Annotated in this window: 56 protein-coding genes, 1 tRNA gene and 1 pseudogene (2 of these 58 only partly in view); 28 read left to right on the top strand and 30 right to left on the bottom strand. The window is 65.0% G+C overall.

The genetic code is table 11. The annotated features are described in order from the left end of the window. The 6 genes from ACLI1C_RS01110 to ACLI1C_RS01085 form a co-directional block, all read right to left on the bottom strand. A protein-coding gene (locus ACLI1C_RS01110; protein WP_411395009.1) for an ASCH domain-containing protein crosses the window boundary here: on the bottom strand, positions 1-681 show its 5' portion. Its footprint begins 363 nt before the window's first position; only the first 681 of its 1,044 coding nucleotides appear in the window; its start codon is at positions 679-681; its stop codon lies off the left edge, out of view. 105 nt (positions 682-786) lie between these two features. Next, a complete protein-coding gene (gene pheS / locus ACLI1C_RS01105; protein ID WP_411395008.1) occupies positions 787-1,917 on the bottom strand; it encodes a phenylalanine--tRNA ligase subunit alpha in 1,131 nt (376 codons plus the stop codon). Positions 1,918-2,175: 258 nt separating this feature from the next. Further along, positions 2,176-2,577 carry a 50S ribosomal protein L20 gene (gene rplT / locus ACLI1C_RS01100; protein ID WP_332690983.1) on the bottom strand — a complete coding sequence of 134 codons (402 nt, stop codon included), beginning with the start codon at positions 2,575-2,577 and terminating at the stop codon, positions 2,176-2,178. A gap of 20 nt (positions 2,578-2,597) precedes the next feature. Continuing rightward, complete coding sequence (gene rpmI / locus ACLI1C_RS01095) at positions 2,598-2,798, bottom strand: 50S ribosomal protein L35 (protein ID WP_035099236.1); 201 nt, start codon at positions 2,796-2,798, stop codon at positions 2,598-2,600. A gap of 137 nt (positions 2,799-2,935) precedes the next feature. Next, entirely contained in the window at positions 2,936-3,493 is a 558-nt protein-coding gene (locus tag ACLI1C_RS01090) for a dihydrofolate reductase family protein (protein ID WP_411395007.1), read from the bottom strand. A 103-nt stretch (positions 3,494-3,596) separates the two neighbouring features. After that, positions 3,597-4,442, bottom strand: a complete 846-nt coding sequence (locus tag ACLI1C_RS01085) for a glycosyltransferase family 2 protein (RefSeq protein ID WP_411395006.1) — start codon at positions 4,440-4,442, stop codon at positions 3,597-3,599. Between the two features lie 118 nt (positions 4,443-4,560). Between ACLI1C_RS01085 and ACLI1C_RS01080 the strand changes: the two genes are divergently transcribed. Together ACLI1C_RS01080 and ACLI1C_RS01075 are read left to right on the top strand one after the other, a co-directional pair. Next, positions 4,561-4,980 carry an Hsp20 family protein gene (locus ACLI1C_RS01080; RefSeq protein WP_411395005.1) on the top strand — a complete coding sequence of 140 codons (420 nt, stop codon included), beginning with the start codon at positions 4,561-4,563 and terminating at the stop codon, positions 4,978-4,980. A gap of 15 nt (positions 4,981-4,995) precedes the next feature. Further along, the gene (locus tag ACLI1C_RS01075) at positions 4,996-5,283 is read left to right on the top strand and encodes a DUF1150 family protein (RefSeq protein WP_411395004.1); all 288 of its coding nucleotides are present in this window, start codon (positions 4,996-4,998) and stop codon (positions 5,281-5,283) included. 71 nt (positions 5,284-5,354) lie between these two features. Here ACLI1C_RS01075 and ACLI1C_RS01070 read toward each other — a convergent pair whose 3' ends face one another. The 9 genes and pseudogenes from ACLI1C_RS01070 to ACLI1C_RS01030 all read right to left on the bottom strand — a co-directional run bounded on the left by ACLI1C_RS01070 (position 5,355) and on the right by ACLI1C_RS01030 (position 11,888). Next, positions 5,355-5,822, bottom strand: coding sequence for a PTS sugar transporter subunit IIA (locus ACLI1C_RS01070; RefSeq protein ID WP_411395003.1), 468 nt, complete (start codon positions 5,820-5,822; stop codon positions 5,355-5,357). Between the two features lie 45 nt (positions 5,823-5,867). Continuing rightward, positions 5,868-6,440, bottom strand: coding sequence for an HPF/RaiA family ribosome-associated protein (locus ACLI1C_RS01065; protein ID WP_411395002.1), 573 nt, complete (start codon positions 6,438-6,440; stop codon positions 5,868-5,870). Positions 6,441-6,813: 373 nt separating this feature from the next. Beyond that, entirely contained in the window at positions 6,814-8,322 is a 1,509-nt protein-coding gene (gene rpoN, locus ACLI1C_RS01060; RefSeq protein WP_411395001.1) for an RNA polymerase factor sigma-54, read from the bottom strand. A gap of 377 nt (positions 8,323-8,699) precedes the next feature. Continuing rightward, positions 8,700-9,461 (bottom strand): annotated as a pseudogene (gene lptB, locus ACLI1C_RS01055) (LPS export ABC transporter ATP-binding protein); the annotation flags it as partial. Further along, positions 9,455-9,907, bottom strand: a complete 453-nt coding sequence (gene lptA / locus ACLI1C_RS01050) for a lipopolysaccharide transport periplasmic protein LptA (protein ID WP_411395000.1) — start codon at positions 9,905-9,907, stop codon at positions 9,455-9,457. The pseudogene lptB and the gene lptA, both read right to left, overlap by 7 nt. Continuing rightward, positions 9,904-10,575 carry a hypothetical protein gene (locus tag ACLI1C_RS01045; protein ID WP_411394999.1) on the bottom strand — a complete coding sequence of 224 codons (672 nt, stop codon included), beginning with the start codon at positions 10,573-10,575 and terminating at the stop codon, positions 9,904-9,906. The genes lptA and ACLI1C_RS01045 overlap by 4 nt, the downstream gene beginning before the upstream one ends. Before the next feature lie 15 nt (positions 10,576-10,590). Beyond that, the gene (locus ACLI1C_RS01040; RefSeq protein ID WP_411394998.1) at positions 10,591-11,205 is read right to left on the bottom strand and encodes a ribonuclease D; all 615 of its coding nucleotides are present in this window, start codon (positions 11,203-11,205) and stop codon (positions 10,591-10,593) included. A gap of 178 nt (positions 11,206-11,383) precedes the next feature. Then, positions 11,384-11,468 (bottom strand) — tRNA-Leu (locus ACLI1C_RS01035). Positions 11,469-11,525: 57 nt separating this feature from the next. Beyond that, complete coding sequence (locus ACLI1C_RS01030) at positions 11,526-11,888, bottom strand: GFA family protein (protein ID WP_411394997.1); 363 nt, start codon at positions 11,886-11,888, stop codon at positions 11,526-11,528. A gap of 145 nt (positions 11,889-12,033) precedes the next feature. Here ACLI1C_RS01030 and ACLI1C_RS01025 point away from each other — a divergent pair, with 145 nt between their 5' ends. Beyond that, positions 12,034-13,020, top strand: coding sequence for a complex I NDUFA9 subunit family protein (locus ACLI1C_RS01025; protein ID WP_411394996.1), 987 nt, complete (start codon positions 12,034-12,036; stop codon positions 13,018-13,020). Between the two features lie 287 nt (positions 13,021-13,307). Continuing rightward, complete coding sequence (locus ACLI1C_RS01020; RefSeq protein ID WP_411394995.1) at positions 13,308-14,039, top strand: PadR family transcriptional regulator; 732 nt, start codon at positions 13,308-13,310, stop codon at positions 14,037-14,039. A gap of 111 nt (positions 14,040-14,150) precedes the next feature. On the opposite strand, the gene ACLI1C_RS01015 is transcribed toward ACLI1C_RS01020, so the two are convergent. Beyond that, positions 14,151-14,552 (bottom strand): DUF1761 domain-containing protein, encoded by a 402-nt coding sequence (locus tag ACLI1C_RS01015; RefSeq protein WP_411394994.1) that lies wholly within the window; start codon positions 14,550-14,552, stop codon positions 14,151-14,153. Positions 14,553-14,681: 129 nt separating this feature from the next. Between ACLI1C_RS01015 and ACLI1C_RS01010 the strand changes: the two genes are divergently transcribed. The 3 genes from ACLI1C_RS01010 (at position 14,682) to ACLI1C_RS01000 (ending at position 19,517) form a co-directional block, all read left to right on the top strand. Continuing rightward, positions 14,682-17,600 (top strand): FAD-binding and (Fe-S)-binding domain-containing protein, encoded by a 2,919-nt coding sequence (locus ACLI1C_RS01010; protein WP_411394993.1) that lies wholly within the window; start codon positions 14,682-14,684, stop codon positions 17,598-17,600. 172 nt (positions 17,601-17,772) lie between these two features. After that, on the top strand, positions 17,773-18,966 hold the full coding sequence (locus ACLI1C_RS01005) for a class I SAM-dependent RNA methyltransferase (RefSeq protein WP_411394992.1): 1,194 nt from the start codon (positions 17,773-17,775) through the stop codon (positions 18,964-18,966). Positions 18,967-19,073: 107 nt separating this feature from the next. Then, entirely contained in the window at positions 19,074-19,517 is a 444-nt protein-coding gene (locus ACLI1C_RS01000) for a hypothetical protein (protein WP_411394991.1), read from the top strand. 9 nt (positions 19,518-19,526) lie between these two features. Here ACLI1C_RS01000 and ACLI1C_RS00995 read toward each other — a convergent pair whose 3' ends face one another. Both ACLI1C_RS00995 and ACLI1C_RS00990 read right to left on the bottom strand, forming a co-directional pair. After that, positions 19,527-20,078, bottom strand: coding sequence for an ActR/PrrA/RegA family redox response regulator transcription factor (locus tag ACLI1C_RS00995; protein WP_411394990.1), 552 nt, complete (start codon positions 20,076-20,078; stop codon positions 19,527-19,529). A 43-nt stretch (positions 20,079-20,121) separates the two neighbouring features. Further along, positions 20,122-21,441, bottom strand: a complete 1,320-nt coding sequence (locus ACLI1C_RS00990; RefSeq protein WP_411394989.1) for an ActS/PrrB/RegB family redox-sensitive histidine kinase — start codon at positions 21,439-21,441, stop codon at positions 20,122-20,124. 145 nt (positions 21,442-21,586) lie between these two features. On the opposite strand from ACLI1C_RS00990, the gene ACLI1C_RS00985 reads away from it, so the two are divergent. From ACLI1C_RS00985 to ACLI1C_RS00970, 4 genes are all read left to right on the top strand, one after another. Next, positions 21,587-22,072 (top strand): DUF2852 domain-containing protein, encoded by a 486-nt coding sequence (locus ACLI1C_RS00985; protein WP_411394988.1) that lies wholly within the window; start codon positions 21,587-21,589, stop codon positions 22,070-22,072. 232 nt (positions 22,073-22,304) lie between these two features. Continuing rightward, entirely contained in the window at positions 22,305-23,042 is a 738-nt protein-coding gene (locus ACLI1C_RS00980; RefSeq protein WP_411394987.1) for a M48 family metallopeptidase, read from the top strand. A 57-nt stretch (positions 23,043-23,099) separates the two neighbouring features. Further along, on the top strand, positions 23,100-23,438 hold the full coding sequence (locus ACLI1C_RS00975) for a hypothetical protein (RefSeq protein WP_411394986.1): 339 nt from the start codon (positions 23,100-23,102) through the stop codon (positions 23,436-23,438). Between the two features lie 61 nt (positions 23,439-23,499). After that, positions 23,500-24,186 (top strand): L,D-transpeptidase, encoded by a 687-nt coding sequence (locus ACLI1C_RS00970; RefSeq protein ID WP_411394985.1) that lies wholly within the window; start codon positions 23,500-23,502, stop codon positions 24,184-24,186. Between the two features lie 139 nt (positions 24,187-24,325). Here the strand turns inward: ACLI1C_RS00970 and ACLI1C_RS00965 are convergent, their stop codons facing one another. Continuing rightward, complete coding sequence (locus tag ACLI1C_RS00965) at positions 24,326-27,007, bottom strand: PBP1A family penicillin-binding protein (RefSeq protein ID WP_411394984.1); 2,682 nt, start codon at positions 27,005-27,007, stop codon at positions 24,326-24,328. Between the two features lie 300 nt (positions 27,008-27,307). Here ACLI1C_RS00965 and ACLI1C_RS00960 point away from each other — a divergent pair, with 300 nt between their 5' ends. From ACLI1C_RS00960 to ACLI1C_RS00950, 3 genes are all read left to right on the top strand, one after another. Beyond that, positions 27,308-27,835 carry a hypothetical protein gene (locus ACLI1C_RS00960; RefSeq protein WP_411394983.1) on the top strand — a complete coding sequence of 176 codons (528 nt, stop codon included), beginning with the start codon at positions 27,308-27,310 and terminating at the stop codon, positions 27,833-27,835. A gap of 81 nt (positions 27,836-27,916) precedes the next feature. Continuing rightward, positions 27,917-28,585 carry an ArsR/SmtB family transcription factor gene (locus ACLI1C_RS00955; RefSeq protein ID WP_411394982.1) on the top strand — a complete coding sequence of 223 codons (669 nt, stop codon included), beginning with the start codon at positions 27,917-27,919 and terminating at the stop codon, positions 28,583-28,585. After that, the gene (locus ACLI1C_RS00950) at positions 28,582-29,781 is read left to right on the top strand and encodes an MFS transporter (RefSeq protein WP_411394981.1); all 1,200 of its coding nucleotides are present in this window, start codon (positions 28,582-28,584) and stop codon (positions 29,779-29,781) included. The genes ACLI1C_RS00955 and ACLI1C_RS00950 overlap by 4 nt, the downstream gene beginning before the upstream one ends. 2 nt (positions 29,782-29,783) lie before the next feature. Here ACLI1C_RS00950 and ACLI1C_RS00945 read toward each other — a convergent pair whose 3' ends face one another. From ACLI1C_RS00945 to dnaN, 4 genes are all read right to left on the bottom strand, one after another. Further along, positions 29,784-30,806, bottom strand: a complete 1,023-nt coding sequence (locus ACLI1C_RS00945) for an LLM class flavin-dependent oxidoreductase (protein ID WP_411394980.1) — start codon at positions 30,804-30,806, stop codon at positions 29,784-29,786. A gap of 210 nt (positions 30,807-31,016) precedes the next feature. Continuing rightward, positions 31,017-33,470 (bottom strand): DNA topoisomerase (ATP-hydrolyzing) subunit B, encoded by a 2,454-nt coding sequence (gene gyrB / locus ACLI1C_RS00940; RefSeq protein ID WP_411394979.1) that lies wholly within the window; start codon positions 33,468-33,470, stop codon positions 31,017-31,019. A 103-nt stretch (positions 33,471-33,573) separates the two neighbouring features. Beyond that, the gene (gene recF, locus ACLI1C_RS00935; protein WP_411394978.1) at positions 33,574-34,686 is read right to left on the bottom strand and encodes a DNA replication/repair protein RecF; all 1,113 of its coding nucleotides are present in this window, start codon (positions 34,684-34,686) and stop codon (positions 33,574-33,576) included. A 174-nt stretch (positions 34,687-34,860) separates the two neighbouring features. Further along, the gene (gene dnaN, locus ACLI1C_RS00930) at positions 34,861-35,982 is read right to left on the bottom strand and encodes a DNA polymerase III subunit beta (protein WP_411394977.1); all 1,122 of its coding nucleotides are present in this window, start codon (positions 35,980-35,982) and stop codon (positions 34,861-34,863) included. Between the two features lie 281 nt (positions 35,983-36,263). Between dnaN and ACLI1C_RS00925 the strand changes: the two genes are divergently transcribed. Next, entirely contained in the window at positions 36,264-37,115 is an 852-nt protein-coding gene (locus ACLI1C_RS00925; protein ID WP_411394976.1) for an SDR family NAD(P)-dependent oxidoreductase, read from the top strand. A gap of 40 nt (positions 37,116-37,155) precedes the next feature. Here the strand turns inward: ACLI1C_RS00925 and dnaA are convergent, their stop codons facing one another. From dnaA to mutM, 3 genes are all read right to left on the bottom strand, one after another. Further along, positions 37,156-38,607: a chromosomal replication initiator protein DnaA gene (gene dnaA, locus ACLI1C_RS00920; RefSeq protein ID WP_411394975.1), complete on the bottom strand. Its 1,452-nt coding sequence runs from the start codon at positions 38,605-38,607 to the stop codon at positions 37,156-37,158. A gap of 917 nt (positions 38,608-39,524) precedes the next feature. Then, positions 39,525-39,791 carry a 30S ribosomal protein S20 gene (rpsT, locus tag ACLI1C_RS00915; RefSeq protein WP_411394974.1) on the bottom strand — a complete coding sequence of 89 codons (267 nt, stop codon included), beginning with the start codon at positions 39,789-39,791 and terminating at the stop codon, positions 39,525-39,527. 251 nt (positions 39,792-40,042) lie between these two features. Further along, a complete protein-coding gene (gene mutM, locus ACLI1C_RS00910) occupies positions 40,043-40,930 on the bottom strand; it encodes a bifunctional DNA-formamidopyrimidine glycosylase/DNA-(apurinic or apyrimidinic site) lyase (protein ID WP_411394973.1) in 888 nt (295 codons plus the stop codon). 116 nt (positions 40,931-41,046) lie between these two features. On the opposite strand from mutM, the gene ubiE reads away from it, so the two are divergent. The 6 genes from ubiE to ACLI1C_RS00880 all read left to right on the top strand — a co-directional run bounded on the left by ubiE (position 41,047) and on the right by ACLI1C_RS00880 (position 45,906). After that, positions 41,047-41,811 carry a bifunctional demethylmenaquinone methyltransferase/2-methoxy-6-polyprenyl-1,4-benzoquinol methylase UbiE gene (gene ubiE, locus ACLI1C_RS00905; protein ID WP_411394972.1) on the top strand — a complete coding sequence of 255 codons (765 nt, stop codon included), beginning with the start codon at positions 41,047-41,049 and terminating at the stop codon, positions 41,809-41,811. A 2-nt stretch (positions 41,812-41,813) separates the two neighbouring features. Next, positions 41,814-43,367 (top strand): 2-polyprenylphenol 6-hydroxylase, encoded by a 1,554-nt coding sequence (gene ubiB, locus ACLI1C_RS00900; protein WP_411394971.1) that lies wholly within the window; start codon positions 41,814-41,816, stop codon positions 43,365-43,367. A gap of 63 nt (positions 43,368-43,430) precedes the next feature. Continuing rightward, positions 43,431-44,039, top strand: coding sequence for a hypothetical protein (locus ACLI1C_RS00895; protein ID WP_411394970.1), 609 nt, complete (start codon positions 43,431-43,433; stop codon positions 44,037-44,039). Then, positions 44,039-44,497 (top strand): dUTP diphosphatase, encoded by a 459-nt coding sequence (dut, locus tag ACLI1C_RS00890; protein ID WP_411394969.1) that lies wholly within the window; start codon positions 44,039-44,041, stop codon positions 44,495-44,497. Before ACLI1C_RS00895 ends, dut begins: the two co-directional genes overlap by 1 nt. Further along, positions 44,451-45,194 (top strand): DUF2259 domain-containing protein, encoded by a 744-nt coding sequence (locus ACLI1C_RS00885; RefSeq protein WP_411394967.1) that lies wholly within the window; start codon positions 44,451-44,453, stop codon positions 45,192-45,194. Before dut ends, ACLI1C_RS00885 begins: the two co-directional genes overlap by 47 nt. Continuing rightward, a complete protein-coding gene (locus tag ACLI1C_RS00880; protein WP_411394966.1) occupies positions 45,184-45,906 on the top strand; it encodes a HesA/MoeB/ThiF family protein in 723 nt (240 codons plus the stop codon). The genes ACLI1C_RS00885 and ACLI1C_RS00880 overlap by 11 nt, the downstream gene beginning before the upstream one ends. Before the next feature lie 6 nt (positions 45,907-45,912). Here the strand turns inward: ACLI1C_RS00880 and fabB are convergent, their stop codons facing one another. Together fabB and fabA are read right to left on the bottom strand one after the other, a co-directional pair. Then, positions 45,913-47,139, bottom strand: coding sequence for a beta-ketoacyl-ACP synthase I (gene fabB / locus ACLI1C_RS00875; protein WP_411394965.1), 1,227 nt, complete (start codon positions 47,137-47,139; stop codon positions 45,913-45,915). 84 nt (positions 47,140-47,223) lie between these two features. Continuing rightward, positions 47,224-47,754, bottom strand: coding sequence for a 3-hydroxyacyl-[acyl-carrier-protein] dehydratase FabA (gene fabA / locus ACLI1C_RS00870; RefSeq protein ID WP_411394964.1), 531 nt, complete (start codon positions 47,752-47,754; stop codon positions 47,224-47,226). 184 nt (positions 47,755-47,938) lie between these two features. Between fabA and irrA the strand changes: the two genes are divergently transcribed. From irrA to ACLI1C_RS00845, 5 genes are all read left to right on the top strand, one after another. Further along, positions 47,939-48,385, top strand: coding sequence for an iron response transcriptional regulator IrrA (gene irrA, locus ACLI1C_RS00865; RefSeq protein ID WP_411394963.1), 447 nt, complete (start codon positions 47,939-47,941; stop codon positions 48,383-48,385). Positions 48,386-48,539: 154 nt separating this feature from the next. Then, the gene (locus tag ACLI1C_RS00860; protein WP_411394962.1) at positions 48,540-49,367 is read left to right on the top strand and encodes an arylamine N-acetyltransferase family protein; all 828 of its coding nucleotides are present in this window, start codon (positions 48,540-48,542) and stop codon (positions 49,365-49,367) included. A gap of 1 nt (position 49,368) precedes the next feature. Continuing rightward, entirely contained in the window at positions 49,369-49,965 is a 597-nt protein-coding gene (locus ACLI1C_RS00855) for a YdeI/OmpD-associated family protein (protein WP_411394961.1), read from the top strand. Beyond that, positions 49,965-50,504 (top strand): DUF1697 domain-containing protein, encoded by a 540-nt coding sequence (locus tag ACLI1C_RS00850; RefSeq protein WP_411394960.1) that lies wholly within the window; start codon positions 49,965-49,967, stop codon positions 50,502-50,504. Before ACLI1C_RS00855 ends, ACLI1C_RS00850 begins: the two co-directional genes overlap by 1 nt. Continuing rightward, a complete protein-coding gene (locus ACLI1C_RS00845) occupies positions 50,501-51,394 on the top strand; it encodes a ribokinase (RefSeq protein ID WP_411394959.1) in 894 nt (297 codons plus the stop codon). Before ACLI1C_RS00850 ends, ACLI1C_RS00845 begins: the two co-directional genes overlap by 4 nt. Here ACLI1C_RS00845 and ACLI1C_RS00840 read toward each other — a convergent pair. Then, positions 51,387-52,274: a LysR family transcriptional regulator gene (locus ACLI1C_RS00840; RefSeq protein ID WP_411394958.1), complete on the bottom strand. Its 888-nt coding sequence runs from the start codon at positions 52,272-52,274 to the stop codon at positions 51,387-51,389. The two genes, ACLI1C_RS00845 and ACLI1C_RS00840, sit on opposite strands and share 8 nt — an antisense overlap. A 105-nt stretch (positions 52,275-52,379) precedes the next feature. On the opposite strand from ACLI1C_RS00840, the gene ACLI1C_RS00835 reads away from it, so the two are divergent. Beyond that, positions 52,380-53,009 (top strand): NADPH-dependent F420 reductase, encoded by a 630-nt coding sequence (locus ACLI1C_RS00835; RefSeq protein ID WP_411394957.1) that lies wholly within the window; start codon positions 52,380-52,382, stop codon positions 53,007-53,009. Positions 53,010-53,083: 74 nt separating this feature from the next. On the opposite strand, the gene infC is transcribed toward ACLI1C_RS00835, so the two are convergent. Then, entirely contained in the window at positions 53,084-53,620 is a 537-nt protein-coding gene (gene infC, locus ACLI1C_RS00830) for a translation initiation factor IF-3 (RefSeq protein ID WP_411398175.1), read from the bottom strand. A gap of 182 nt (positions 53,621-53,802) precedes the next feature. Between infC and ACLI1C_RS00825 the strand changes: the two genes are divergently transcribed. Continuing rightward, positions 53,803-54,506 carry the 5' portion of an alpha/beta hydrolase gene (locus ACLI1C_RS00825; protein ID WP_411394956.1) on the top strand. The gene runs 109 nt beyond the window's last position, so only the first 704 of its 813 coding nucleotides appear in the window; it begins with the start codon at positions 53,803-53,805; its stop codon lies beyond the right edge, outside the window.

Genomic DNA, 54,506 nt, shown 5'->3' with positions numbered 1-54,506 from the left:
GGCAAAGCGCGGCATGACCACGGCCGGATCTTCCGCGCCATTGGTCGCGGCTTCCCAGGCTTCAGGCTGGGTCTGCCACCATTCCATGGTGGTTTCGTTGGTGGTGCGATCGGGGCGCGGCCTCAGCACGGCTTCGAATTCACCATGGGCCGTGCCATCGGCCTCGATGGCCACCGAGGCGAAGCTCAGCATGGAATTGTGCAAGGGCGTCGGGCCGTCGCTTTCGATATCGGTGACGATGAAAATGGGCGAGGCGACGCGGTTATAGACATCGCGGCCGGCCGGCAGCACGGTGACGAGGCGGAAGGTCTCGCAGACCAGCTCCATAGCGGGCGAGAAACCGCCATTGCGGGCAAAATAGGCCTCGTGGCCGGCGCGCCAGGCAGCGTAGTCGCCCTCCCCTTCCCGATCGGTGAAAGCGGGATCGACATCGTCGAAGCGCAGGGTTTCGACCGAGAGGGTTTCGATGACGCAGGCCGGCTCGCCCGCGCCATTGAGGACGACGTCGCGGCGGCCGACTTCGGGCATGGGCTCGCCGCCCGCACCATAATCGCGCAGGGCGCCGCAGGTCGCGGTCTTCTTGCCGGCGAGGACGAGGGCGAGCAGCTCATCGGCCAGCTCGGGCGAGTCGCCGAAGCTGAACTGGATGGCGTCGGCGTATTGGGGCGGGAGGGTGGTCAAGAGGTAGCCTCATCACCACGAAGCGCATCCCGATCACAGCGCGGCACCTCCCCCTTGATGGGGGAGGGTGTCGACTGAGAGATCAGTTCCGAAAAGCCAAGCATGCTAGCTGCTCAGCCCCCCGAACAGCGTCGGCAAGTCCAGCGGCCTGAACCCGTAGTGGTCGAGCCAGCGCTGGTCGGCGTCGAAGAAGGCGCGCAGGTCGGGCATGCCGTATTTGAGCATGGCGATGCGATCGATGCCCATGCCCCAGGCGAAGCCCTGGTAGATATCGGGGTCGAGGCCGGCATTGCGGATCACATTGGGGTGGACCATGCCGCAGCCGAGGATTTCAAGCCAGTCGCTGCCTTCGCCGATCTTGACCTCATTGCCCGAGCGATCGCATTGCACGTCGACTTCCATCGATGGCTCGGTGAAGGGGAAGAAGCTGGGGCGGAAGCGCAGCGTAACGTTGGGCACCTCGAAATAGGCCTTGAGGAATTCCTCGAGCACCCAGCGCAGCTGGCCGATATGGCTCGACTTGTCGATGACGAGGCCCTCGACCTGATGGAACATCGGGGTATGGGTCTGGTCACTGTCATTGCGATAGGTGCGGCCGGGCATGACCACGCGGATGGGCGGATCCATGGCCGGGGTGATGTAGCCGGCGGCCGGCTTTTCATTGGTCTTCTGCATGACGCGCATCTGCACCGGCGAGGTGTGGGTGCGCAGCACCTTCTTCACCCCGTCGGCGCCGGGCTTCATGAAGAAGGTGTCGTGCATTTCGCGCGCCGGGTGACCTTCGGGGAAGTTCAGCGCGGTGAAATTGAAATAGTCGGTCTCGATATCGGGACCTTCGGCGATGGAGAAGCCCATATCCGAGAAGATGGCGGTGATCTCGTCGATGGTCTGAGAGATCGGGTGGATGCGGCCGCGGGCGGTGGGGGCTGGCTGCAGCGGCAGGGTAATATCGACGGTTTCGGCCTTGAGGCGGGCGTCGAGCGCGGTGGATTTGAGCTGGCTGCTCTTGGTTTCGATCAGGCCGGCGATCTCGACCTTGAGGCCGTTGATGGCGGGGCCGGCGCTCTTGCGCTCTTCGGGGGCCATGGAGCCGAGCGAGGCGAGGAGCGCCGAGACGCTGCCCTTCTTGCCCAGGGCGGCGACGCGCACGGCGTCGAGCGCGGCCTCGTCACCAGCGGCGGCAATGGCAGCCGAGAGGTCGGCGCGAAGGGTGGCGATCTGGGTATCGAGGGACATGGCGGTCTCGTTGGGTCGTGTTGGCTGCGTTAGAGCATTTTTGGGTGACGGGAGTCAGGCCCAAAATGCAGCAAGTGTCGTCTCGTGCCTAAACCATGGCTGGGCCACTCGGGCATAGCCCTCGTGGCCTTCTCGCCTAAAATCGCTCCACCGGAGCGATTTTGCCTACGGCCGGCTCGAAGAGCAAAAAAAACGCCCCGCGCCAGCCTTCACAGGCGGCGCAAGGCGCTATTTTGACCTCAGCAGAGCTGGGGAGTGTTAGGCGGTGACGCGCGCGTGGGTCGTAGCATCGACCTTTTCGAGATACGCGAGCGCTGCCTTGGCCTTGGCGACCAGCACGCCGAACGCTTCGGGCTGGGTGATCGCGAGATCGCTCAGCACCTTGCGGTCAACGGCAACCTCAGCCTTGCTGAGGCCGTCGATAAATCGACCATAGGTCAGCCCGTAATCGCGCACGGCAGCGTTGATGCGCTGGATCCAGAGCGCGCGGAAATTGCGCTTCTTGACGCGACGATCGCGGTACGCGTACTGGCCGGCCTTTTCGACGGCCTGCTTGGCGATACGGATCGTGGACTTGCGGCGGCCATAATAGCCCTCCGCAGCCTTCAAGACCTTCTTGTGACGGGCGTGATTGGTAACGCCTCTTTTAACGCGTGACATGTGTCAGCTTCCTTTCAGCGTTAGCGGTTGTACGGCATGTACCACTTGACCAGACCCTCGTCGCCCTTGGACAGGATCTTGGTGCCGCGGTTCGTGCGGATGTACTTGGCGTTGTGGTTGATCAGGCGGTGGCGCTTGCCGGCGACGCCTGCCTTGACACGACCGGTCGCTGTGAAGCTGAAGCGCTTTTTGGCGCCAGACTTCGTCTTCATCTTGGGCATTTTGCGGGTCCTTAGAGTAAGTGGATGGATTTGGGCCCATCGCATTCAAGAACCGCCACGGCATGCCTTTTGGCCGGGCGGTCCGGAGAAGTGGGCTCTATAGGGGGAAAGAGCCTGAGTGGCAAGTCCTCGCAGGGCTAAATCAGTCGCGGCTGGTAGAGCAGGTTGACGCCCTGCCCCGACTGGCTGGAATGAATCAGTTCAAGCTGCACCGGAGGCTCGCCCGTATCGGCGAAGATCGGAACGCCGGCACCGATCAGCACGGGCGCCACCTGCAGCAGGATCTGGTCGACAAGGCCGACGCGCAGCAGGGACGAACCCAGAGTAGGGCCGAGAATGACGACCATCTTGCCATTGGCGGTGGCCCTGGCCATGGCGACGGCGGCAGGCAGGTCATTGCCATCGGCAAACCTGTATCGCGGATCATCGGGAAAGGGGCGGCGGGTGACCACATATTCGGGGATATCGTCCATGCCATAGGCCTTGGGCACCTCGTCCCAATCCTGTGAAATGTCATACCCGCGGCGGCCACCGAGGGTGCAGCCAAGACTGGCCATGACCTCTTCGACCAACGGATTGTCGGGTGGCGGCCCCACATCATCACCCATCATGAAAGCAAGGCTGTCGTTCACGTCGGCGGCAAAGCCGTCGAGGCTGATCGCGGTGTGCCAGATGACACCATCCTTCTTGAGCATCGTCGTCTCCTTTGCGAGGCTGCTTCAAGCTAGACGAGCGACGGTGCGCCTGCGCGACATATGGCATGCATTTTCCTGCCCGCCTGGCGCGACAGAAGGCGGCCTAGTGTGCAGCGACCGCGAGCATGGGCTGGAGGTGATCTTCAAACAGCAGACCCGGCTGCGCGGCGAGAGCAGCCGCGTAGCGCGCCTCGGCGGCGAGGGAAATGGTGAGGAAGGCGACGAGACCCTCCACGTCCCGGGCGGGGAGGCCATAGTGGCCGGTTTGGAGGCGGCGCAGGATTTCGGTCTTGGAGCGGATCATGCCGGCGGCGACATTGCTGCCATTGCTCATCGAGCTCGAGCGCTTGATGTAGTCATGCAGCGGAGTGCCCAGATGGAAGGAGGCAGGCGCCGTGCGGTAGAGCTGGAGCAGGAATTCGAGGTCGGTCATGTTGCTCATGGTGGGATCGTAGCGGCCATCGGCGCGGCGGCGATCCCAGACCAGCATGGAATCCATCGATAGGCTGACCCATTTATGCGCCCCCGGGGTCAACAGGCGGTCAGGCCCGTCCCCGACATGGCGGAGATGGGTGAAGCTGTCGGTCATCACGTCGAGGGCGGTGGTGACAATGGCGTGATCGGCCAGGGCCGCGACGGCGCGTTCGAGCTTGGATGGCTTGAGGCGATCATCGGCATCGAGAATGGCGGCATAGGGCGCGGTGATCTGCTCGAGCGCCACATTGCGGGTATTGGAGGCGCCGCGGCCGGTGCCGCCGCTGGAGAGAAACCGGATGCGGGGATCGCGGATGCCGGCCCCTGCGAGGAAAGCCGCGTAATCGGCACCATCATCGGCGATGAGCCAGAGTTCCCAATGGGGCCAGGTCTGGTCGAGGACGCTCTGCACCGTGGTGACGATAGTGTCCTGGGCCTTCCAGGCGGGCGTGATGACGGCGACGGTCTGATCCATGGGTCCTGCCGATGCACTTGAATGGGACAATGGCTTGTCCCATATCTGCTGCAAGCGTGTGATGCCAAGAGTTGATGGGTCCGCGCCGATACGTTGCTTGATATCAAGGACGGCGTGGATGTCGCGTATTTCGGTGTTTTCAGCACCCTTTCTCCTCGGCTTCGACAGTTTCGAGGAGCGTGTCGATCGGCTGACCAAGTCCGCCGATGGCTACCCGCCCTACAATATCGAGCGCACGACCGATGCCGAAGGCACGGAGCGCTTCCTGATTTCCATTGCCGTCGCCGGTTTTGGGGTCAGCGAGCTCGATGTGCTGGCCGAGGACAACCAGATCGTGGTCCGCGGCAAGCAGAAGGACGAGCCCGGACGGGACTTCCTGCATCGCGGCATTGCCGCACGGCAGTTCCAGCGCGCTTTTCTTCTGGCCGATGGCATGATCGTGAAGGACGCAACTTTAGGGCATGGTATGCTCGTTATTGTTGTAGAGCGTCCCCGGACGCCCAAGATCGCCCGACGTATCGAAATTCGCTCAGTTTGAGGAAAGGGCCGACACATGTATGAGAAACGCAATAACGAAGCTGCGGCCGAAGCGCTGATCCACCCGCTCAAGTCGTTGACCGAGGCGCAGTTCGCTGCGCTGGGCGGGGATGCCGTCGCCTATGTGCGGCCGGTGAGCGGCGCCATGCTGTCGACCATGATCCAGGACACCCCGTTCGAGGACGAGGCCGATTACCAGTTGGTCATGTCCGCCGACGGCACGCCGCTGCTGGTCACCGATACGGAAGATGCCGTGCTGGACTGGCTCGGCGACAAGAACCTGGGGCTGGCGACGCTGCACTAGCAGCGGCGGCCATGCCTGAAATGCAGCCCCCGGACTTTACGGTCCGGGGGCTTTGTCATGAGCAGATGAAATCAGGCCGCGTAGTAGGTTTCGAAGGGGGCGGTGAGCACCGCCCGCAGTTGGGCTGGATCGTCGAGCCGGCGCAGTTCATCGACAACCGCCTCGGTGCGCAGCAGACGGGCCACGCGCGAGAGAGCCTTGAGATGATCGGCGCCAGCGCCGGCGGGCGCCAGCAGCATGACCACGAGATCGACCGGCTGGTCGTCGACCGAATCATATTCGATCGGCTGGTCCAGTCGGGCAAACAGGGCAATGACCTGCTTGAGGCCGGCAATCTTGCCGTGGGGAATGGCGATGCCATTGCCCAACCCCGTCGATCCCAGTTCTTCACGGCTGGTGATCGAATTGAGGATGTCGTCGGCAGGGTGCCCACTGATCTCCGCCGCTCGCGCGGCAAGTTCTTCAAATAACTGGCGTTTTGTTTTTACGTCCGTGCAGCAAAGCACAGCGCGGTCAGCCAGGATATCGGCCAATTCCATAAATCTGCCTTGGATCAACTTCGCTTGATGTGGCGCCGGGGGCGCTCAATTGGCCCCGAGGGCTGGGTCAATCCAGCCAATATTGCCGTCGGAGCGGCGGTAAACCACATTCAGCCCGCCATGTCCAGCATGGCGGAACATCACAACCTGGCCACCGGTGAGATCAAGCTCCATCACGGCCTCCTCGACGCTGAGCTGACGCAGGTTCTTGGTGGTCTCGGCGATCACCGGGGGTGCATAGTCCTCATCGAGCTCGTCGAACTCGCTGCCGGCGCCCAGAACGGTATATTGCGCGGTGGTTTCGGCATCGCCATTGGCGCCACGCGGACGCTGCCGGAGCTTACGGTTGTAGCGGCGCAGGCGCTTCTCGATATTGACCGCCATGACCTCATAGGCGCTGGTGGCGTCGCCGCCCTGGGCGCTGGCCTGCAGGGTGGCACCGGTATCGAGGTGCACGACGCAATCGGCGCGGAAGCCGATGCCATCGGGGGTGAGGGTGAGATGACCGTCATAGCCGCCGTCAAAATACTTGCCGACCACTGCGGCGAAATGATCCTGCGCCTTGCCGCGCAGGGCATCGCCAACGTCCATGTTCTTTCCTGAAACGCGTAAAGTCATGGCTTCCTCTTCCTTCTGTCGCTTGGTTCGACGCGAGGTTCTCGAAAAGCCGGACTCCCGGATTTTCGGGATCACGCTGCCGCTTACCCAAGATGGGTATCCGGCGAACTCGATGCTAGACCCGCCCGCGCCAGGGAAGCAATGCGCAACTGCCCCGACCGGTTCGTTTATCGCTTGGACTTCGCCATAGAATGGCCTTAGCCTTCGCGGGCGGATGGGAAAGCGGGTGATTTGACCGGGTTGGAGCACCCCCACCTAACCTCCCCCTGGAAGGGGGAGGGACAGATCTGGTGATGTGCAGCATTGTGCCTCGACCACCGCGCGGTTCCTCCCTCTTCCAGGGGAGGCCAGGTGGACGTCCCACACTCCACGCTCAGACTTTTTCGAGATTCTTCTTTTGTCTGCGCCGGATGACCGAGGAGGGGATATTCATGCCCTCGCGGTATTTGGCCACGGTGCGCCGAGCCACGTCGATGCCCTGCTCCTGCTTGAGCAGGTCGGCAATGGTATCGTCTGACAGAATGTCGCTGAGCGCTTCGGCATCGATGAGCTGGCGGATGCGGTGGCGCACCGCTTCGGCCGAATGGTCGCTGCCGCCGTCGCTGGAGGCGATGGCGGTGGTGAAGAAGTATTTCATCTCGTAGAGGCCGCGCGGCGTCGCCATATATTTGTTGGAGGTGACGCGGCTGACGGTGGATTCGTGCATGTCGATGGTCTCGGCCACCATCTTGAGCGTCATGGGCTTGAGATGGGCGATGCCGTGGGTGAGGAAGCCATCCTGCTGGCGCACGATCTCGGCAGCGACCTTGAGGATGGTCTGCGCGCGCTGGTCGAGGCTCTTGGTGAGCCAGTTGGCGGTGGCGAGACAATCGGACAGGAAGCTCTTTTCGCCGGCGTCGCGCGCCTTCTTGGTCACGCTTGCGTAGTAGACACGGTTGACCAGCACGCGCGGCAGCACTTCGGTATTGAGCTCGATCTGCCAGGCGCCATCGGGGCCGCGGCGCACGAAGACGTCGGGCACCACGGATTCGACGGGGCCGGAATCAAAGGCGAGACCCGGCTTGGGATCGAGCTGGCGGATTTCGGCCAGCATGTCGGAGAGGTCTTCGCGGTCGCAGCCCACGGCGCGCATCAGGCCGGCCATGTTGTGCTCGGCCAGCATGCCGATATTGTCGAGCAAAGCCATCATCATGGGGTCGAGCCGGTCGCGCTCGCGCAGCTGGATGGCGAGGCATTCCGGCACCGAGCGGGCAAAGACCCCCACCGGATCGCAGCCCTGCAGTGCTTCGAGCACGGCTTCGACATCGGCCAGCTCGGCGCCCAGCTGTTCGGCGAGCGCGGTGAGATCGGTTGTGAGATAGCCGGCCTCGTTGAGCCCGTCGATCAGGTGGCGGGCGATCAGGCGATCGGCCACCGTGCGCAGGATCATGTTGGACTGGTTTTCCAGATGCTCGCTGAGAAGCGGGCGGCTGGCGATGAACTGGTCGATATCTGGCGCTTCGCCCGCCTCGCTCGAGCCATTGCGGTCGAGCCGGCTGGCGGGATTGAGCTGGTCCTGCGCGCCTTGGTCGGGAAAGACATTCTCGACGGCCGTATCGTAGCCGTCGGCTATGGAATTGGCATCCTGGATGCGGTCGCCGCGATCCACCGTATCCTCATAGGCGCTGATTTCCTGGCTGCGCTCGGGGATTTCGGCCGGTTCGGCATCGCCGGGCTCGGCGCCATCCTCGCGCTCGAGCAGCGGGTTGCGCATCAGTTCGGCATCGACGAAATCGTTGAGTTCAAGATGACTGAGCTGCAGCAGGCGAATCGACTGCATCAGTTGCGGCGTCAGCGTCAGGCTCTGGGCCTGGCGGAATTCGAGACGCGGCGAAAGTGCCATTGAGCTAGTGACCCTCGACCCTAATCCATGCCGTTTCCGGCTTCTTCCCGGGCGGACCATGACTCATTTTTGGGCAGCGGGCAAGCGGGAGGGCAAGTTCCGTGCCAAGTGGTTCTTCTGCTCCATGGGTGCGCGCGACTCCACCCCACCCTCGGTCCCTCCCCATCAAGGCGAGGGAGGCGTCGGCTCCGCTTTCGGTGTTCATCGTCTCCCTCCCCCTTGTGGGGAGGGATCAAGGGTGGGGGTGGTTTGGCCGGGATATCGGGGCTCCCAACACCCCGTCAAAGGAGGGAAAAGCCTTCGCCATTGGCCATAGGCCTCATGGCCTAGTCGCTTCAATCGATCCACTGGAGCGATTTGCCCCTTCGGGTCGGCGCCTAGAGCTCAAACCCTTCGCCGAGATAGACCCGGCGGGCGTCGGGGTCGGCGCTGATGGTTTCGGGCTTGCCCTGGATCATCACCTTGCCGCCATGGATGACATAGGCGCGATCGACCAGGCCCAGCGTCTCGCGCACGGCATGATCGGTGATCAGCACGCCGATGCCGCGGCGGGTGAGCTGGTGGACGAGGCCCTTGACCTCGCTGACGGCAATGGGATCGACGCCGGCAAAGGGCTCGTCGAGCAGCATGAAGACCGGATCGGCCGCCAGGGCCCGGGCGATTTCGACGCGGCGCCGCTCGCCACCCGAGAGCGCCAGGGCATTGGCCTTGGCCAGGTGCTGGATGGAAAATTCCTCGAGCAGGGCCTCGAGCCGGGCCTGGCGCTCGCCGCGGCCCTTCACGTGGTTTTCGAGCACCGCCATGATATTGCCGCGCACGGTGAGGCCGCGGAAAATCGAGGGCTCCTGGGGCAGATAGCCGATGCCGAGCTGGCCGCGCTGGAACAGCGGCAGGCGGGTAATGTCGCGGCCATCGAGGCTGATGAGGCCCGCATCGGGCTTGAGCAGACCCATGATCATGGTGAAGACGGTGGTCTTGCCGGCGCCATTGGGGCCGAGCAGGCCGACGGCCTCGCCCCGCCGCACGGCGATGGAGACATCGCGGACGACGGCCCGCTTGCCGAAGCTCTTGGCGAGGCCATGAGCCACCAGCCAGCCGGTCTGGTCGATGCGGGGCTTGTCGGTGGCGGGCGTCATTGCGAGGTGAAAACCCCGGTGACGCGGCCGCCGCCACTGCTGGTGAAGGTGGAGACATTGGTCTCGAGGTTCACCACCAGTTCGGCGGCATCGATGGTGCCACCCGAATTGATCACCTGGACATTGCCGGTGAGCCGCAACAGCTGGTCGCCGGGGGTGAAGACGGCGCGATCGCCGGTGGCATTCTGCTCGGGTGTTTCGAGCCGCACCGAACCGGTGGCCTCGAAGGTCTCGATATCGGTGGTGCCGCCCTCGCCATAGGTGGCGACGACCTTTTCCGCCCAGACCTTCACGCTGGGATGGATGACCACGACATTGCCGGTAAACACCGCTTCCTGGGTGTTTTCGTCGACGGTGAAGAGATCGGCGGTGATCTCGACCGGTTGCTGGGCCAGAGCGGGATGGGCCGCGAATGCCAGAGCGAGAACCAGCAGGAGGCGCTTGATCATGGGGTCTGCATCTCGGTTTGGGTCTGCATCTCGGTCTTCTTGGCTCCGGGCGTATCGGGCAGGGTGACGGTGGCGCGGGTGAAAGTCCAGACCAGGCTGACGGCATCATAGGTCATGCCTTCGGCCACCAGATGGGTGCCGTCGGCATAGTCGATGGTAACCGCGCCATTGCCCACCAGTTGCTGGGTGGCATAGTCGAACACCGAATCGCCGATAATGCCTTTGGTTCCCAGCGAATTGGCGATGTCGGCCTCCTCTTCGACCAAAACCAGCTGGCGGGTCGTATCGAGCACGGCGGCGGCGGCATCGACCGTCATGACGACGCCGTCGGGGCGCGTCATGGTGAGCGCGGCATCGCTGAGGCCGATCTGGTCGATGGTTTCGGTCGCGGCCTTGGCGGCGCTGGCCGAGATGCGATAGGCGGTGCCGTCATCGAGCAGGCCGGTATATTCGGGGGCCTCGACCATGACATTGTCGGGCGTCACGGCAATCTGGCCGACGCCGAAGCGGCTGCCCAGGCTCGAAATATAGATCTGCCCGATCAGCGAAACCAGAGCCAGGACCCCCAGTGCCGGCACGCCGATGCGCAGGATCGACACGATGCGGTTGCGCGCCTCTAGCCGCCGATAGGTTTGCAGGCGCTGGGCAGAGTCACCATGCAGGGTCATGCTTACCCCCAAAGGTCAGCTATGGGCGAAGATATCGGTTTCGCCCCAGCCCAGCAGATCGAGTTCGCAGCGCGTCTTGAGGAAATCGAAGCAGGACTGGGCCAGCTCCATGCGGCCCTCGCGCTTGAGCATGCGATCGAGATGGCGCTTGAGATCGTGCAGGTAGAGCACGTCGGAGGCGGCATAATCGAGCTGGGCGTCGCTGATCTTTTCGGCGCCCCAGTCCGAGCTCTGCTGATGCTTGGAGAGATCGACATTGAGCAGCTCGCGCACCAGGTCCTTGAGGCCATGCCGGTCGGTATAGGTGCGCACCAGCTTACTGGCGATCTTGGTGCAATAGACCGGGCCGGTCACCACGCCGAAGCGGTTCTGGAGGGCGGCAACGTCGAAGCGGGCATAGTGGAAGATCTTGGTGACGGCAGGGTCGGCGAGCAGGCTGACCAGATTGGGCGCCTCGGTGGCATCCTGGGGGATCTGCACCACGTCGGCGCTGCCATCGCCGGGCGAGAGCTGGACGACGCAGAGCCGGTCACGATGGGGGTGCAGGCCCATGGTCTCGGTATCAATCGCGACTTCGCGGCCATAACGGGACAGGTCCGGCAGGTCGCCGCGGTGCAATCGAATGGCCATGGGAGTCTCGCAAGAATTCGGTGGTCTTCCCTGATGACACAGCATCGGGGCGATGGGAAGGCGGAGGCGGCCCGCGGGGATCATCGCCCCCTCCCCTCGGTCGCCCCGACTGCGAAACCCACAATGGCCAAAGAAAAACCCCGGCCGCGACTTTCGTCGGGACCGGGGTTTTGAAAATTGGTGCCCAGAAGAGGACTCGAACCTCCACACCTTGCGGTACACGGACCTGAACCGTGCGCGTCTACCAATTCCGCCATCTGGGCAAGCGGTGGTGTAACTAGGGGGCGCGCCGACCGATGTCAATCACCTATTCGCGACGCTCACCAGTTGGCGCCATCCCAATGCTTGATCGCGGCGCGATCGATGGGCGGCGCATCCTCGAGACAGTTGACATTGATCATCACCAGCTCGTTGCCCTTGCCGTCCGAACCGCGGGCGAAGGACTCTATGCCGCAGGTGCGGCAGAACAGGTGATCGATGGTCTCGGTGCTGAACTGGAAGATGGACAGCTGATCCTCGCCGCTCTCCAGCGTGAAATCGGCAGCGGGCAGCGACTGCATGACCCAGCCCAGGCGCCGGCAGCGCGAGCAGTTGCAGTCGCCCATCGTGGACAGATCGGTGGTGGCGGTATAGCGCACGGCGCCGCAATGGCACTGGCCGTGATAGGTTCTGGTTTCGGGCATGGGGCACCCCTCCTGTGTCTTTAGTGAACAAAACAAGAACAAATGCCGGCCGGAGTCAAGCCGATTTCCCGCTCCGGCCCTCGACAGCGGCGGCGGCCTTGGGATAGAAGCGGGAACGTTTCATGCCTGTTTGCCGGAGCCCAAGATGGATCGCCTCGAACCCAAACTCGTCACCATTTTCGGCGGCGCGGGCTTTGTCGGCACCCAGATCGTGCAATTGCTGGCGCGGCGCGGCCATCGCATCCGCGTGGCGGTGCGCCGGCCGGAGCTGGCCGGGCATGTGAAAATGTATGGCAGCGTCGGGCAGATCCAGCCGATCCAGGCCAATCTGCGCAATGCCGCCTCCGTGCGCCATGCGGTGCAGGGCGCCGATATCGTCATCAACCTGGTCGGCATCGGCCATTCGGCCGGCAAGCAGAGCTTTGAGGCGGTGCATGTCGATGGCGCCCGCAATGTTGCGAAAGCGGCCAGGGCGGCCGGCGCCTCGACGCTGGTGCATATGTCGGCGCTGGGCGTCGACAAGGCCGCCGAAGTCAGCCGCTATGCCGCCAGCAAGCTGGATGGCGAGGCCGCCGTGCTCGAGGCCTTTCCCAATGCCGTCATCATGCGGCCCTCGATCATCTTCGGGCCGGGCGATGGCTTTTTCAACCTGATGGGGGCGCTGGCCCGCTTCTTCCCGGTGCTGCCGCTGATCGGCGGTGACACCAAGTTCCAGCCGGTCTATGTCGGCGACGTGGCCGAGGCCTTCGCGCTGGCTGCCGAGGGCAAGGTCAAGGGCGGGCGCATATATGAACTGGGCGGGCCGCAGGTGGAAACCTATCGTGCGCTGATGGAGCGGGTGCAGCGGGAAGCGGCGCGCAAGCGGCCGATGCTGCCGCTGTCGCCGGGCATTGCCAAGCTGCTGGCCCTGCCGCTGTCCATCCTGCCGGGCACGCCGCTGATCACCGCCGACCAGGTGGAACTGCTCGGGGTGGACAATGTGGTGTCCGAGGCGGCAAGCCGGGACAAGCGCACGCTGGCGGCTTTCGGCATCACGCCGACGGCAATGGATGCCATCCTGCCCAGCTACATGTACCGCTTCCGCAAATACGGGCAGTTCGACCGCGACAACGCACCGGCGCCGATTCTCTAGGCGTCTATTCGGCGACCACGACCAGCGCTAGAGCGCCGAGAATGGTCAGTATCCCGTACAGCAACAGTCCGGGCAGACCCTTGGGTCGCTCGGGCTTTTTTCTGTCCGGCTCGGACTGGTTCACGCGCATCGTCTCCTCCATCGATGGACTGACCCGTATGTCAACGCGGCACCCGGCCGAAGGTTGCATGACACGTTGATCACTATCTTAAGATATATCTTGAAAATGCCATGAGGCGCCCCGATCTTCTGAGCCAATGCAGTTCAAGATATATCGGAGACCCATCATGGGAAATAACTGGAGAGACGGCGAGCCCAATTGGCGCCGCATGGAAGCCATGGCCCGCCGCGGCTGGGGTCGGTTTGCCGCCGGCATCGAAAGCGGCGAGGGCTGGGGCAATATGGGCGGCAATTTCCGCATCGGCCGCATGCTGGCCTCGGGCGACCTGCGGCTGGTGGCACTCTACCTGATCGAGCAGCAGCCGCGGCACGGCTATGACCTGATCAAGGCGATCGAGGAAAAATCGGCGGGCTTTTATACGCCCAGCCCCGGCATCGTCTATCCGGCGCTGACCTTTCTCGAGGAAGCCGGCTATGTGACGTCGCAGACCGACGGCAACAAGAAGCTCTATACGATCACCGACGAGGGACGCGCGCATCTCAGCGACAATCGCGAGGCGATCGAATCCACCCTGGCATTCCTGGCCAAGGCGGGCGAGCAGATGAATCGCTTCCGCGAATTCGCCAAGGCCGACTGGCCGTTTGGCCGCGAGGGCGAAGCGGGCGAACATCCTCCGCATCGCGGGCATGGTCCCGGCTGGGCCCCCGGCCCGGCGCCGGACACCGACCGCGACCTCAAAGACGTGGTGCCCGAGCTCAACCAGGCCCGGCGCGACCTCAAGGCGGCGATCAAGAAGGCGCGGCGCACCTCCGAGGACCAGCAGCGCCACGCTGCCGAAATCCTCAAGCGCGCAGCGGCCGAAATCGAGGCGCTGAGCGAAGACGAAGTGGACATCTGAACGATAGAAACCCCACCCGGCCTCCCCCTGAAGAGGAGGAGGGACTGGCTGGTGGCTCTCGAGGGCTCGTGCCCCTTCCCCTTCAGGGGGGCGCGGGTGGGGTATGGTCTCTCAGCGCCAGAGACCCAGAATCAGGCCCATGACGGCAAAGCCGATGGTGAGGTAGCCGCCATTGATCAGGAAGTAGCTCAACGGCCGGCGTTCGAAGAGGGTGATGACGCCGACGCTCAGCGCCGCCCAGCCGAAACCGGCTGCAACGGCCGCGCCGATGGCAAAGCTCAGCGTCGTCTCCGGGCCGGCGATGAAAAAGGCCAGGTTGGCCGCCATGATCAGCGTCAGCACGAAGGCCACGCCGAAAATCACCGCCGGATTCCCCCGCGCCATATCGGCGTCACTGATATTGCCGGCGCGCCGCCAGGCCTTGTCGAACAGCAGGGGCGAGTACCAGAGCCCCCCGATCACGAACATTGAAAGCGCCGCGGCGATCACCGCCGGCCAGTTGACCATTGGCATTGTCTGTCCTCCCTTAGGCGCACGCTTCCAGATGGACTTCGCGCCGCACCCATGGCCGCAAGCAAATCCCTGGGCGAGGCGGCTGACAAGGCCCTTCGCAGTCTCGAACTAACATGTTAGTGCTGGCGCATGCAGCAAGCCAGTATCGCCCCCTCCCCCGTCCATCACGTTACACCTGACCGGCAGGCAGCCGGAGAGCGGCTGGTTGCCCGGCTCAAGGGCACGGTCAAGGGTCGGATGTATACCGACCCGCTGATGACCTATGCCTGGAGCGGGGATGCCAGTTCCTACCGGCTGATTCCGGCAGCCGTGGTCTTCATCAACTCCGAGGATGAGGTGCGCGCGGTGATGGCGGCGGCGCGGGCCGAGGGCCTGCCCATCACCTTCCGGGCGGCGGGTACGTCGCTGTCGGGCCAGGCGGTAACCGATGGCGTGCTGGCGGTGCTGGGCGATGGCTGGCGCAAGCTTGAAATCCATCCGGGGGCCGAGCAGATCACGCTGGGGCCGGCGATCATCGTCGCCCATGCCAATGCGGCGCTCAAGAAATTCAACAAGAAGATCGGGCCGGATCCCGCCAGCCAGGCCACCTGCAAGATCGGTGGTGTGGTCAACAACAATTCATCCGGCATGTGCTGCGGGGTGACGCAGAACACCTATCATACCATGGCGCGCCTGCGGATCGTGCTGACCGACGGGACCATGCTGGACAGCGGCGACACGGCCAGCCGCGATGCGTTCCGCGCCAGCCATGGGGCGATGCTGGACGGGCTGCACCAGCTGCATCACGCGGTGATGGCCGACCCCGAACTGGTCGCGCTGATCCGGCGGAAATATGCCATCAAGAATACGGTGGGCTATTCGCTCAATGCGCTGGTCGACTACCACGACCCGCTCGACATCCTGATCCACCTGATGGTGGGCTCGGAGGGCACGCTCGGCTTTGTTTCCGAGGTGACCTACAACACGGTGCCCGAGCATCCGTTCAAATCGACGGCTTTGGTGCCCTTCCCCGATCCGCAATCGGCGGGGCGCGCCATCATCAAGCTGGCCAATGGCGGCGTGCAGGTGACGACGGGCGTCACGGCTGCTGAATATATCGAGCGGCGGGCGCTGGCGACGGTGGAACACCTGCCGCCCATGGCCCCGCTGCTGCCCTGGCTGACGGACAATTCCCCGGCCGTGCTGATCGACGTCACCGCCCCCGATGCGGCGACGCTCGACGTCGAAGTGGCGAAAGCGGTGGCGATCCTTGCCAGCGAGGATGCGACCCATATCGATTTTTCCACCGACGAAGCGCGCAGCCATGCGCTGTGGGACATCCGCAAGGGGTTCTTCGCCTCGGGTGGCGCGGCGCGGCCCAAGGGCACGTCCATGCTGACCGAGGATGTGGCGGCCCCGATCGAGCGCCTCGCCGAATTCGTCACCGACATGCGCGCCCTGCTGGACGAGCACGGCTATGAGGATGCCATCATCTTCGGGCACGCCCTGGCGGGAAACCTGCATTTCCAGATGAGCGACGATTTCTCCCTGCCCGGCGCGGCGGAGAAATTCGACATGTTCTCCAAGGCCTTGAGCGAGCTGGTCTCGGTGCAATATGGCGGCTCGCTCAAGGCCGAACATGGCACCGGACGAGCCATCGCGCCCTTTGTCGAGGCGGAATGGGGGAGCAAGGCCTATGGGCTGATGCACCGGATCAAGGCCCTGTTCGACCCCGAAGGGCTGCTCAATCCGGGCGTGCTGCTCAATGCAGATGAGAAGGTGCATATCAAGCATCTCAAGGTCATGCCATTGGCGGACGAGCTGGTGGACATGTGCATCGAATGCGGCTTCTGCGAGCCGGCCTGCCCCAGCCACCAGATGACCCTGTCGCCGCGCCAGCGCATCGCGGTGACGCGCGAGCGCGAAAGGCTGCGGGCCAGCGGCGAGGACCCGGCGCGGCTCAAGCGGCTCGACGACGATTTCCAGTATCCCGGGCTCGACACCTGCGCGGCCTGCAACCTGTGCTCGATCCGCTGCCCGGTCGGCATCGAGACTGGCACGATGATCATCGGCCAGCGCACGCAAAGGCGTGGTTCCACGGCGCGTGCCGTGGCGGGCTTTGCCGCCGACCATCGCGGCGCGGTCGAGACCATGATGCGCGGCGGGGTGGCCCTGGCCGATGCGGCGCGCAAGGTTATCCCGGCACCGGCCATAGAGGCCCTGACCGATGGGGCCCGCCGGCTGACCGGCGCGCGCGTGCCGCGCGTGTCGCGGGCGCTGCACCATGGCCCGGGGGTACCCAAGGTCGCCGAGACGCGGCAGGACCCGCGCAGGACCGGCTTTCCGGTGCCGATCGCGCAGACCGGGCGACAGTCCATTGTCTACTTCCCCAGTTGCGCCACGCGCATGTTCGGCGCGCCGCAAACCGAGCATGACCTCAAGGCGGTGCCCGAGGCCATGCTGGCGCTGCTGGAGCGGGCCGGGTTCGATGTGATCGTGCCCGAGCATCTCAATGGCCAATGCTGTGGCCAGCCGTTCCAGTCCAAGGGCTTTCCCGAGCAGGCGGCCAGCGTCGGCGGTGAACTGAAGCGCGAACTATCGGCGCTGTCGGATGCCGGGCGGTTGAGCATCGTGACCGACGCCTCGACCTGCGCCAAGCATTTGCGGGAATTTCCGGGCGATGCGCCGGTGCTCGATTCCAGCCAGTTCCTGTTGAGCCAGGTGCTGCCGCGGCTGACGATCACCCGCAAGCTGCCGGTGGTGGCGGTGCATCACAATTGCTCTGCGCAGAGGCTGGCCGAACAGCCGATGACCGAGGCCATCGCGCGGGCCTGTGCGGATGAGGTGGCGGTGCTGAGTTCGGTGACCTGCTGTGGCTATGCCGGGGACAAGGGGCTGTTCTTCCCCGAGCTCAACGCGCATGCGACCCGGTTTGTGAAGGCAGATATTCCGACTGGCTGCACGCTGGGGGTGTCGACGGTGAGCACCTGTGCCTCGGGACTGAGCGAGCATGCCGGGGTGCCGTTTGTGGGGCTGGCGAGTTTGCTGGAATGGGCGAGCCGACCCTAGAGCCTTTACACCCAGCGGTCGTCACCCTCGGGCTTGACCCGAGGCGTCTATACTTCAGCCTTCGCCCGGCAAGTGAAGAGCCCTCGGGTCAAGCCCGAGGATGACGATTTGGGGTGGGGTGACCTTTGGGCACAAACCCGCTACTGAACCCCTTCAGCAAGCCCGGACGCTCATGACCTTTACCACCACCATTTCCAGCCTCGGCCACAAGGGCGAGGGTGTTGCCGAAATCGAGGGCCGCAAGGTCTTCGTGCCTTTGGCTCTGCCGGGCGAGACGGTGGAAATCGACATTGATGGCGAGCGGGGAACGCTGCTGGGCGTGGTGACGCCGGCAAGCAATCGTATCGAGCCGTTCTGTCCGCATTTCGGCGCCTGTGGCGGCTGCCAGCTGCAGCATCTCGACCGGGCGAGCTACGAGGCGTTCAAGATCGGGCTCATCGAGACGCCACTGCGCTTTGCCGGCATCGACACCAAGGTCAGCCGCTTCATCGACGCGGGCGGCGAGGGACGGCGGCGGGCGACGCTGCATGCGCGGGCCGAAGGCGCGGGCTATATGCGGCTGCGCAGCCACCAGGTGCATGACCTCGACACCTGCCCCATCGTGGTGCCGGGGCTGGCCCGGGCGCCCGACATTGCCCGGGCCGTGATGCAGGCGGTGGGGGAAGCCGATGTGAGCCTGACCGCCACGCTGAGCGGGCTGGACGTCGCCATCCGCACCGAGAAGAAGCAGGCCCGGATGGACCGGGTGGCGCCGCTGGTGGCGCGGTTCAAGCTGGCACGACTGTCGCTCAATGGCGAAATGGTGCTGCAGGCGCAGCCGCCGATCGTGGAAATGGGCCGGGCGCGGGTGGAGCTGCCGATCGGCAGTTTCCTGCAGGCAACGGCGGCGGCCGAGGCCGTGCTGTCAGATTATGTGGTCAATGCCGTGGGCAAGGCCAAGACCGTGGCTGACCTGTTCTGCGGCGTGGGGCCGTTCGCGCTGCGGCTGGCCGAGCAGCGGCCGGTCTTTGCGGTGGACAGCGACAAGGCGGGCATTGCGGCGCTGGACAAGGCGCGGCGCTTCACCAAGGGCTTGCGCGAGGTGACGGCCAAGGCGCGCGACCTGTTCCGCGATCCGCTGACGCAGTTCGAGCTACCCTACGAGGCCGTGGTGCTGGACCCGCCGAGGGCCGGGGCCGAGGCGCAGGTGCGTGAACTCGCACAATCCAAGATCAAGACCGTGGTCATGGTGGCCTGCGATGCACGGACCTTTGCCCGCGATGCCGCGATCATGATCGCCGGCGGCTATGCCATGAGCGATGTCGTGGCTGTCGACCAGTTCGTCTACTCGACCCATATCGAGATTGCGGCGACCTTCAGGCGCTGAGGCGGTTTTGTCAGGGCAGCGCAACCCTTGCCGGTGAAGCGGCGTTGGGGGTGCATCAATCAATGAGCGACTGCGTGGGGCGGGCGCCGTCGCATGGAGAACTACCCATGCATATGTTGAAGACAAGTCTTGTTATCGGCGCACTGTTTGCCACCGTTGCCCTGCCGACCCTGGCACAGGACGCAGCAGCGCCGGCCGAAGGCGAAGTGACCACCGAAGCGGCGGCCAATGTGGCCGATCCGAGCGGTACCTTTGTCGATGAATACGGCACCTCGTTCACCTTCTCGCTGTGCGGCGAGACCGGGACCGACCTCTGCGGCGTGCTGAACACGCTCGAGGGCGAATCGGCCACGGAAGAGAACCTGGCCTTTGTCGGCCAGCTGGTGATGCAGGCGCCGCAGACCGCTCCGAACGAGTGGAAGGGTTCGCTGGCCGCTGGCGGCATGAGCGCGGAAGCAACCGTGACGCAGACCAGCCCGGACACGATCGACATCCAGGGTTGCCGCGCGGCCATCCTGTGCCAGACGCTGACCTATAGTCGCGCCTCGTAAGGTAACGAACTAGCGCGGCGCACGCTTGGCGAGAATTCGCTGCAGCGTGCGCCGATGCATATTGAGCCGCCGCGCGGTCTCGGACACGTTGCGGTCGCAGAGCTCATAGACGCGCTGGATATGTTCCCAGCGCACCCGATCGGCCGACATCGGATTTTCCGGCGGCTCGGGCTTGTCCTCGCCGGTTGCGAGCAGGGCATTGATGACATCGTCGGCATCGGCCGGCTTGCTCAGATAATCGATGGCGCCAAGCTTTACCGCGGTTACGGCGGTGGCGATATTGCCATAGCCGGTCAGCACCACGGCCCGCGCATCGGGCCGCTTCTGGTGCAGGGCCGACACCACTTCCAGACCATTGCCATCTTCAAGGCGCAGATCGACCACGGCATAGGCCGGGGGGCGTTCGGCCACGGCCGCCAGGCCATCGGCCACGGAGCCAGCAATACGGACATCAAAGCCGCGGCGCGCCATGGCGCGCTCGAGGCGTTGCAGGAAAGCCGCGTCGTCGTCGACGAGCAGCAGGCTGGGGTCGGTGGCAAGGAGATCTTCGATCGTGCTCATAGCCCCTCACATAAGCGTTTGCGCTTGATACGTCAAAACAGCCTCAGTGGATCGGTGCCTCGACCGCGCCGCGCGGCCAGACGATGCGCACCCGGGCGTGACCATCCGCGGCGATATTCTCGAAGGCGAGGCGACCACCGGTCCGCTCGAGCAGGGTCTTGGCGATGAAGACGCCCAGGCCCAGCCCACCGGGCTTGTTGGCATCGGGGCCATGCGGATCGCGGGGACGGCTGGTGAGATAGGGTTCGCCCAGCCGGGCGATAAGTTCGGGCGCGAAGCCCGGGCCGTCATCGGTGATCGACACGGAAATGGCTTCCTGGTCCCAGGCCGCCTCGACCCGCACCGAGCTGCGGGCAAAGTCGGCGGCATTCTCGATGAGGTTGCCCAGGCCATAGAGCAGGCCGACGCTGCGCTGGAAGACCGGCGGCGGGCCGGCGGCCCTTTCATAATAGAACAGGATGGCCTTGCCGCGCCCTTCATGGGGGCGGGCGACTTCGGCCAGCAGATCGGTGAGCGGCACGGCGGCGAAGGGATCGCCGCCATCGCTGCCCAGATTGCGCAGCTTGGCGAGAATGGCGCGGCAGCGGGCGGCCTGGGCGATGATCAGTTCGACATCGTCCGCCAGGTCGCTGCCCGGCTCGGCCTCGGCACGCATTTCCTTGGCAGCCAGGGCAATGGTGGAGAGGGGCGTGCCCAGCTCATGGGCCGCAGCGGCGGCGAGGCCATCGAGTGCCGAGAGGCGTTCCTTGCGGGCCAGAGCCAGCTCGGTGGCCGCCAGGGCGTCGGCGATCTGGCGGGCATCATGGGCGACGCGATTGGTATAGGCCGAAATGAAGACCACGCCGCAGACGATCGAGACCCAGATGCCGATGACATAGATGCGGTTAAAGACCAGGCGCTCGGTCGGCTCCCAGGGCAGTGGCAGGTGCCAGACCGCCAGCAGCGAGGCAATCACCGCGGCGAGGAGCGCTATGAGATAGGCGGCGCGCTGGGGGAGCGTGGTGGCCGAGACCGAGACCGGGGCCAGCAGCAGCAGCGAGAAGGGGTTTTGCAGCCCGCCGGTCAAGGCGAGCAGGCCGCCGAGCTGGCAGAGGTCGAAGACGATCTGGCTGGCGGTGGAGAGCGAGCTGGGCCGGTGCGAGGTGCCCAGACGCAAGACGAGCCAGAGGTTGACCGCCGCGGAAAGAGCAATGAGGGCGAAGCATTCGAGCAGCGGCAGCGGGAAGCCCAGCCCGAAGGCCACGAACAGCACGCCGATGACCTGTCCGCCAACGGCCAGCCAGCGCAACAGCACCAGGGTCTGCAGCCGCAGGGGCCGCCAGGTGGAGGGCAAGGGCAGGCCATCGGCCTGGGTCATGGACATTATTGGGGCCCTTCCGGGGCAAATCTGCCCCCGCCATAGGGAAGCAAAAGTTTCATTTCAAGGGCCAAAAACCCCAGGCACAGCATTGATCCTACCCCGGACGGGGCCACCTATTGGGCATCGTGACTGGGAGAATGAAACCGAAATGACCACAGCAATCATCAAACCTCAATGGTCCCCGCTGACCATCGCCCTCATGGTCGTGGGCTTTATCGTCTTCTGGCCAATCGGCCTTGCCGTGCTTGGCTATATCCTGTGGGGCGAAAAGTTCGGCGGCTCGCCGGAAAAGGCCCAGGCCTACTGGAACAAGGGAAAAGCCTGGTGCAGCTCCAACAAGCATGCACATCGCGGCTGGACCAACAACAACCGGAGCTACGGCATGAATTCGAGCGGCAATGCAGCCTTTGACGACTATCGCGCCGAACAGCTCAAGCGCCTCGAGGAAGAGCGCGCCCGCCTCGACGCCGAGATCGACGCCTTCCACGAATATATGGCCAACCTCAACAAGGCCAAGGACCGGGAAGAATTCGATCGCTTCATGAACGAGCGCCGCGGTTCGCGCCAGGGCTATGACCAGAACAAGCCCGACAATGGCGACCAGAACAACAATGGCTGGAGCAATAACGGCTAAGGCCGCCCCTGCCCGTCCCTTCTACCCTCCTGAAGCCGGTCGTTCCCAACGACTGAACTGGCGCCCCCGCAAGGGGGCGTTTTTTCGTTTGGCATAGCGCAACCCCCTCACCCTGACCCTCCGCTGAACGCGTCGGGCCGTCCCTCTCCCACAAGGGGAGAGGGGGAAGAGCGTGGGGGAGTCAAAGTGCCCGTTTCCCGCTATTATCGCCGGGCGATTCCCACGGACACCCATGAACCTCTTCTTCCGCGCCAAGCCCAAGATTCCGAGCAGCACCGTCATCGCGGTCGATGGCGCGCCAGTCAGTGTCACCGTGCGGGTCAATGCGCGGGCGCGCAGCTATCGGCTGTCCATTCCCCATAGCGGCGGCCCTGTGCTGACGCTGCCGCCACATGGCAAATGGGCCGAGGCGGAGGCATTTCTGCACCGGCACCACAACTGGCTGGCGGCCCGCATCAAGCGGGCGCCGGAGCAGAGCCTGTTCGGCGATGGCGGGGTGGTGCCGCTGCGCGGGGTGCCCCACCGCATCGTGGGGACCGGACGGGTGCGCGGGCGCGTCGAAGTCAGCGAGATGGATGGCGAGCCGATATTGCTCGTGCCGGGCGATCCGGCGCATCAGGCGCGGCGGCTGACCGACTGGCTCAAGGACGAGGCGCAGGCCGACCTCGTCGCGCGCAGTGCCGTGCATGCGGCGCGGCTGGGCGTGACCGTCAAGTCGGTCAAGATGCGCAGCCAGGCCAGCCGCTGGGGCTCATGCTCGTCGACGGGCAATATCAACTACAACTGGCGGCTGGTGCTGGCGCCGCCCTTCGTGCTCGACTATGTGGCGGCCCATGAAGTGGCGCATCTGGTGGAGATGAACCATTCGGCGGCCTTCTGGGCGACGGTGAAGCGTACCCTGCCCGACATGGAAAAGGGCCGCGCCTGGCTCAAGGCGCATGGGCGGCAGCTTATGGCGCATGGCAATTAGGGTCAAAGCTGCGTGATGGCCTCGCTCCGGCCACTGTCCGCGGCCTAGAAGCAGGGCATGCGCCGCTTCGTCACCATCATCGTGCTTATCTTTGCCTTCGCATCCCTTGCTGGGATGACGACCGCGCATGCGCATCGCTATCACAGCTCGCCCCTGGTCGTGCTGAACCATGTGGACGCCAACAACCAGTCCATTCCGGTGATCGTGGCCGTGCAACGCGGCGAGATCGATCTCGGCTCGGGCATTGTCATGCCCTGCGGGTCGCATAACGGCATTCCGGTAACGGTGATGCCGCTGCCGCTCTGCCCGGCGGAAGCCCGGCCCGTGCCCGGCACGGATACCGACATGGCGGACTGGTTCGGCACCGGACCGCTGCGGCCGCCCAAGCAGGCCTGAACACATCCATCATTCCCTGTTCCCTATGCTTGCGGCCCCTTTCGGGGCCAAGGATGTTTTCATGTCGTCTATAATTCACGCGCCCCTGTCGCGCCGCGCCGTGCTGGCGGGCCTCGCCAGTGTCAGCGCTCTCGCCCTTGCCGCCTGCACCACGACCGGACCCACCCCGCCCGTCGTGCCGGCCGGACCGGTGCGCCATGCGGTGCCGCCCGATGTGCTGGCCATGTATGCCGCACGGCCCGAAGAGGACTATCCGGTTCCCGCGGCCGACGTATCGATGGTCGACCCGATCTACTGGCGGCAGGAGGTCGACAATCCGACCGGCCAGCCGGCCGGCCGCGTCGTGGTCGATACGGGCAACTACTTCCTCTACTGGACCATGCCGAACGGGCGGGCCATGCGCTATGGCGTGGGGCTGGGCCGGGCGGGCTTTGAATGGAGCGGGGAGGGTCATATCGCCTACAAGCGGAAGTGGCCGGTCTGGACCCCGCCCAAGGAAATGGTCGACCGGCAGCCTGAGCTGGAAATCTATCGCAACGGCCAGCCGCCGGGCCTGCTCAATGCGCTGGGCGCCCGCGCGCTCTATATCCACCAGGGCAATCGCGACACGCTCTATCGCGTGCATGGCACTATGGACCCCGCCACCATCGGCAAGGCGGTTTCGAGCGGCTGCGTGCGGCTGTTGTTCCAGGATGTCATCGACCTGCATGACCGGGTGACATCGGGCAGTCCGATCGTCGTCGCATAAGCGAAAAGGCCGCCCCGAGGGGCGGCCTTTTTTGTGCGGTTCGGGTCTGCGGAGATCGCGTGCCCCGCGCGCATAGCGCTCCGGGCCTGACGACCTAAATCGCTCCACCGGAGCGATCTTGCGCCAGAGGCGCCGGCCGTCAGTTCTGCTGGTCGCCGAAGATCAGGTCCATCAGCGTGCGCTGGCTGCGCTCGTTCTCGATGGGCACCGGCTGGCCCAGTGCGGCGGGCGGCTGCACCTGCTGCTGCTGCGCGGGAGCGCTCGGCACCCAGACCTGCTGACCGGTGGCCGGATCGACCACAAGGGTCATTGGCAGGCCGGTATTGGCATCGATGGGCGCGGGGCCTACGCCATTGGTCTGGCCCTGCAGGGGATAGCCGGTGACCGGATCGATGGCCTGACCGTTGTCGACGACCTGGCCGACCGGCATGCCGGTGGCGGGGTCGATCTGGACGCCATTGGCATCGACCAGCATGCCGCCGGTATTGCCCACGGGCATGCCGGTGGCCGGATCGATCTGCTGGCCCACCGGCTGGCCGGTGCTGGGGTCGACCATCTGGCCGGTCTGGATCGGCTGGTTGACCGCAGCCGTAGCCGCGGCGGGTACGTATTGGCCGGTTGCCGGATCGAGGCGCAGCAACTGCCCGGTCGCGGGGTCGGTGGTGGTCTGCACCGGCTGGCCGGTGCCGGCATCGACATATTGCGTCATGGGCTGGCCGGTGGCCGGATCGATGGCGACCTGGCCGGTTGCGGGATCCAGCACCTGCTGGGCCACCAGCTGGCCTTCATAGCTGCCACCCGGAATGGGGGCGACCTGCTTGCCGGCATGCGCCTTGGTCATGAATTCGGACCAGATGGCGGCCGGCACATTGCCGCCCGACAGGGTGGTCTTGGTGGCATCGTCATTGCCCAGCCAGACGCCGGTGACCATGGCCGAGGTATAGCCGATGAACAGCGCGTCCTTGGCGTCCTGGGTGGTGCCGGTCTTGCCGGCAAAGTCCCAGCCGCCCAGATTGGCGCCCTTGCCCGTGCCCACTTCCACGGCGGTCTTGAGCATGTCGTTCATCTCGGCCAGGATATTGGGCGCGATGACGCGGCCCGGGCCGGCATCGGAGGACTGGTAGAGCTCGGTGCCGTCCTTGGCCTCGATGCGGGTGATGACATTGGGGATGACGCCGAAGCCGCCATTGGCGAAGGGGGCATAGGCGCTGGTCAGTTCGAGCAGGTTCACTTCCTGCGTGCCCAGGGCGATCGAGGGCACGGCCGTCAGCGGCGAGGAAATGCCCATGCGGGTGGCCACGTCGATCACCGCCTGGGGGGTGACGTCGATGGCGAGGCGCGCCGTGATGGTGTTGAGCGAATAGGCCAGGCCCTGACGCAGGGTCACGGTGCCGGCATATTTGCCCGAAGCATTGCGCGGGCTCCAGCCATTGTAGTCAAACTGGGCATCCTCGGCCAGGGTATCGGGCGTATAGCCCTTTTCCATTGCGGCCAGATAGACGAAGGGCTTGAAGGTCGAGCCGGGCTGGCGCTTGGCGGTGACGGCGCGGTTATACTGGCTGGTTTGGTAGTCCACCCCGCCCACCATGGCGCGCACAGTGCCGTCGACATCCATGGCGACGAGGGCGCCCTGGTTGAAGCCGCGCTTGGGGCCTTCGGAGGCCACCAACTCCTTGACGATGAATTCGGCGTCCTTCTGCATCTTGAAGTCGATGGTGGTCTGGACCACCACGTCGGATTCGATCTCGCCGATATAGGCGGTCATCAGGCTTTCGACCCAGTCGGCAACGTAGTCTTCCGAGCCGGCAACGCGGGTGCGGACAGACTGGCTGGGGTCGATCTGGGCAGCCTGGGCCTCTTCGGCCGTGATGTAGCCTTCGCGGGCCATGGCGGCGAGCGACAGGCGCTGGCGTTCGATGGCGCGATCGGGATGGGACTTGGGATTATAGGCCGATGGCGCGGGCAGGATGCCGGCCAGCATGGCCGCCTGGCCCAGCGACAGGTTGCGCGCCGAGATGCCGAAATAGGTCTGTGCCGCTGCTTCGATGCCGGTGGTGCCGGAGCCGAAATGCACGCGGTTCATATAGAGTTCGAGGATCTCTTCCTTGGTGTAGTTCTGCTCGAGCCAGACGGCCAGAATGGCTTCCTGCACCTTGCGGCCCAGGGTCTGGTCGGGGGTGAGGAAGAGGTTCTTGGCCACCTGCTGGGTGATGGTGGAGGCGCCGCGGGTGACGTCGCCGGCCTGCACCGATTCCAGCGCCACCGAGATCAGGCCGATCGGGTCGACGCCGAAATGGCTCATATAGCGGCGGTCTTCGCTGGCGATGATGGCGGCCGGGACATAATAGGGCAGTTCGCGGTAGGTCACGGCTTCGCCGCCGGTCTGGCCGCGATTGGAGATCAGGCTGCCATCGGCCGCCAGGATGCGGATATTGGGCGGGCGATCGGGAATGGCCCAGGTATTGGACGAGGGCAGCTGGGCGCCGTAATAGACGATGACGCCGATGACCGCGATGCCGCCCCACAGGCAGGCGACAAAGCCCCACCAGAGCAGGCCCATGAGAAAGCCACCGGCGCGCGACCCGCGGGGCTTCTTGCGCTGGGCCTTGCCGCGCTTGGGCGTACGAGGGGGCTTGCCGCCGGGACCGCCGGGCGCAGCGCCACCGGAGCGCTCGTCGTCGACGAAGACGCCGACCGAGCGGCCCATGGTGGGCTCGACGCGGCTGCTACGGCCCTTGCCGCTATTGGCCTTGGCCTGAGGCTTGCCGCCCCGGGCCGGCTGGCTGCCCACGCGGTCATCAGCGGAAATGCGAAAATCCATCAAGCAGACCTTAGAAAAACTGGTGCCTTTTGCCGCTTCTACCCTGTTCGCTCACATCAGGGAACAAGAGGTTAGCGAAGGGTTAAGGCGATCATGACCGACTCGCGGGCTCGTCACGGACGACAAGGCGCTCCCCGCGCGATCACTCATCCCTTCTCCGGGGCAATTGTGGCCGGTTTATGTGGGGTTTTGCGAGGGATGGCCGGGTGTTGCGGGGCTGTCACAGGCGATCGAGGCGGCGCGCCTGCCTTGTTCGCGCCGTGCGAAGCGGTATAGCTGCCGGCCGAACAGGAAACCTCCATGCTGCGCCGGATCATTGCCATCGCCTTTGCCCTTTGCGCCAGTCCAGCCATTGCGCAGGACAGTGTCGTGTTCGACCGCGCACTCGACGCGGCCATCGCCACTTTCGAGGCGGCCCTGCCGCGGCTCGATGCCGACGCGACGGATGTCGACATCACTGCCTATCGCGACGCGCTGACGCTGCAGCGCTTCCGATCGCCCCGCTGGGGCGGGACGGTAACGCTCGACATCGACATCCGCGAACAGGCCGAGGGATCCTGCGGGCGTTTCGCCGCCTTCGTGGTTTTGCCACCCGAGAATGGCGTGGTGCGGCTGGTGCTGTGCCCGCAATTCTTTACGCCGGGTGCCGACGCCTTGCGGGAGCTCACCATCCTGCACGAGATGGTGCATGTCGTGGCCGGGACCGATGAATGCCAAGCCATGGCCTTTGCGGCACGGATCGAAGCGGCAGCGCGTGGGACCTTCACCCCGGTCGACGCCTATTGGCAGGCCAGTGGCTGTGCGCAATCGGCCTATCGCCTGCCCTGACCGGTGAATGCGGCAGGGGATTGCACCCCGTCCTCCAGCGGTTTATTCAATAATATCGTTGAATGATTGATTGGAGCGGTCATGGCCCCGCCTTCCCCCAAATTCGCGCTGTTCGAACAGTTTGCGCTGGTGGCCAGAACGCTGGGGCATCCGCAGCGGCTGGAAATTCTCGAGCAGCTGGGGCAAGGCCCGCGCAGCGTCGACCGGCTGGCCGACAAGCTGGGGCTGCCGATTGCCAATGCGTCCCAGCATTTGCAGGCCATGCGCCGCGCCGGGCTGGTGACCGCAGAGCGGCAGGGCAAGTTCGTCATCTATGCCATGGCGGGCCGTGCCGTGCTGGAGGCGGTGGGCGCGCTGCAGAAGGTGGCCAAGAGTAACCTGACCGAGGTGGACCGGGTGGTGCGCGGCTATTTCGACGCGCGCGACAGCCTCGAGCCGGTATCGCGGGCGCAATTGCAGGCGCGTATCGCGGACGGGTTGGTCACGGTGCTCGATGTGCGGCCGGCCGACGAATATGCGCTGGGCCATGTGCCGGGCGCCATCAATGTGCCGCTGGACGAGCTGGACGTGCGGCTGGCCTCGATCGGGCCGGACCGCCAGGTGGTCGCCTATTGTCGCGGGCCCTATTGCGTTCTCTCCTTCGAGGCAGTCGCCCGATTGCGGGAAAAGGGGATCGCGGCGCAGCGCCTCGAGGGGGGCATGCCGGAATGGATCGCCGCGGGCCTGCCGACGGAGGTTTCGGCGCCATGAGCACTTCGCCAGGCGCCGGACCGATGCATCGACAGGTCCTGCTGCTGTCATCGGCGCAGGCGCTGTTCCAGACGGTCTCGGTGCTGATCATGACCATCGGCGCGCTGGCGGGCGCGCAGCTGGCATCGTCGCCCGAATGGGCCACCGCGCCGATCGCGGCCATGTTTCTGGGCACTGCGCTGCTGACCGTGCCCGCCTCGATGTGGATGGCGCGGATCGGGCGGCGGGGCGGGTTCATTGCCGGGGCCCTGCTGGGCACGCTGGGCGGCCTGCTGGCGGCGGCCGGCGTGGCATGGGGGTCTTTGCCGCTGCTGAGCCTGGGCACGTTTTTTGTCGGCGGCTACCAGGCCTTTGCGCAATTCTACCGCTTCGCGGCCGCGGAAGTGGCGTCGGAGGCGTTTCGGCCGCGCGCCATTTCACTCGTGCTGGCCGGTGGCGTCATCGCGGCGGTGCTGGGTCCCCAGCTGGGCCGCATCGGCGGACCACTGCTGGAGCCGCAATATCTGGGGTCCTTCCTGATCCTGGCGGCCCTGTCCCTGCTGGGGGCGGCCCTGCTGCTGGGCCTGCGCATCCCGCGCGAAGTCGAAACCACGGCGGTCCCCGAGGCGGCGCGGCCGCTCAGGGCGATCGTCACCCAGCCGAAATATCTGGTGGCGCTGTTCGGGGCGGCAACGGGCTATGGGGTGATGATCCTCGCCATGACGGCGACGCCGCTGGCCATGACGCATCACCAGCATGACCTGGGGACGACGGCGACGGTGATCCAGCTGCATGTGCTGGGCATGTTCCTGCCATCCTTCTTCACCGGCACGCTGATTGCCCGCTTCGGCGTGATCAAGATCATGTTTTCCGGCGTCATGCTGCTGGCGGGCCATATCCTGCTGAGCCTGAGCGGAACCGGATTTGTCTCATTCGCCTCGGCGCTGATCCTCTTGGGAGTCGGCTGGAACTTTCTCTATGTGGGCGGCACGGCGCTGCTGACGCGGACCTATAGCCAGGCCGAGAAGGGCAAGGCCCAGGCGACCAATGACTTCACCATATTCGTGGTGGGCCTTGCCGCTTCCCTAAGCGCCGGCATCCTGCACGAGACCATGGGCTGGCAAAGCCTCAACCTGGTGCTGCTGCCCTGGCTGGCGCTTGCCGCGGCTGCCATCCTGTGGCTGGGCCACGCGCAAAGGCGCCACGCGCCGGCGTGACCTCAGCGCCAGCCGAGGCCCGGAGCGACGAGTTTGAGAATGCTCTCGATGACATGGGCGTTGTAGTCGACGCCGAGCTGGTTGGGCACGGTGAGCAGGAGCGTATCGGCCTCGGCAATGGCCTCGTCCCTGGCCAGTTCCCTGATCAGCATGTCGGGCTCGCCGGTATAGCCGCGGCCAAAGACGGCGCGCTTTTCCGGTTCGATATAGCCGAACTGGTCTTCCTCGGGCCGGCCGCTGCCGAAATAGGCGCGGTCCATGTCATTGACCAAGGCGAAGATGGAGCGGCTGACCGAGACGCGGGGCTCCCGTGCGTGGCCGGCTTCCTTCCAGGCAGCGCGATAGGCGCGGATCTGCTCGGCCTGCTGGATATGGAAGGGCTTGCCGCTTTCGTCGAATTTGAGCGTCGAGCTCTGCAGGTTCATGCCCAGTTTGGCGGCCCAGACGGCGGTGGCGTCCGTCGCCGCACCCCACCAGATGCGGTCGCGCAGGCCTTCCGAATGCGGCTCAAGGCGCAGCAGGCCGGGCGGATTGGGAAACATGGGACGCGGATTGGGCTGGGCAAAGCCCTGGCCCTTGAGCGCTTCGAGATAGATCTCGGCATTGGTGCGCGCCATGTCGGCATCGGTCTGGCCTTCGGCGGGCACATGGCCAAAATAGCGCCAGCCATCGATCACCTGCTCGGGCGAACCGCGGCTGATGCCGAGCTGCAGGCGTCCGCCGGAAATCAGGTCCGCGGCCCCTGAATCCTCGGCCATGTAGAGCGGATTCTCGTAGCGCATGTCGATGACGGCCGTGCCAAGCTCGATGGTTTTGGTTTTCGCGCCGGCGGCGGCCAGCAGCGGAAAGGGCGAGGCGAGCTGCCGGGCAAAGTGATGCACCCGGAAATAAGCGCCATCAGCGCCCAGCTCCTCGGCCGCGACAGCCAGGTCGATGGACTGCAGCAGCGCATCGCCGGCCGTGCGGGTGCCCGATTGCGGCGAGGGCGACCAGTGGCCGAAGGAGAGGAAACCGATCTTTTTCATGGGAGTGAACCTGAACGCGTGCGTCGTGACTGAGCTTTAGCTATGCCGACGACGGCCCGCAACCAAGCCAGTTCTGCGCAACGCACTGTTCAAAGGGGTGAACGCGCCGGTCTGCTCGGCAGCCTGATGCGGCCCAAGCAAGCTGAAGCCCCCATGGCCCAGGGCGCTCAAAACGCTCCACTGGAGCGTTTTGGCCCTTCGGCCCGCACCCTAGACGTCCAGGTTGCTCACGCTCAGCGCGTTGTCCTGGATGAAATCGCGGCGCGGTTCGACCAGGTCGCCCATCAGGGCGGTGAAAATCTGGTCGGCTTCGTCGATCTGGTCGATCTCGACCTTGAGCAGGGTGCGGGCATTGGGGTCGAGCGTGGTTTCCCAGAGCTGGGAGGCGTTCATTTCGCCCAGACCCTTGTAGCGCTGCAGCGACACGCCCTTGCGGCCAGAATCGGTCACCGCCTTGAACAGCGAGGATGGCCCGAAGATCGGGATGGTCTCGCCCTTGCGGGTCAGGGTGGGCACGCCGCCATAGATTTCATCGAGCCGCTCGGCCAGCTGGCGGAGCTTGCGCGCATCGGCGCTCTGCAGCAGGGCCTTGTCGAGCTGGTGCGTCTCGGTGACGCCACGCACCGTGCGCGAGAAGGCCAGGCCCTCTTCGTCGGTGATGACACCGGACCAGCCGCGCTCCAGCTCGTCGGAAATGCGGTCGAGCCGGTTGGAAATGCGGTCCATGGTGCCCGAGATGCGGGTCGGATCGTTGAGGCCCTCGGGATCGAGCCCGCCCACGATGGCGGCCTGTTCGACGAGGCTCCGATTGTAGCGGGTATTGAGGTTGTCGATGGCGTGGACGATGTCGCGCGCCTGCTGGGTGATGCCGAGCAGGTCGGGGCCGGCATGCTCGACGCCGTCGCGGGTCTTGAGCACGGCGTCATCGAGCCCGGCTTCCATCAGGTAGCGATCGAGCGCGTCCTCGTCCTTGAGATACTGCTCGGACTTGCCGCGCATGGCCTTATAAAGAGGCGGCTGGGCGATATAGACATGGCCGCGCTGCAGCAATTCGGGCGTCTGCCGGTAGAAGAAGGTCAGCAGCAGCGTGCGGATATGGGCGCCGTCCACGTCGGCGTCGGTCATGATGATGATCTTGTGGTAGCGCAGCTTGTCGGCGTTGAACTCCTCGCGGCCGATGCCGGTGCCCAGCGCGGTGATCAGCGTGCCGACCTGTTCGGACGAGATCATGCGGTCAAAGCGTGCGCGCTCGACATTGAGGATCTTGCCGCGCAGCGGCAGCACGGCCTGGTTGGAGCGGTCGCGGCCCTGCTTGGCCGAGCCACCAGCCGAGTCACCCTCGACGATGAAGATTTCGGACTTGGCAGGATCGCGTTCCTGGCAATCGGCGAGCTTGCCGGGGAGCGAGGAGATTTCGAGCGCGCCCTTGCGGCGGGTCAGCTCGCGCGCCTTGCGGGCGGCTTCGCGCGCCGCCGCGGCTTCGGCCACCTTGCCAACGATGACCTTGGCCTCGTTGGGATGTTCCTCGAACCACTGGCCCAGCTTGTCGTTGACGATATTCTCGACCACGGGGCGCACTTCGGAGGAGACCAGCTTGTCCTTGGTCTGGGAGCTGAACTTGGGATCCGGCACCTTGACCGAGAGCACGCAGGTGAGGCCCTCGCGGGTGTCGTCACCGGTCACCGAGACCTTTTCGCGCTTGGCGATGCCAGAGCTTTCGGCATAGCTGGTCACCTGCCGGGTCAGCGCGCCGCGCAGGCCGGCCAGATGGGTGCCGCCATCGCGCTGGGGGATGTTGTTGGTGAAGCAGAGCACGTTTTCGTGGTAGCTGTCGTTCCACTGCAGCGCCACCTCGACGGTGATGCCATCCTTTTCGTGGATCATGGTGATCGGCCGCTCGATCACCGGCGACTTGGACTTGTCGAGATACTGCACGAAGGCCTCGAGGCCGCCCTCATAGAACAGTTCGACATGGACCGGCTCGGGATGGCGCAGGTCGTTGAGCAGGATGCGCACGCCGGAATTGAGGAAGGCGAGTTCGCGCAGGCGATGCTCGAGCGTCTTGAAATCGAACTCGACCATGGTGAAGGTTTCGGCCGAGGGGAAGAAGGTGATGGCGCTGCCGCTGCGGCCGTCATAGGTGCCGGGCTGCTTGTCGGCCACATAGGTGCCGGTCTGGATCAGCGGCGAATCCGCATTGCCGTGGCTGAAGCTCATCTCGAAGATCTTGCCGTCGCGGCGGATCTTGAGCTTGAGCCAGGCCGACAGGGCATTGACCACGGACACGCCCACGCCGTGCAGGCCACCCGAGACCTTGTAGCTATTCTGGTCGAACTTACCGCCGGCATGGAGCTGGGTCATGATGACCTCGGCCGCAGAGACGCCCTCTTCCTTGTGGATGTCGGTGGGGATGCCGCGACCATTGTCGATCACCGTCACCGAGCCATCGGCATTGAGCGTGACCGTCACCAGATCGGCATGACCGGCCAGCGCCTCGTCAATGGCGTTGTCGACCACCTCGTAGACCATGTGATGCAGGCCCGAGCCGTCATCCGTGTCGCCGATATACATGCCGGGGCGCTTGCGCACCGCGTCGAGCCCCTTGAGCACCTTGATGCTGTCGGCGCCGTATTCGTTGGGATCGGGAATTTCGCTATCGGTCATGGGGTCCGAATCAGTCGTTTTCGCAGGTGTTTTGTTCTAGCGGAACGGGGGTCCATACCCAAGCAAAATGGCCGTTTTCGGGGCGATTGCCGGGGATGAACAGCTAGTCGTGGTGGAGCCGTCCGTCGCGGACGGTGATGGTCTGTGCGCGGCTGCCAAGCGCCTCGAACAGCAGGCGGTCGGTGCCGGTGAGAAAGCACTGCGTTCCCAGCCCGTCCAGCGCCGAAAACAGCGCCCGGCGACGGTCGGGATCGAGGTGGGCGGCAATCTCGTCGAGCAGCAGGAAGGGCGTGATGGCGGTGCGCAATTTGACCAGCCTGGCATGGGCCAGGATGAGGCCGATGAGCAGGGCCTTCTGCTCTCCCGTCGAGCCCAAAGCGGCCGGCATGGCCTTTTGGGCATAGGTCACTTCGAGATCGACACGGTGTGGCCCTGATATGGTGCGTCCGGCCGCCCGATCAACCCCGCGCGAGGCGCGCCAGGCGGCAGTCAGAGCGGTTTCGAGAGCCGCCGAGGATGGGTATTGCGCGCCATCCTCGAAGAGGGGCGTCAGGGCCAGATGGGCGGCGGGAAAGCTCTCATCGTCGAGACTTTGTTCGATCAAGGCCTGGAGATGAGTGAGGCTATCCATGCGCGCCAGGTGGATCGAGGCGCCCAGCTCGGCCATCTGCGCCTCGATGGCATTGAGCCAGGCCATTTCGCCATTGTCTTCGAGCAGCCGATTGCGCTGGCGCATGGCCTTTTCATAGTCGGACACCGAGGCGGAGTGGCTGGGGATCAGCGTTGTCACCAGCCGGTCGAGAAAGCGGCGCCGGTCGCCCGCGGGACCGGAGAACAGGCCATCCATGGCCGGCGTCAGCCAGAGCACGCGCAGATAATCGCTCATCGCCTCGATGGAGCGCGCATTGGCCCCGTTGATGCGCACGCGCCGCCCGCCATCGGGCGAGGCGCCGGTACCGATATCGGCAGGGCCGTCATCGGTCTCGACCGTCGCAGCCACCGCCCAGGGGATATCGGAGCCCTGGGACTGCAGCGTCTCAAAGCTCGCCCCGCGCAGTCCACGGCCGGGGGAGAGCACGGAGATGGCTTCCAGCAGATTGGTCTTGCCGGCGCCATTGGGGCCGGTGAGGACGACATGGCGGGAATCGAGGTCCAGCGCCGCCGCGGCATAGTTGCGGAAGGCGGTGAGGCGGATGCGCGAGAGGTGGCGGGTCATACGAGCATAGTGCCTGTGGAAGGCTCCCTCACCCGCCCTTCGGTCGACCTCTCCCCCAGAGGGAGAGGTGGTGTTGCGGCAGCATCGAGGCCCTCTTCACCTTTCCCTTCGGGGGAGAGGTCGGCGCGCAGCGCCGGGTGTGGGGGCCTTTGTCTGATCAGGATGCGGCTGCCCTCAAACGCGCATCGGCATCAGGACATAGAGCGCCCGCGTCTCACCATCGTCCTTGACCAGCGTGGGCGAGCCGGCATCGTTGAACATGAAGACGGCGTTTTCGGAGCGGATCTGGCCGATGATGTCGAGCAGGTAGCGGGCATTGAAGCCGATCTCGAAGCCGTCGGTGTCGAAATCCACCGCCAGTTCCTCGCTGGCCGTGCCGTGGTCGGGATTGGTGACCGACAGTTCGAGCAGGCCATCCCTGGCCTGGAGCTTGACGGCCTTGCCGCCGCGCTCGGAGGCGATGGTCGAGACGCGGTCGACGGCGGTGGCGAAGCTCGCGCGGTCGACATTCATCTGCTTGTCGTTGTTCTTGGGGGTGACCCGATCATAGTCGGGGAAGGTGCCTTCGATGAGCTTGCTGAGCAGGACGACCGAGCCGACGGTGAAGCGGATCTTGGTGTCGGAGACCTCCACCGCGACGTCGCCATCGGCGCCATCGAGCAGCTTCTGGACTTCGCCCACGGTCTTCTTGGGCACGATGATGCCGGGCATGCCCTTGGCGCCGGCTGGCGCCTCGATCTCGGCGCGGGCCATGCGGTGGCCGTCAGTGGCCACGGCGCGCAGCACGGTGCCCGTGCCGGTAATGTCCACGGTGTGGAAATAGATTCCGTTGAGGTAGTAGCGCGTTTCCTCGTTGCTGATGGCGAACTGGGTGCGCTCGATCAGCTCGCGCAGGGCGGCGGCGGGCATGGTGAATTCATGCCCGAAGGCACCCGACTTGAGATCGGGGAAGCTGTCGGGGCTGAGGCAGGCCAGGTTGAAGCGCGAGCGCCCGGAGGTGAGAACCATGTTCTCGCCGCCATCGGTTTCGAGCCGCACTTCGGCGCCATCACTGAGCTTGCGCACGATTTCGTAGAGCGTATGGGCCGGGACCGTGGTGGTGCCCGCGGTCGAGACCATGGCGGGCACGCTCTCGGTTACCTCGATGTCGAGGTCGGTGGCGCGCAGCTCGACCTTGTCATCGCCGGCCTTGAACAGGACATTGGCCAGGATCGGATAGGTATTGCGGCGCTCCACCACCCGATGCACATGGCTCAGAGACTTGAGCAGATGATTGCGTTCGAGCGTGACTTTCATGCGGCAACTTCCCTAGAGCGCTTTCAGGAAAAGTGGCGACCACTTTTCCGGTTCGAAAGCGCGAACGAACCTGGACTACGCGGGCTGCACGTCTGCAGCAAAACCCCCGGCACGCCGGGGGTTGGACATTTACAATTTCGTAAGGGATTAGCAAGGGCGAGACCGGCCTCGGCACGCAGAAATCCCCGTTTTCACCACCCATGCCATTGCCGGCAGATGATGCGTCGCGGTGCACTATTGGATAGACTCCCTGCAACAGCATTCAGGATTGGGAGAGCGCGATGGCCGAGAGTTTTGTTGCCGACGGCATAGCCGTGATCACCGGGGGCGCCAGCGGCATCGGGCGGGCCGCCGCGCGGCGCGCCGCCAGGGCCGGCATGCGCATCGCAATGGTGGACGTCAACGCGGCCAAGCTCGCGGCGACGGCCGACGAGCTGGCACAAACGCTGGGCGCCGACAAGGTGCTGACCAGCACGGCCGATGTTGCCGATGCGGCAGCCATGGCCGCCCTGGCCCGCGACGTCGAGTCGCGCTGGGGCAGCCCGACGCTGCTGATGAACAATGCCGCCGCTTTCGTTTCGGGTGGCGCCGGGGGCATTCTCGATCCGATCGAGAACTGGCAGCGGCTCTTCGCCGTCAATGTGCTGGGCATAGTCAATGGCGTGCAGGCTTTCCTGCCGGGCATGCTGGCAGCGGGCCGGCCAGGGGTGATCGTCAATACCGGTTCCAAGCAGGGCCTGACCAATCCACCGGGCAACCCCGCCTACAATACCAGCAAGGCGGCAGTGAATGCCTATTCGCAGAACTTGGCGCGCGACCTGCGCGAGCGCCCGGGCAGCCACATCAGCGCGCATCTGCTGATCCCGGGCTGGACCACGACCGGCGAGGCCGAGCACCGCAGTGGCGCCTGGCTGCCGGAACAGGTCATCGACTTCATGGAGGCGGCTATCGCGCGGGGCGCGTTCTTCATCCTCTGTCCGGACGACGAGACCAGCACCGAGACCGATCACAAGCGCATACTGTGGAATGTGCTGGACATCATCGAAAACCGGCCGGCGCTGTCGCGCTGGCATCCGGACCACAAGGCGGCATTTGCGGAATTCATGGCGCGGCCGCTGCCGACAGCGAAGTAACGCGCGCTATCAAGGAGAGGGTGGCGCGTATGCGCCGCCCCTACTCTTCGAGCATGCGCTTGAGCAGTTCGATTTCCTGGGCCAGCTCGATATCGTCCTTGATCATCTGTTCCACCTTGCGCACGGAATGGAGCACGGTGGTGTGATCGCGCCCGCCGAAGCGGCGGCCGATTTCGGGAAGCGAGCGGGAGGTCAGCGCCTTGGCCAGGAACATGGCGATCTGGCGGGGCCGCACCACGTCGCGCGAGCGGCGGGCCGAGAGCAGTTCGTTGCGCGGCACCTTGTAGTGACGGGAGACGATCTTGAGGATGTCCTCGATGCGGACGCGGCGGGCTTCGCGCGAACGGATGAGGTCGCCCAGGGTCTTTTCGGCCAGCGGCACGGTGATCAGTTCACCGGTGAGCTGGTTGGCGGCGACGAGCCGGTTGACGGCGCCATCGAGGTCACGGCCGTGGCTGATGACGGCACGGGCGATATAATCGAGCACGGGCGCCGGGAAATGCATGCCGTAGCGGGCTGTCGCCTGGTCGGCACGGCGCTGCACGATGGAGCGGCGCAGTTCGAGATCGAAGCCGGAAATCGGCACGACCAGCCCGCCCGACAGGCGCGAGCGCACGCGCTCATCGAGCATTTCGAGATCCCGCGGCGGCGCGTCGCCGGCCACCACGACCTGCTTGGCGCCGGTGAGCAGCGTGCCCAGCGTATGGCCGAACTCGGTGGCCGACTTGCCCTGCAGGAACTGCATGTCGTCGATCAGCAGCAGGTCGACCCGGCGCAGCCATTCCTTGAAGCCGAGCGCGGACTGGCGCTGCACGGCGGTGATGAAATGGTACATGAAGTGATCGGCCGTCAGATAGACGATGTTCTTGGTCGCATCGGCCGACTGCACCGCATGGGCGATGGCATTGAGCAGGTGGCTCTTGCCCAGGCCCACGGTGGAATGGATGTAGACGGGATTGAAGGTCACCGTGTTGTTGGCGGCGGCGGCAGCGATCTGCTTGGCGACGCCCAGCGCCATCTCGTTGGCCGAGCCCGGCACGAAGGTGTCGAAGGTCATGCGCGCATCGATGGCGCTGCCGGCCAGGGCATCGCCCTTGGCGGCGGAATTGTCGCGGACCAGGCGCGGGTGGCTGGTCGGCATCGGCGTCGCTGCAATGGTAGGCGCGGCGGTCTCATGATTGGTCGTCGGCTCGGCGACCGGAGTCAGACGCGGGCGGGCCTGGCCGTTGACACGCAGGGTCACCTGGATGCGGCTGACCTCTTCATTGTCGAGGCGGAACGCCTCAAGGATGCGCTCGGCATAGTTGGACTGCACCCAGGAGCAGAGAAAGCGGGTGGGGGCGGAGAGATGGACCACGTCATCGACCATTTCCTCGAGCTCGAGGCGGGCGAACCAGGACGCGAAGACATCCTCACCGACACCGGCCTTGAGGCGTGCGCGCACCCGGTTCCAGAGTTCGCGCTGGCCTTCGGGAGTGTCGGATGTGCTCATGACAGGTTTTTCGCCTTGGGTGGTCGGAAGGGAGGAAGAGGGATTGGCCTGAGCCCAATCGCTTCCTCCGGCGGTTGCCTGTCGCATCATCTTGGTTTGCCCCATTTGCTTCTTCGATTCCGTCCGGCCCGCAAAGCCCGCACGGTGTTTCTGCCCCATATCCGGAACCACGAACCGTTCTGGTCCTTGGCCACAGCTTCGCCATGGCGCCCCCCAGGAGGAGGCGCAAGTCTGCTGCCCGGCGTTACCCGCCGGCCGCTTTTCTAGTCCTGTCATGAACCCGGCCAGACCTGGCCGAAAACCTTACTAAATCCTGCCGGCCCTGATCGGACCGGCCGCTATAGTCGCTGCCAACACAATCGCCACCGATACAAAACCCCTACGGCATTACTGCCGAGATGCTGAAAACAACGCCCCGAAAATGACCCCACCAGCTTGGCAGGACACTCGTAACCGGTGTCCTTTCCGCCGCTGACCAGATCACTTTAGAGGGACGATTTTGGGGCCGCAACCGTGGAATCTGCAAAATGAGGGCTTGACTCCGACGTTGTCTTTTTTGGCTTCCCGGCCCTACCAAAGTCCAGCAAAGCAAGGGTCTGTGACTCAACACAGAATCCTCTCGCGAGACCCCTTCAGACGCCAAAAAAATTATTTCCCCCTGGCGTGCTTTCCGCTGCGACACGGTGGCACGAGCGCGCTCCAACAATGTCCGACATTAATGCAAGTCATTGACGGAACTTGAGAAACCATATTCCGCGCGGTCTTTTAGGACCTAGGTCGATAGTGTCACATACGTGACACATGGCCGTCAAATCGGAAAAAGCTTGCTGGCTACCATACAAAGAAAATGGGCCCCTTGCGGAGCCCAATTTCAAAAGCCGCCGGCTGCCACCCGAGGGGCGCCGCGGCGAAGCCGATCAGGCGCTGAGAGCCTTGACGCGGCTGTTGAGGCGGGAAATCTTGCGGGCCGCCAGATTGGCATGAACGATGCCCTTGGTCGCCGCGCGATTGATCTCGGGAGCGGCTGCCTGCAGCGCTTCCATGGCGACCTTGTGGTCACCGGCAACGATGGCCTCTTCAACCTTGCGGATGAAGGTGCGGACGCGCGAACGGCGCGACTTGTTGACCGCGGTGCGGGCTTCGATCTTGCGGGTAGCCTTTTTGGCTGACGGCGTATTGGCCATAACGGTCCTCTTGGCGTCCAACCGGCCGATCACACGCTACAAGCGCTGCAGGCGTCCGGGATGAAATGAAATCGGCGGCAATCGACAGCCGCCAAGTTGGGCGGTCTATAGGGGAGAAGGGCGCAAGCGTCAACTGGATTCACGGGCCGGGCGCTTGCATGGCACCTCTTCCACTCTCCCCTTGCCTGAGAGGGTGTCCCAAGGGCAAGCGAGGGGTTCAATCAACCATGGCGCCCCCTCATCCGGCACAGCTAGGGCGCCTTCTGGCAGACCGGACAGAAGAAGGTCGAGCGGCCCGACTGGACGATGCGTTGCACCGTGCCGGTACAGAGCGGGGTCGGGCAAGGCTCGCCTTCCCGGTCGTAGACGGCGAAGCGGTGCTGGAAATAGCCCGAGCCGCCCTCGGCATTGCGGAAGTCGCGCAAGGTCGAACCGCCCACCTCGATGGCCTCGACCAGCACCTGGCGCACGGCATGGGCCAGATCCTCGAGCGCCGCCTTGGGCTTGCCCCTGGCTGTCACCAGCGTGCCGGCGAGGACCGTGGGCAGGATATGGCTGCGATGCAGCGCCTCGGCCACATAAATGTTGCCCAGCCCCGCCACGACGCGCTGGTCGAGCAGGGCCGCCTTGATCGGCGTCTTCTTGCCGGTGAACTTCTCCGCCATCTCGCCGGCATTGAAGTCGTTGCCCAGCGGCTCGGGGCCGAGGTCCTTGAGATAGGGGCTGTCGGCCAGGTCATCGTAGAGGTCGATAAAGCCGAAGCGGCGCGGATCGGCATAGATCAGATGGCTCCTGCCATGCTCGGGATGGGTGATGTCCCAGACCATATGGTCGTGCTTGGGCTCGGTGCCGGGCTCATAATACCGCGGCGGCTTGTCGATGCTGTGCTCGGCAAACCGCCAGGAGCCGGTCATGCCCAGATGGCTGAGCAGGGTCTGGCCGCTGGAGAGCTTGAGCAGCAGATATTTCGCCCGCCGGCCGACAGATACGATGGCCTGGCCTTCCAGCGCCGCCTTGAGCCCCTCGGGGAAGGGAAAGCGCAGATCCTTGCGGTTGAGCGTCACCTGGTCGATGCGCGCGCCGACCAGCCAGGGCTCCAGCCCGCGGCGGACGGTTTCGACCTCGGGCAGTTCGGGCATTGTGGTCTCTTTTACCTGTGCGGCTTTGTGCCATGGCAAAGCCGGATTGGGTTGAATATGGTGCGCGCCGATACGACACGTATTGCCTCCCATACAAAATGCACAGGGCGATAGCCATGACCGAGCCGCGCGAGACCACCCATTTCGGCGAACAGACCGTGGCGATGGACGACAAGCAGGGCATGGTCAATGCCGTGTTCCACAATGTCGCCGACCGCTACGACCTGATGAACGACCTGATGAGCGCCGGCATCCACCGGGTCTGGAAGGCGGCCATGGTCGCCGACCTCGCGCCGCCCAAGGCGGGCACGCGGCCCTATCGGGTGCTCGACATGGCCGGGGGCACCGGCGACATTGCCGAGCGCATCATCAATGCCTCAGTGGGCTATGCCGAGGTCGTGGTCTCCGACATCAATGCCGACATGCTGCGGGTGGGCGCCGAGCGGGCCAAGGCGTGGCGCTACCCGGCGCAGGCCAGCTTCGTCGAGGCCAATGCCGAGGAACTGCCCTTCGAAGACAAGAGCTTTGACGCCTATACGATCGCCTTCGGCATCCGCAATGTGCCGCGCATCCAGAAGGCGCTGGACGAGGCGCATCGTGTGCTCAAGCGCGGCGGGCGCATCCTGGTGCTCGAATTCTCCCAGGTCGACGTCCCGGGCTTTGACGCCGTCTACTCCGCCTTTTCCGACCGGGTGATCCCGCCCATGGGCAAGCTGGTCACCGGCGATGCGCAGCCCTACCAGTATCTGGTGGAGTCGATCCGCAAGTTCCCCCCGCCGCCGGCTTTCTCGGCCATGCTGAGCCAGGCCGGGTTCAAGCGCGTCAAGCACACGCCCTATTCGGGCAATATCGCGACGCTGTTCTCGGGCTGGAAGATTTAGGCATGCTGCTTGGTGCCTATTTTCGCCTGATCCGGGCCGGTTACGTGCTGGCGCGCGAGGGTGCGCTGTCGATTCCCGGCGAGCTGCCGCCGGCCCTGGCGCCGCTGCGCTTCGGCATCTGGCTCGGCCGGCTGATCGAGCGGCCCAGCGTGCGCCGGACCGGCCATGTCGAGCGCCTCAACAAGGCGCTGAACCTGCTGGGGCCGACCTATGTGAAATTCGGCCAGACGCTGGCGACGCGGCCGGACGTGGTCGGCGCGCAGATCGCCAATGACCTGTCGGGCCTGCAGGACAAGATGGAGCCGTTCGACGCGGCGCTGGTGCCGGCCATCCTGGTTGCCGCGCTCGATGGCAAGGCGGCCGAACTGACCGAGCTTTCCCCGCCCATCGCCGCCGCCTCCATCGCCCAGGTGCACAGGGCGCGGCTCAGGCCCGCCAACGGGATGGCAAAGACCGTCGCGGTCAAGATCCTGCGGCCGGGCGTCGAAGCCCGCTTCATGGCCGATATCGAAAGCTTCTATGCCGCGGCGCGGCTTGCCGAGGGCATGGTGCGCTCGACGCGGCGCCTGCGGCCGACCGAAGTGGTCGAGACGCTCGACCGCTCGGCGCGGCTCGAACTGGACCTGCGCCTAGAGGCCGCGGCCATTTCGGAAATGGCCGAGAATATCAAGGACGATACCGGCTTCGTCATCCCCACCGTTTCGTGGGACCATGTCGCGCAGAATGTGCTGACGACCAGCTGGGTCGACGGCATCCCGATCCGCGACCATGCCGCGCTCGACGCAGCCGGGGTTGACCGCAAGGCGCTGGCGACCAAGCTGCTGCAGAGCTTTCTCAAGCACGCCATCCGCGACGGCTTCTTCCATGCCGACATGCATCCGGGCAACCTGTTCGCCGACCCCAGGACCGGCGATGTCATTGCCGTCGACTTCGGCATTATGGGTCGCATCAATCGCAAGGAACGACGCTTCCTCGCCGATATTCTCTACGGCTTCATCACCCGCAACTATCGCCTCGTCGCCGAGCGGCATTTCGACATCGGCTATGTGCCCAAGGACCAGTCGGTCGACGACTTTGCCCTGGCGATCAGGTCGATCGGTGAACCTCTTCATGGCCGCACCGCCTCCGATATCTCGATGGCGCGCGTGCTGGGCCAGCTCTTTGCGATTACCGACCTCTTTTCCATGCAGACCCGGCCCGAACTGGTGCTGCTGCAGAAATCCATGGTGCTGGTGGAAGGCGTGGCGCGGGCGCTCGACCCGCAGCTCGACATCTGGACGGTGGCCGAGCCGGTCGTGGGCGACTGGCTGCGCAAGGAAGCCGGCCCGATCGGCCGGATCGAGGCGCTGACAGAGCAGCTCAAGGTGTTTGCCGAAGCGGCGCAGCGCCTGCCGGTGATCGCGGCGCAGGCCGAGCTGGCCCTGGCCGACTATCATGCCGGCAAGCTGCGGCCCCGCAGCGACCGGCTGATGCGCTGGGCCATGCTGGGCGTGCTGGGCCTGGCCGGACTGGTGCTGCTGGCCGTGCTGTGGCGCCTCACCCTGGCGCCATTGTGAGCGCCTTGCCCGGTCAATGACTTAGCCATAGATTGCGCGCAGAAACCTTGGGAGACAGGCGTCATGTCCATCGAGAAGCTCGGCAAATTCACCATTGCAATGCTGCTGGGCGCAGCGCTGACCGGCTGCATTGACGCCAAGGTCGACGTGGCGCTGACCAGCGAGACCACGGCCAAGGCGACGATGACCCAGGTCATGGGCGCCGAATTCTACTCCATGGTGGTAATGGGCGCCGAGCAGGCCGGAGCGGATGCGCCGGCCGAGGATGAGTTCTGCGCCGAGGGCGAGCTCACCGAAGGCGCCGATGGCAGCGCCACCTGCACCATTGTCGAGGAGGGTTGGTTTGCCGACCTGACCATGGGCAATGACGAGCAGGCGATCGTCTTTGCCGCGGCCGGCCCGGGCCTCGTCCGTATTTCCCTGCCCACGGCGGAAATGAAGGCCGAGATCGGCGCCGACGACACCATGGATGCCGAGACGCGGCAGATGGTCGAGGCCTTCTTTACCGGCCATGCCGTCACCGTGCGCTTTTCCGGCGCCGAGGTGACCGAGACGAATATGACGCTGTCGGGCGACAAGCGCTCGGCCGAACAGGTCATCCCCTTCCTCGATCTGATCAACGGTACCGTCGATCTGCCCGACGAACTCTATGCCGTGGTCCGCGCGCCCTGATGGCTGACGCGGTCCCTATCGGCCTGGTCTGGTTGGCGCATGGCCAGGGCCTGCCCATGCCCCGCCAGCAGAGCGCGGGTGCGGCGGGCGTGGATATTGCGGCGGCGCTCGGCCCCGACGAGGTGGTCGAGATTGCTCCTGGCGGCACGGCCATGATCCCGTCGGGCTTTGCCATGGCCCTGCCGGAAGGTTACGAGGCGCAGATCAGGCCACGCTCCGGGCTGGCAGCAAAATTCGGGGTGACGGTGCTCAACGCCCCCGGCACGGTCGACGCGGATTATCGTGGCGAAGTCAAAGTCATGCTGATCAATCACGGCCAGGCGCCCTTTGCGGTGCGCCGGGGCGAGCGCATAGCCCAGATGGTGGTGGCGCCGGTCAGCCAGGTATTTTTTACGCAATTGGAGACGCTGGATGAAACCGAACGCGGTGACCGCGGGCATGGCTCGACTGGGCGTTAGCCTGCTGAGCCTTGCGGCACTGGTTGGCCCGGCCATGGCCGGCGACCGGGCGCTGATCGACCTCATCGGCTATTCCGCGGATGCCCGTTACTTCGCCTTCGAGGAGTATGGCATCCAGGACGGCTCGGGCTTTGCCTATTCCAGCATCTACGTCGTCGACCTGGCCGAGGACGAGTGGGTGGTCGGCACGCCAGTGCGGGTGCGGGGCGAAAGCGAAGCGATGACGCTGAGCGTGGTGCGCGCCGAGGCACAGGCCACCGCCGCCGAGGATCTGGCGACGCTGGGCATAGACAGGCCTGCCGAACTGGTTGCGCTGGTTGGCGACGGGGCCCCGGGCCTCGATGCCGACCGGCTGCGCTTTGGCATGCCCGGCTACGAGCCGGGTGCGGTCCGGGGCGATCACGAACTGCGCCTGTCGAGCTTTCCCGTCACCGCTGCGGCGCCCTGCACGGAGTGGTTCGGGGTCGATCCGCTGGGCTACCAGTTGACGTTGGTTAATGACGAGGGATCGCGCCAGATCCACCGCGATGGTGACCTGCCGCGCTCGCGCGGCTGCCCGGTGACCTATCGGCTCCATGGCGTGGTGCTGCCGTTCCAGGCCGATTCGGTTGACGACGCCGTGGTGCTGATTTCCGTCTATCCCGGCAGTTTCGAAGGTCCCGACCGGCGCTTCATCGCGGTGCCGCTTGGCCTCTGACCCGCTCTCCCCCGCCGAAACGCGGCGTTATGCGCGCCATCTGGTGCTCAAGGGCATGGGCGGGGCGGGCCAGCAGGCGCTGAAGCAGGCCCGCGTGCTGGTGGTCGGCGCGGGCGGGCTGGGCAGCCCAGTCATCGCCTATCTGGCCGGGGCAGGCATCGGCATGCTGGGCATTGTCGATCACGATGCGGTGTCGCTGAGCAACCTGCACCGGCAGGTGATCCATACCGAGGCGGGCATTGGCGACAACAAGGCCCACAGCGCCGGGCGCTTTGCCAGCGCGCTCAACCCGCATGTCACGCTTGCCATCCATGCCGAGCGGCTTGAGGCCGGCAATGCCGGGGCCATCATCGCGGACTACGACCTGGTGCTGGACGGAACGGATAATCTGGCCACCCGCCGGGTGGTGGCGGCGGCCGCAGCACAACTGGGCAAGGCGCTGGTGTCGGGCGCCGTTTCGATGTTCGACGGGCAGGTCACGGTCTTCGCGCCGGGCGGACCGGCCTTTGCCGATCTCTATCCCGCAGAAGCCGACGATACCGACCTGCCCAGCTGCGAAGCCACCGGCATATTGGGCCCGCTGACGGGCGTCATCGGCACGCTGATGGCCATGGAGGCCATCAAGCTTCTCACCGGCATCGGCGAACCGCTGATCGGTCGGGTCCTGACCTATGACGGCAAGGGCGGGCGGTTCAGCGAGTTTTCGTACTAGCCGCCCTCAAGCGTCCGGATGCTTGAAGACCAGGGCGGCATTGGTGCCGCCGAAGCCGAAGGAATTGGACAGCACCACGCCCAGATCGACATTGTCTCGGCGCTGGCGGAGGATCGGCATGTCTTCGAAAGCGGGGTCGAGCACGTCGATATTGGCGCTTTCGGCGATGAAGCGGTGCTTCATCATCAGGATCGAATAGATCGATTCATGCACGCCGGTGGCGCCCTGGCTGTGGCCGGTCAGCGACTTGGTGGCCGAGATGGGCGGGCACTTGTCCTCGTTGCCGAAGAGGGCGCGGATCGCCTCGATCTCGCGCAGGTCGCCCACCGGGGTCGAGGTGGCGTGCGGGTTGATGTAGTCGATCTTCTGCGGCACGTTCTTGAGCGCCATGCGCATGCAGCGCTCGGCGCCTTCGCCCGAGGGGGCAACCATGTCGAGCCCATCCGAGGTCGCGCCATAGCCGATCAGCTCGGCCCAGATCCTGGCGCCACGCGCCTTGGCATGTTCGTATTCTTCCAGCACCAGCACGCCGGCGCCGCCCGAGATGACGAAGCCGTCACGCGCGGCGTCATAGCAGCGGCTGGCCTTGGCCGGGGTGTCGTTGAAGTCGGAGCTCATGGCGCCCATGGCGTCGAACAGGTCCGAGAGGGTCCAGTCGAGATCCTCATGGCCGCCGGCAAAGACGATGTCCTGCTTGCCCATGATGATCTGTTCCATGGCATTGCCGATGCAGTGCTTGGACGTCGCGCAGGCCGCGGTGATGGTATAGTTGATGCCCTTGATGCCGAAGGGCGTGGCCAAAGTGGCCGAGGCAGTGGAGCCCATGGCCTTGGGCACGGCCAGCGGCCCGATGCGCTTGGGGCTGGTATTCTTGCGGGTGATGTCGGCGGCTTCGACAATGGTACGGGTCGAGGCGCCGCCCGAGCCCATGACGATGCCCGTCATGGGGTTGGAAATGTCCTTTTCCTCGAGCCCGGCATCGGCAATGGCCTGCTGCATGGCGAGGTAGTTCCAGGCCGCGCCCTTGCCCATGAAGCGGGTGACGCGGCGGTCGAGGATTTCGAAGGGGTCGAGGCCCGGATCGCCCTTGACCTGGCTGCGGAAACCCAGCTCGGCATAGTCCGGCGCGGCGACAATGCCCGGCCTGGCATTGCGCAGGCTCTCGGTGACCTCATCGAGCGAATTGCCGATCGAGGAAATGATACCCATGCCGGTTACGACAACTCGTCTCATCAACATCCTCGCTTCAGTCGGTTTCGGGCGCCATTGCGGCTGACGCCTCTCAGTTATGGAATCGTTGGGCCCAAGATAAGGCGGTCAGGCGCTTTTCTGTGCCATCATCTGGCTGTCGGTAAACAGGCCAACGCGCAGGTCCTTGGCTTCGTAGATCACCTTGCCGTCAGCCTTGACCCAGCCGTCGGCGATGCCGAGGGTCAGACGGCCCTTCATCACGCGCTTGAGGTCGATGCCGTATTCGACCAGCTTGACGTCGTCCGTCACCTGGCCGGTGAACTTGATTTCGCCACCCAGGGCGCGGCCACGGCCGGGCTGGCCGATCCAGCTGAGGAAGAAGCCGGTCATCTGCCAGATGGCGTCGAGGCCCAGGCAACCGGGCATGACCGGATCGCCGATGAAATGGCACTTGAAGAACCACAGGTCCGGATTGACGTCGAGCTCGGCGCGCACCTGGCCCTTGCCATGGACGCCACCGGTCTCGTCGATATGGGTGATGCGATCGAACATCAGCATGGGGGGTGCCGGCAGGCGGGCATCGCCCTGGCCGGGCAGTTCGCCGCGACCATGGGCCAGCAGCTCTTCATACCCAAATGCGTTTTGCCGTTCGGCCATGCCTGATACCCCGGTTAACCTTGTGGTTTGGTCTCGTATAGGCGCGCGTCGAGAGGGTCAAGTCAGGCCCTGTTGACCAAGAGGGGCAAAGGCGCGGCTGCGGCGCCCGTGCCGCTTGTGTGAATTTTCTGCGATAGTTATAAGGAAGTCAGCAATTTCCGGCCCTTTGCTGCTCAAGGACCCTATGACTGATCGTTCCCAGACCGTCCGGTCGCACCCGTCGCGCAAGCCGTGCCTTACCGCTGTCCTGCGCATGGCCGGTCTCCGCCCGACCCGTCAGCGCGTCGCTCTGGCCGAACTGCTGTTCGGCGGCCCGCATCGCCATGTCAGCGCCGAGCAACTGCATGGCGAGGCCAGCGAAGCCCGGGTCAATGTCTCGCTCGCGACCATCTACAATACGCTGCACCAGTTCCATGAAGCGGGCCTGCTGCGCGAAGTGGCCGTGGATGCCTCGCGGTCCTATTTCGATACCGACACGTCGGACCACCATCACTTCTACGTGGAAGACGAGCAGCGGATGATCGACATCCCCGCCTCGTCGGTGGAATTTGCGGCCCTGCCCGAGGCGCCAAAGGGCATGATGGTCAGCCATGTCGACGTGGTCATCCGCGTGCGCAAGGCCCAGGCCTGACGGGCGGATTCGCGGCTCTGGCGGGGCCGCAATCTTGTCAAACGAGCCGTTGTCCACCCCCCTGCATGCAGGAAAATCGCCAAGCGTGACGGTGACAGCGTCCCGCTGATCGCCCATATTGCCGGCCGAACGGCAATAACGGCAAGGGTGGCCAATGAGCCAAAAGGTCAATCTCAAAGCCTATTTCGACCGAATCGGCTTTGCCGGATCCATCGCCCCGACCTTGGCGACACTCGAGACGATCCACGCGCTGCATCCTGCAGCGATCCCCTTTGAAAACCTCAATCCGCTGCTCGGCCTGCCGGTCGAGCTCGAGCTGCCAAGCATTGAGAAGAAGCTGCTGACCGAAAAGCGCGGCGGCTATTGCTACGAGCACAACCTGCTGCTGATGGCGGTGCTGCGCGAGCTGGATTTCAGCGTGCGGGGCCTCGCCGCGCGGGTGCTGTGGAACAATCCCGAAGCCACCGACCCGACGCCCCATCACATGCTGCTGGCCGTCGATATCAACGGGGTCACCTATATTGCCGATGTCGGCTTTGGCGGCATGACCCTGACGGCGCCGTTGCGCCTCAAGGCCGATGCCGAGCAGGCAACGCCGCATGGCCCGTTCCGCCTCACCGGGGGCGATCCGGAATGGCGGCTGGAAGCGAAGATCGGCGACGACTGGAAGGCGCTCTACGCCTTCGAAATGGCCGAGAAGACCGACGCGGACTATGCCGCATCCAACCTCTTTCTCTCCACCGACCCGGCATCGGCCTTCCGGCAGGAGCTGCGCGTCGCGCTCTCGCCAGCGGGCCGGCGGCTGGCGCTGCGCGACACTCGCCTGACCATCCATGCCGAGGGCCAGCCCCCGGGAGTCATGGTGCTCACCAGCGTGGCGCAGCTGCGCGAGGTGCTGTCCGGCCAGTTCGGCATCCAGCTGCCGCCCGCCGAGCTGCTCGATCCGCGGCTCGAAGCCATCCTGGCCAAGACCGGGGACTAGCATGGCGCCGGTTGTCGTCGACCCCGACAAGGTTCGCGAATTTGCCGATGGCCAAGCCTTCTACGACTGGCTGGCGGCCCATCATGCCAGCGATGACGAAGTGTGGATCCGCATCTTCAAGAAGGGCAGCGGCCGGCCGACCATTTCGGCGGCCGAGGCGATCGACGTGGTGCTGTGCTGGGGCTGGATCGACGCCATCCGCAAGAGCTGGGACGATGTGTCCTTCGTGCAGCGCTACACGCACCGGGGCAGGAAGAGTGCCTGGAGCGATATCAACAAGGCCAATGTCGCCCGCCTCGTCGAGGAAGGCAGAATGACCGCGCATGGTCTCAAACATGTCGAGCTGGCCAAGGCCGATGGCCGCTGGGACGCCTCCTACCGGACGACCATGGATCCGCCGGCGGACCTGCTGGCCGCCATCGAGGCCAGCCCCGGGGCGATGGAATTCTATCGCACCCTCTCGGCGCAGAATCGCTTCGCGCTGATCTTCCGCGTCATCAATCTCAAGACGCCTTCCGCCCGCGCCCGCAAGATTGCCGGCTTCGTCGCTATGCTCGAAAAAGGCGAAACCCTCCATCCGCAGAAGGTGAAGGCCTGATGGGCGTGTGGCTCGCCTTTCTGCGCGGCATCAATCTGGGCAAGCGGCAGATGAAGATGGCCGAGCTCAGGGCCTGTCTCGAAGCCGATGGCTTTGCCGAGGTCAAGACGGTGCTGGCCAGCGGCAATGTGCGGTTTTCTGCCGAGGGTAGCGCCGCGGTGCTCAAGGCGCGGCTGGAAAAGCTCATGGCCGACCGCTTCGGCTTTGCGGTGGGCGTGGTGCTGCGCTCGGAAGACGAGATCAGGGCCATGCTGGCAGGGCACCCCTTTGCCAGTCTCGATCCCAAGGCCGATGTCACAAGGCATGTGCTGATGTTCGAGCATGCACTGCCGGCCGGCCTGCAGGTCGAGGACCGGCCCGGCCATACCGAAATCCTGCGCATCGACCCGCGCGACATCTATATCGCCGGTTACCGCCAGCCCAATGGCCGCTATACCGAGGGCGTCGAGGATGTGCTCAAGCCGCTCTATGGGCGGCTGGACAAGCCCGTGCTCGACACGATGCGCAACTGGAACACCATAGAGAAGGTTCTCACGTGATCACCGTCTTCGGCTCGACCAATCTCGACCAGATCGGCACTGTCAGTCGCCTGCCCAAGCCGGGCGAGACGGTGGCGGGCGGCACGTTCTCCATGGCCGCCGGCGGCAAGGGCGCCAACCAGGCGCTGGCCGCGCGCCGCGCCGGCGCGCAGGTCCGGCATGTCTCGGCCGTGGGCAACGACGCCTTTGCCGACCTGGCCCTGGCCCTGCTCAAGGCCGATGGGGTGGACCTCTCGGCGCTCAAGGTCGTCGATGGCGCGACCGGCATTGCCATGATCTTCGTCGACGCCCAGGGGGAAAATGTCATCGCCATCCTGCCCGGGGCCAATGGCAAGGTGACGGCCGACGATGCCGAAGCAGCGCTGGCCGGGCTCACCGAAGGCGATACGCTGCTGGTGCAGCAGGAAGTGCCGCAGGCGGCCACCCGCCGGGCGCTGGAAATCGCCCGCGAGAAGGGTGCGCGCAGCATCCTGAACACGGCCCCCTTCCTTCCAGACACCGCAAAGCTGGCGCCGCTGGCCGATATCGTGGTCGCCAATGAGACCGAGTTTTCCCTGCTCAGCGGCCGCCCCATCGACCAGCTCGACGCGGCCATGCAGGACTGGGTCAACCGCACCGGCCGCTCCGTGGTGGTCACGCTCGGCGCCGAGGGCGCCCGCGCCCGCACGCCCGATGGCCCCATCGCCGTGCCGGCAATCAAGGTCAGACCGGTCGACACGGTCGGGGCCGGCGACACCTTTTGCGGCTATCTCGCCGCCGGGCTCGACGCCGGCTATGGTCTGGAAGCGGCGCTCCGCCGCGCCGCCGCCGCGGGAAGCCTTGCCTGCCTCAAGCCGGGTGCCCAGCCCGCCATTCCCATGGCGGCCGAGGTGGACGCGGCGCTCAACTAGCGTCGCGAAACTCCTCCACCAGGGCAGCGATGAAGGCGGTTACCCGGCGTGGTACGAGATCGCGCGAGGGGTGGAGCGTATGGATGGGCATGGTGGGCAGGCGCCAGCCCTGCAAGATCGGCACCAGACGCCCGGCCTCGATATCGTCCTGCACCAGGTCGAGCGGCAGATAGACCACCCCAGCGCCATCGATGGCCAGCATGCGCTGCGCCTCGTCGCTGTCGATCTCGACGCCGCCCATGACCTCAACAGTCACTGCCGTGCCGCCTGCATCGAGGAAGCTCCAGCGATTGCGCGGCACGAGGTTGAGATTGAGGATGCAGCGACAGCGCGTCAGATCGGTCGGGTGCTGTGGCGCACCGTGCCGCGCGATGAAGGCCGGCGCGGCGCAGCAGACAAAGCCATAGGTGCCGAGGCGCCGCGCGACGAGACTGGAACTGGGTAAGTCCCCCACGCGCACCGCAAGGTCATAGCCCTCGGCCACGAGATCCACCCGGCGATTGGCGAGGCTCATCTCGAAGACGATTGCAGGATGGGCCTCGGTGAACTGCGCGATGATTGCGGGCAGCCGGCGTATGCCAAGCGTCGTCGGGGCGCTGACGCGCAGGCGCCCGGTGAGCGTCCCCGCCGCCGAAATCTCGTCCAGCGCGGCGGTCGCCTCGATCACCGCTTCGGCACGAGCCAAGAAGGCCTGCCCCGTCTCGGTCAGCCGCTGGTTGCGCGTGGTGCGCTCGATCAGCTTGGCGCCGTAGCGCTGTTCCAGCGCCTGAATGCGCCGACCCACCATGGCCGGCGACAGGTTGAGCTGGCGCCCCGCCTTGGCGAAACTGCCTATGCGGGCCGCGGCAATGAAGGTCCTGAGTTCTTCCAATTCAGCCATTCGATAACAATACGCAATTCTGATTGCACCATCCATGCAATTTTCTTTGCAATTGAGGTGGTCCATCTTTGGGTCATCGAACTTAAACCCCACGGGAGACGTCACATGACCACCATCGCAATCATCGGCCTGGGCAATATGGGCAAGGGGCTAGCCAAGCGTCTTGCCGGCAAGACCGACCTCGTCCTGGCGTCGCGCGATCATGCTGCCGCCACTGCTTTCGCCGCCACCCTGCCTGCGGGCGCAGTGGTCCTCGACCAGGCCTCTGCCATTGCCGGAGCCGACATTGTCGTGCTGGCGCTGCCCTTCGAGGCCGCGCTGGAAGCCGCGGGCAATCCTGCACTCAAGAGCAAGATCGTCGTCGACATCTCCAACCCGGTAAAGGCCGATTTCTCGGGCCTGGCCATCGGCCACACCACGTCGGCCGCCGAACAGCTGCAGGCCGCAGCTCCCGATGCCAAGGTGGTCAAGGCGTTCAACACCATCTTTGCCGGTCTCTTTGACCTCCCGGCCGCCCAGACCGCCGCCGTTCCGGCTTTCATCGCCGGCAATGACGAGGCTGCCGTGGCCGCAGTTGTCGAGCTGGCAGTACTGGCCGGCTTTGCCGTCGAGAAGACCGGCGGCATCGACGCGGCCCGCCTGCTGGAGCCGCTGGGCATGCTCAATATCCGCTTCGGCTATGGCCTCGGCCAGGGCACGGGGATTGCCCCCAACTGGATCAAGCTGGCGGCGTAAGCTTCACCCGCTTCAAAAAAAGAAAGGGCAGGTCCAGCGGACCTGCCCTTTTCCAATTCCGTTCCGGCAGACCCTTATTTGGGCGCCAGGACCATGACCATCTGGCGGCCTTCCGAGCGGGGCTGGCTTTCCACCTTGGCGATGGCATCCATCTGCTCGCGGACCTTGATCAGCAGCTGCATGCCGAGTTCCTGGTGCGCCATTTCGCGGCCACGGAAGCGCATGGTCACCTTGACGCGGTCGCCCTCGTCGAGGAAGCGCTGCACGGCCTTCATCTTGGTCTCGTAGTCATGCGTGTCGATATTGGGACGCAGCTGGACTTCCTTGACCTCGATCACCTTCTGCTTCTTGCGCGCCTCGGCAGCTTTTTTCTGCGCGGCGTATTTGAAGCGGCCGAGGTCGAGCATCTTGGCGACCGGCGGCACAGCGTTGGGAGAGATCAGGACGAGGTCGAGACCCTGTTCCTGCGCTTCGGCAAGCGCTTCACGGGTGTTGACGATCCCGCGATTTTCGCCTTCAGCATCGATGAGTTGAACATCGGCGCTGGTGATATCTTCGTTCGAGAGCGGCCCATCTTTCTGGGGCGCGACTGGTCTCATTGGACGGCGAATGGCAAAGGATCCTTGTGTTATTGAGCCGGGTGGTGAAAGCGGGCATAAAATCGTGTTACGCGGACCATAAGTCAACTGCCAAACTGCCAGAAATTCCGGCCAGTTGCGCCTTTGAAACGCCACGGTCGCCAATCCCGGGCTGGCGTGGCCAACGACTCGTTTCCGCCTTTTGAGAGACTGCCATGTCCATATCACCTCCAAAGACTTTCCGCATCCCTGTTGGCGAGGGCGCGGCAGCGCGCGACATTGCCGTGGCACAGCGCGCCGGCAAGGCGCCCGGGATCTTCTGGCTGGGCGGGTTTCGATCGGACATGGCGGGCAGCAAGGCCATGGCACTGGATGCGCTGGGCGCAGAGACGGGCCTGGCGGTCACCCGCTTCGACTATTCCGGCCACGGCCTGTCCGGCGGGGACTTTGACCTGGGGACGATCAGCCGCTGGCTTGAAGAGGCCGAGGCCGTCCTTGCGCTGACGCAGGGCGCCCAGATCATCGTCGGCTCCTCGATGGGGGGCTGGCTGGCCCTGCTGCTTGCGCGGAAGCTGCTGGCCCGCGGCACGCCCGCCCATGGCATGGTGCTGATCGCGCCGGCCGCCGACATGACGCATGAGCTCATGCTCCCCGGCTTCACCCCGCAGGAACATGAATCGCTGCAGAATCTGGGCTTTATCGACCAGCCGAGCGAATATTCCGAGACGCCCTATCGCATCACGCGGGCGCTGATCGAAGACGGCAAGCAGCATCTGCTGTTCGGCGGCGTCATCGAAACCGGCTGTCCGATCACGATATTGCAGGGCGGCAGGGACGAGGACGTACCGCAGGCCCATGCCATCAAGCTGGTGACCCACATCCTGCATGACCCGGTGACGCTGACACTGATCCCCGACGG

It is taken from the genome of Devosia sp. XGJD_8, assembly GCF_046614475.1.
In the GTDB taxonomy this organism is placed as follows: Bacteria; Pseudomonadota; Alphaproteobacteria; order Rhizobiales; family Devosiaceae; genus Devosia.
This window is presented reverse-complemented; position numbering and strand designations above follow the sequence as displayed.

Coding starts and splice junctions, on each gene's coding strand:
- ACLI1C_RS00835 (WP_411394957.1), top strand. CDS start 52,380: ATGACCACCATCGCAATCATCGGCCTGGGCAATATGGGCAAGGGGCTA.
- ACLI1C_RS01015 (WP_411394994.1), bottom strand. CDS start 14,552: ATGCCAATGGTCAACTGGCCGGCGGTGATCGCCGCGGCGCTTTCAATG.
- ACLI1C_RS01085 (WP_411395006.1), bottom strand. CDS start 4,442: ATGGATCAGACCGTCGCCGTCATCACGCCCGCCTGGAAGGCCCAGGAC.
- ACLI1C_RS00895 (WP_411394970.1), top strand. CDS start 43,431: ATGTCCATCGAGAAGCTCGGCAAATTCACCATTGCAATGCTGCTGGGC.
- ACLI1C_RS00995 (WP_411394990.1), bottom strand. CDS start 20,078: ATGAGCACGATCGAAGATCTCCTTGCCACCGACCCCAGCCTGCTGCTC.
- ACLI1C_RS00885 (WP_411394967.1), top strand. CDS start 44,451: ATGAAACCGAACGCGGTGACCGCGGGCATGGCTCGACTGGGCGTTAGC.
- rpsT (WP_411394974.1), bottom strand. CDS start 39,791: ATGGCCAATACGCCGTCAGCCAAAAAGGCTACCCGCAAGATCGAAGCC.
- ACLI1C_RS01010 (WP_411394993.1), top strand. CDS start 14,682: ATGCAGCAAGCCAGTATCGCCCCCTCCCCCGTCCATCACGTTACACCT.
- rplT (WP_332690983.1), bottom strand. CDS start 2,577: ATGTCACGCGTTAAAAGAGGCGTTACCAATCACGCCCGTCACAAGAAG.
- ACLI1C_RS00970 (WP_411394985.1), top strand. CDS start 23,500: ATGTCGTCTATAATTCACGCGCCCCTGTCGCGCCGCGCCGTGCTGGCG.
- ACLI1C_RS00945 (WP_411394980.1), bottom strand. CDS start 30,806: ATGAAAAAGATCGGTTTCCTCTCCTTCGGCCACTGGTCGCCCTCGCCG.
- ACLI1C_RS00925 (WP_411394976.1), top strand. CDS start 36,264: ATGGCCGAGAGTTTTGTTGCCGACGGCATAGCCGTGATCACCGGGGGC.
- ACLI1C_RS01030 (WP_411394997.1), bottom strand. CDS start 11,888: ATGCCCGAAACCAGAACCTATCACGGCCAGTGCCATTGCGGCGCCGTG.
- ACLI1C_RS00975 (WP_411394986.1), top strand. CDS start 23,100: ATGCGCCGCTTCGTCACCATCATCGTGCTTATCTTTGCCTTCGCATCC.
- ACLI1C_RS00985 (WP_411394988.1), top strand. CDS start 21,587: ATGACCACAGCAATCATCAAACCTCAATGGTCCCCGCTGACCATCGCC.
- ubiB (WP_411394971.1), top strand. CDS start 41,814: ATGCTGCTTGGTGCCTATTTTCGCCTGATCCGGGCCGGTTACGTGCTG.
- ACLI1C_RS01090 (WP_411395007.1), bottom strand. CDS start 3,493: ATGCTCAAGAAGGATGGTGTCATCTGGCACACCGCGATCAGCCTCGAC.
- ACLI1C_RS01005 (WP_411394992.1), top strand. CDS start 17,773: ATGACCTTTACCACCACCATTTCCAGCCTCGGCCACAAGGGCGAGGGT.
- ACLI1C_RS01080 (WP_411395005.1), top strand. CDS start 4,561: ATGTCGCGTATTTCGGTGTTTTCAGCACCCTTTCTCCTCGGCTTCGAC.
- pheS (WP_411395008.1), bottom strand. CDS start 1,917: ATGTCCCTCGATACCCAGATCGCCACCCTTCGCGCCGACCTCTCGGCT.
- ACLI1C_RS01020 (WP_411394995.1), top strand. CDS start 13,308: ATGGGAAATAACTGGAGAGACGGCGAGCCCAATTGGCGCCGCATGGAA.
- ubiE (WP_411394972.1), top strand. CDS start 41,047: ATGACCGAGCCGCGCGAGACCACCCATTTCGGCGAACAGACCGTGGCG.
- ACLI1C_RS01000 (WP_411394991.1), top strand. CDS start 19,074: ATGCATATGTTGAAGACAAGTCTTGTTATCGGCGCACTGTTTGCCACC.
- ACLI1C_RS00965 (WP_411394984.1), bottom strand. CDS start 27,007: ATGGATTTTCGCATTTCCGCTGATGACCGCGTGGGCAGCCAGCCGGCC.
- ACLI1C_RS00855 (WP_411394961.1), top strand. CDS start 49,369: ATGGCGCCGGTTGTCGTCGACCCCGACAAGGTTCGCGAATTTGCCGAT.
- ACLI1C_RS00850 (WP_411394960.1), top strand. CDS start 49,965: ATGGGCGTGTGGCTCGCCTTTCTGCGCGGCATCAATCTGGGCAAGCGG.
- ACLI1C_RS01045 (WP_411394999.1), bottom strand. CDS start 10,575: ATGACCCTGCATGGTGACTCTGCCCAGCGCCTGCAAACCTATCGGCGG.
- ACLI1C_RS00960 (WP_411394983.1), top strand. CDS start 27,308: ATGCTGCGCCGGATCATTGCCATCGCCTTTGCCCTTTGCGCCAGTCCA.
- ACLI1C_RS00990 (WP_411394989.1), bottom strand. CDS start 21,441: ATGTCCATGACCCAGGCCGATGGCCTGCCCTTGCCCTCCACCTGGCGG.
- rpmI (WP_035099236.1), bottom strand. CDS start 2,798: ATGCCCAAGATGAAGACGAAGTCTGGCGCCAAAAAGCGCTTCAGCTTC.
- ACLI1C_RS01040 (WP_411394998.1), bottom strand. CDS start 11,205: ATGGCCATTCGATTGCACCGCGGCGACCTGCCGGACCTGTCCCGTTAT.
- gyrB (WP_411394979.1), bottom strand. CDS start 33,470: ATGACCGATAGCGAAATTCCCGATCCCAACGAATACGGCGCCGACAGC.
- ACLI1C_RS00980 (WP_411394987.1), top strand. CDS start 22,305: ATGAACCTCTTCTTCCGCGCCAAGCCCAAGATTCCGAGCAGCACCGTC.
- mutM (WP_411394973.1), bottom strand. CDS start 40,930: ATGCCCGAACTGCCCGAGGTCGAAACCGTCCGCCGCGGGCTGGAGCCC.
- fabB (WP_411394965.1), bottom strand. CDS start 47,139: ATGAGACGAGTTGTCGTAACCGGCATGGGTATCATTTCCTCGATCGGC.
- ACLI1C_RS01025 (WP_411394996.1), top strand. CDS start 12,034: ATGGATCGCCTCGAACCCAAACTCGTCACCATTTTCGGCGGCGCGGGC.
- ACLI1C_RS00955 (WP_411394982.1), top strand. CDS start 27,917: ATGGCCCCGCCTTCCCCCAAATTCGCGCTGTTCGAACAGTTTGCGCTG.
- lptA (WP_411395000.1), bottom strand. CDS start 9,907: ATGATCAAGCGCCTCCTGCTGGTTCTCGCTCTGGCATTCGCGGCCCAT.
- dnaN (WP_411394977.1), bottom strand. CDS start 35,982: ATGAAAGTCACGCTCGAACGCAATCATCTGCTCAAGTCTCTGAGCCAT.
- ACLI1C_RS00840 (WP_411394958.1), bottom strand. CDS start 52,274: ATGGCTGAATTGGAAGAACTCAGGACCTTCATTGCCGCGGCCCGCATA.
- ACLI1C_RS01070 (WP_411395003.1), bottom strand. CDS start 5,822: ATGGAATTGGCCGATATCCTGGCTGACCGCGCTGTGCTTTGCTGCACG.
- ACLI1C_RS00860 (WP_411394962.1), top strand. CDS start 48,540: ATGAGCCAAAAGGTCAATCTCAAAGCCTATTTCGACCGAATCGGCTTT.
- rpoN (WP_411395001.1), bottom strand. CDS start 8,322: ATGGCACTTTCGCCGCGTCTCGAATTCCGCCAGGCCCAGAGCCTGACG.
- ACLI1C_RS01065 (WP_411395002.1), bottom strand. CDS start 6,440: ATGACTTTACGCGTTTCAGGAAAGAACATGGACGTTGGCGATGCCCTG.
- fabA (WP_411394964.1), bottom strand. CDS start 47,754: ATGGCCGAACGGCAAAACGCATTTGGGTATGAAGAGCTGCTGGCCCAT.
- irrA (WP_411394963.1), top strand. CDS start 47,939: ATGACTGATCGTTCCCAGACCGTCCGGTCGCACCCGTCGCGCAAGCCG.
- recF (WP_411394978.1), bottom strand. CDS start 34,686: ATGACCCGCCACCTCTCGCGCATCCGCCTCACCGCCTTCCGCAACTAT.
- dut (WP_411394969.1), top strand. CDS start 44,039: ATGGCTGACGCGGTCCCTATCGGCCTGGTCTGGTTGGCGCATGGCCAG.
- ACLI1C_RS00950 (WP_411394981.1), top strand. CDS start 28,582: ATGAGCACTTCGCCAGGCGCCGGACCGATGCATCGACAGGTCCTGCTG.
- ACLI1C_RS01075 (WP_411395004.1), top strand. CDS start 4,996: ATGTATGAGAAACGCAATAACGAAGCTGCGGCCGAAGCGCTGATCCAC.
- dnaA (WP_411394975.1), bottom strand. CDS start 38,607: ATGAGCACATCCGACACTCCCGAAGGCCAGCGCGAACTCTGGAACCGG.